Source organism: Reichenbachiella sp. (assembly GCF_039944555.1).
In the GTDB taxonomy this organism is placed as follows: domain Bacteria; phylum Bacteroidota; class Bacteroidia; order Cytophagales; family Cyclobacteriaceae; genus Reichenbachiella.
In genome coordinates, this window is sequence record NZ_JBDUYN010000013.1 from 1 (window position 1) to 57,671 (window position 57,671).

Annotated in this window: 45 protein-coding genes (1 of these 45 running past the window's edge); 16 read left to right on the plus strand and 29 right to left on the minus strand. The window is 40.0% G+C overall.

The window, feature by feature from the left end; genetic code table 11:
- Positions 1–332: 332 nt before the first annotated feature.
- From ABJD64_RS20395 to infC, 9 genes are all read right to left on the minus strand, one after another.
- Positions 333–953 carry a hypothetical protein gene (locus ABJD64_RS20395; protein ID WP_348182443.1) on the minus strand — a complete coding sequence of 207 codons (621 nt, stop codon included), beginning with the start codon at positions 951–953 and terminating at the stop codon, positions 333–335.
- 149 nt (positions 954–1,102) lie between these two features.
- Positions 1,103–3,097 (minus strand): YHYH protein, encoded by a 1,995-nt coding sequence (locus ABJD64_RS20400; protein ID WP_348182441.1) that lies wholly within the window; start codon positions 3,095–3,097, stop codon positions 1,103–1,105.
- Positions 3,098–3,135: 38 nt separating this feature from the next.
- Entirely contained in the window at positions 3,136–3,621 is a 486-nt protein-coding gene (locus tag ABJD64_RS20405; protein ID WP_348182439.1) for a T9SS type A sorting domain-containing protein, read from the minus strand.
- Between the two features lie 179 nt (positions 3,622–3,800).
- Positions 3,801–6,278 carry a tetratricopeptide repeat-containing sensor histidine kinase gene (locus ABJD64_RS20410; protein ID WP_348182437.1) on the minus strand — a complete coding sequence of 826 codons (2,478 nt, stop codon included), beginning with the start codon at positions 6,276–6,278 and terminating at the stop codon, positions 3,801–3,803.
- Between the two features lie 257 nt (positions 6,279–6,535).
- Positions 6,536–9,049, minus strand: a complete 2,514-nt coding sequence (locus ABJD64_RS20415) for a tetratricopeptide repeat-containing sensor histidine kinase (RefSeq protein WP_348182435.1) — start codon at positions 9,047–9,049, stop codon at positions 6,536–6,538.
- 145 nt (positions 9,050–9,194) lie between these two features.
- The gene (locus tag ABJD64_RS20420; RefSeq protein ID WP_348182433.1) at positions 9,195–10,124 is read right to left on the minus strand and encodes a response regulator; all 930 of its coding nucleotides are present in this window, start codon (positions 10,122–10,124) and stop codon (positions 9,195–9,197) included.
- Positions 10,125–10,715: 591 nt separating this feature from the next.
- The gene (gene rplT, locus ABJD64_RS20425; protein ID WP_348182432.1) at positions 10,716–11,060 is read right to left on the minus strand and encodes a 50S ribosomal protein L20; all 345 of its coding nucleotides are present in this window, start codon (positions 11,058–11,060) and stop codon (positions 10,716–10,718) included.
- 100 nt (positions 11,061–11,160) lie between these two features.
- Complete coding sequence (rpmI, locus tag ABJD64_RS20430) at positions 11,161–11,355, minus strand: 50S ribosomal protein L35 (protein WP_084373962.1); 195 nt, start codon at positions 11,353–11,355, stop codon at positions 11,161–11,163.
- 20 nt (positions 11,356–11,375) lie between these two features.
- Positions 11,376–11,936, minus strand: a complete 561-nt coding sequence (gene infC / locus ABJD64_RS20435; protein WP_348182449.1) for a translation initiation factor IF-3 — start codon at positions 11,934–11,936, stop codon at positions 11,376–11,378.
- A 314-nt stretch (positions 11,937–12,250) separates the two neighbouring features.
- Between infC and ABJD64_RS20440 the strand changes: the two genes are divergently transcribed.
- The 4 genes from ABJD64_RS20440 to nadE are packed head-to-tail and all read left to right on the plus strand — an operon-like array spanning position 12,251 to position 16,396.
- A complete protein-coding gene (locus ABJD64_RS20440) occupies positions 12,251–12,487 on the plus strand; it encodes an acyl carrier protein (RefSeq protein ID WP_348182430.1) in 237 nt (78 codons plus the stop codon).
- Between the two features lie 32 nt (positions 12,488–12,519).
- Complete coding sequence (gene fabF, locus ABJD64_RS20445; protein ID WP_348182428.1) at positions 12,520–13,773, plus strand: beta-ketoacyl-ACP synthase II; 1,254 nt, start codon at positions 12,520–12,522, stop codon at positions 13,771–13,773.
- A 25-nt stretch (positions 13,774–13,798) separates the two neighbouring features.
- Entirely contained in the window at positions 13,799–14,515 is a 717-nt protein-coding gene (gene rnc / locus ABJD64_RS20450) for a ribonuclease III (RefSeq protein ID WP_348182447.1), read from the plus strand.
- Positions 14,516–14,533: 18 nt separating this feature from the next.
- Positions 14,534–16,396 carry an NAD(+) synthase gene (gene nadE / locus ABJD64_RS20455; protein ID WP_348182426.1) on the plus strand — a complete coding sequence of 621 codons (1,863 nt, stop codon included), beginning with the start codon at positions 14,534–14,536 and terminating at the stop codon, positions 16,394–16,396.
- Between the two features lie 197 nt (positions 16,397–16,593).
- On the opposite strand, the gene ABJD64_RS20460 is transcribed toward nadE, so the two are convergent.
- A complete protein-coding gene (locus ABJD64_RS20460; protein ID WP_348182424.1) occupies positions 16,594–17,088 on the minus strand; it encodes a hypothetical protein in 495 nt (164 codons plus the stop codon).
- A 150-nt stretch (positions 17,089–17,238) separates the two neighbouring features.
- Between ABJD64_RS20460 and smc the strand changes: the two genes are divergently transcribed.
- On the plus strand, positions 17,239–20,787 hold the full coding sequence (gene smc, locus ABJD64_RS20465) for a chromosome segregation protein SMC (protein WP_348182422.1): 3,549 nt from the start codon (positions 17,239–17,241) through the stop codon (positions 20,785–20,787).
- A gap of 16 nt (positions 20,788–20,803) precedes the next feature.
- On the opposite strand, the gene ABJD64_RS20470 is transcribed toward smc, so the two are convergent.
- Together ABJD64_RS20470 and ABJD64_RS20475 are read right to left on the minus strand one after the other, a co-directional pair.
- Positions 20,804–21,202: a DoxX family protein gene (locus ABJD64_RS20470; protein WP_348182421.1), complete on the minus strand. Its 399-nt coding sequence runs from the start codon at positions 21,200–21,202 to the stop codon at positions 20,804–20,806.
- A 91-nt stretch (positions 21,203–21,293) separates the two neighbouring features.
- Entirely contained in the window at positions 21,294–22,124 is an 831-nt protein-coding gene (locus ABJD64_RS20475; RefSeq protein WP_348182419.1) for a LytTR family DNA-binding domain-containing protein, read from the minus strand.
- A gap of 465 nt (positions 22,125–22,589) precedes the next feature.
- Here ABJD64_RS20475 and ABJD64_RS20480 point away from each other — a divergent pair, with 465 nt between their 5' ends.
- From ABJD64_RS20480 to ABJD64_RS20510, 7 genes are all read left to right on the plus strand, one after another.
- Positions 22,590–23,324 carry a hypothetical protein gene (locus tag ABJD64_RS20480; RefSeq protein WP_348182417.1) on the plus strand — a complete coding sequence of 245 codons (735 nt, stop codon included), beginning with the start codon at positions 22,590–22,592 and terminating at the stop codon, positions 23,322–23,324.
- A complete protein-coding gene (locus tag ABJD64_RS20485) occupies positions 23,296–24,963 on the plus strand; it encodes a hypothetical protein (protein WP_348182415.1) in 1,668 nt (555 codons plus the stop codon). Before ABJD64_RS20480 ends, ABJD64_RS20485 begins: the two co-directional genes overlap by 29 nt.
- A gap of 47 nt (positions 24,964–25,010) precedes the next feature.
- Positions 25,011–26,543 (plus strand): gliding motility-associated C-terminal domain-containing protein, encoded by a 1,533-nt coding sequence (locus ABJD64_RS20490; protein ID WP_348182413.1) that lies wholly within the window; start codon positions 25,011–25,013, stop codon positions 26,541–26,543.
- Positions 26,540–27,505 carry a PorP/SprF family type IX secretion system membrane protein gene (locus ABJD64_RS20495; protein WP_348182412.1) on the plus strand — a complete coding sequence of 322 codons (966 nt, stop codon included), beginning with the start codon at positions 26,540–26,542 and terminating at the stop codon, positions 27,503–27,505. Before ABJD64_RS20490 ends, ABJD64_RS20495 begins: the two co-directional genes overlap by 4 nt.
- 184 nt (positions 27,506–27,689) lie before the next feature.
- Positions 27,690–28,004, plus strand: coding sequence for a hypothetical protein (locus tag ABJD64_RS20500; RefSeq protein ID WP_348182410.1), 315 nt, complete (start codon positions 27,690–27,692; stop codon positions 28,002–28,004).
- Positions 28,005–28,027: 23 nt separating this feature from the next.
- Positions 28,028–28,468, plus strand: coding sequence for a GNAT family N-acetyltransferase (locus ABJD64_RS20505; RefSeq protein ID WP_348182409.1), 441 nt, complete (start codon positions 28,028–28,030; stop codon positions 28,466–28,468).
- Positions 28,465–29,091, plus strand: a complete 627-nt coding sequence (locus ABJD64_RS20510) for a hypothetical protein (RefSeq protein ID WP_348182407.1) — start codon at positions 28,465–28,467, stop codon at positions 29,089–29,091. Before ABJD64_RS20505 ends, ABJD64_RS20510 begins: the two co-directional genes overlap by 4 nt.
- A 74-nt stretch (positions 29,092–29,165) precedes the next feature.
- On the opposite strand, the gene ABJD64_RS20515 is transcribed toward ABJD64_RS20510, so the two are convergent.
- From ABJD64_RS20515 to ABJD64_RS20550, 8 genes are all read right to left on the minus strand, one after another.
- A complete protein-coding gene (locus ABJD64_RS20515) occupies positions 29,166–33,386 on the minus strand; it encodes a CHAT domain-containing tetratricopeptide repeat protein (RefSeq protein WP_348182405.1) in 4,221 nt (1,406 codons plus the stop codon).
- A 208-nt stretch (positions 33,387–33,594) separates the two neighbouring features.
- Positions 33,595–36,114: a primosomal protein N' gene (priA, locus tag ABJD64_RS20520; protein ID WP_348182402.1), complete on the minus strand. Its 2,520-nt coding sequence runs from the start codon at positions 36,112–36,114 to the stop codon at positions 33,595–33,597.
- Positions 36,115–36,131: 17 nt separating this feature from the next.
- Positions 36,132–37,427, minus strand: coding sequence for a glutamate-1-semialdehyde 2,1-aminomutase (gene hemL, locus ABJD64_RS20525; RefSeq protein ID WP_348182399.1), 1,296 nt, complete (start codon positions 37,425–37,427; stop codon positions 36,132–36,134).
- Positions 37,411–39,231: a hypothetical protein gene (locus ABJD64_RS20530; protein WP_348182396.1), complete on the minus strand. Its 1,821-nt coding sequence runs from the start codon at positions 39,229–39,231 to the stop codon at positions 37,411–37,413. The genes hemL and ABJD64_RS20530 overlap by 17 nt, the downstream gene beginning before the upstream one ends.
- A gap of 82 nt (positions 39,232–39,313) precedes the next feature.
- Positions 39,314–40,735 (minus strand): pyruvate kinase, encoded by a 1,422-nt coding sequence (gene pyk / locus ABJD64_RS20535; RefSeq protein ID WP_348182392.1) that lies wholly within the window; start codon positions 40,733–40,735, stop codon positions 39,314–39,316.
- A 15-nt stretch (positions 40,736–40,750) separates the two neighbouring features.
- On the minus strand, positions 40,751–41,191 hold the full coding sequence (locus ABJD64_RS20540; protein WP_348182389.1) for an IPExxxVDY family protein: 441 nt from the start codon (positions 41,189–41,191) through the stop codon (positions 40,751–40,753).
- A 131-nt stretch (positions 41,192–41,322) separates the two neighbouring features.
- The gene (locus ABJD64_RS20545) at positions 41,323–42,036 is read right to left on the minus strand and encodes a LytTR family DNA-binding domain-containing protein (RefSeq protein ID WP_348182387.1); all 714 of its coding nucleotides are present in this window, start codon (positions 42,034–42,036) and stop codon (positions 41,323–41,325) included.
- Complete coding sequence (locus ABJD64_RS20550; protein WP_348182385.1) at positions 42,029–43,060, minus strand: histidine kinase; 1,032 nt, start codon at positions 43,058–43,060, stop codon at positions 42,029–42,031. The genes ABJD64_RS20545 and ABJD64_RS20550 overlap by 8 nt, the downstream gene beginning before the upstream one ends.
- Positions 43,061–43,285: 225 nt before the next feature.
- Here ABJD64_RS20550 and ABJD64_RS20555 point away from each other — a divergent pair, with 225 nt between their 5' ends.
- On the plus strand, positions 43,286–44,368 hold the full coding sequence (locus tag ABJD64_RS20555) for a DUF2911 domain-containing protein (RefSeq protein ID WP_348182383.1): 1,083 nt from the start codon (positions 43,286–43,288) through the stop codon (positions 44,366–44,368).
- A 63-nt stretch (positions 44,369–44,431) separates the two neighbouring features.
- On the opposite strand, the gene ABJD64_RS20560 is transcribed toward ABJD64_RS20555, so the two are convergent.
- Both ABJD64_RS20560 and ABJD64_RS20565 read right to left on the minus strand, forming a co-directional pair.
- Positions 44,432–45,196: a hypothetical protein gene (locus ABJD64_RS20560; RefSeq protein ID WP_348182381.1), complete on the minus strand. Its 765-nt coding sequence runs from the start codon at positions 45,194–45,196 to the stop codon at positions 44,432–44,434.
- Positions 45,197–45,200: 4 nt separating this feature from the next.
- Positions 45,201–45,701, minus strand: a complete 501-nt coding sequence (locus ABJD64_RS20565) for a paraquat-inducible protein A (protein WP_348182379.1) — start codon at positions 45,699–45,701, stop codon at positions 45,201–45,203.
- A gap of 214 nt (positions 45,702–45,915) precedes the next feature.
- On the opposite strand from ABJD64_RS20565, the gene ABJD64_RS20570 reads away from it, so the two are divergent.
- Positions 45,916–47,400: an NAD(P)/FAD-dependent oxidoreductase gene (locus ABJD64_RS20570; protein ID WP_348182378.1), complete on the plus strand. Its 1,485-nt coding sequence runs from the start codon at positions 45,916–45,918 to the stop codon at positions 47,398–47,400.
- Here the strand turns inward: ABJD64_RS20570 and ABJD64_RS20575 are convergent.
- The 5 genes from ABJD64_RS20575 to ABJD64_RS20595 all read right to left on the minus strand — a co-directional run bounded on the left by ABJD64_RS20575 (position 47,397) and on the right by ABJD64_RS20595 (position 52,195).
- The gene (locus ABJD64_RS20575) at positions 47,397–48,671 is read right to left on the minus strand and encodes a deoxyribodipyrimidine photo-lyase (protein WP_348182376.1); all 1,275 of its coding nucleotides are present in this window, start codon (positions 48,669–48,671) and stop codon (positions 47,397–47,399) included. The genes ABJD64_RS20570 and ABJD64_RS20575 overlap by 4 nt on opposite strands.
- Position 48,672: 1 nt before the next feature.
- Complete coding sequence (locus ABJD64_RS20580) at positions 48,673–50,088, minus strand: SDR family oxidoreductase (protein WP_348182374.1); 1,416 nt, start codon at positions 50,086–50,088, stop codon at positions 48,673–48,675.
- 10 nt (positions 50,089–50,098) lie between these two features.
- A complete protein-coding gene (locus ABJD64_RS20585; RefSeq protein ID WP_348182372.1) occupies positions 50,099–50,587 on the minus strand; it encodes an SRPBCC family protein in 489 nt (162 codons plus the stop codon).
- Positions 50,588–50,589: 2 nt separating this feature from the next.
- Positions 50,590–50,751 (minus strand): Lacal_2735 family protein, encoded by a 162-nt coding sequence (locus tag ABJD64_RS20590; protein WP_348182370.1) that lies wholly within the window; start codon positions 50,749–50,751, stop codon positions 50,590–50,592.
- 97 nt (positions 50,752–50,848) lie between these two features.
- Complete coding sequence (locus tag ABJD64_RS20595; RefSeq protein WP_348182368.1) at positions 50,849–52,195, minus strand: fasciclin domain-containing protein; 1,347 nt, start codon at positions 52,193–52,195, stop codon at positions 50,849–50,851.
- 166 nt (positions 52,196–52,361) lie between these two features.
- Here ABJD64_RS20595 and ABJD64_RS20600 point away from each other — a divergent pair, with 166 nt between their 5' ends.
- Together ABJD64_RS20600 and ABJD64_RS20605 are read left to right on the plus strand one after the other, a co-directional pair.
- Positions 52,362–53,243, plus strand: a complete 882-nt coding sequence (locus tag ABJD64_RS20600; protein ID WP_348182366.1) for a MerR family transcriptional regulator — start codon at positions 52,362–52,364, stop codon at positions 53,241–53,243.
- Positions 53,244–53,323: 80 nt separating this feature from the next.
- The gene (locus tag ABJD64_RS20605; protein WP_348182364.1) at positions 53,324–53,746 is read left to right on the plus strand and encodes an OsmC family protein; all 423 of its coding nucleotides are present in this window, start codon (positions 53,324–53,326) and stop codon (positions 53,744–53,746) included.
- Between the two features lie 96 nt (positions 53,747–53,842).
- On the opposite strand, the gene treF is transcribed toward ABJD64_RS20605, so the two are convergent.
- Both treF and ABJD64_RS20615 read right to left on the minus strand, forming a co-directional pair.
- Entirely contained in the window at positions 53,843–55,462 is a 1,620-nt protein-coding gene (treF, locus tag ABJD64_RS20610; protein ID WP_348182362.1) for an alpha,alpha-trehalase TreF, read from the minus strand.
- A gap of 171 nt (positions 55,463–55,633) precedes the next feature.
- On the minus strand, positions 55,634–57,671 hold the 3' portion of the coding sequence (locus ABJD64_RS20615) for a TonB-dependent receptor (RefSeq protein WP_348182360.1). It continues 923 nt past the right edge of the window; the window shows 2,038 of its 2,961 coding nt (coding positions 924–2,961); its start codon lies off the right edge, out of view — the gene reads right to left on this strand; it ends in the stop codon at positions 55,634–55,636.

Consider the following 57,671-nt stretch of genomic DNA (forward strand, 5'->3'; position numbering starts at 1 on the left):
GATAGAGTTGACCATAACAGGTTGCCCACCGGGATAAAACCAGCAGCAAAACAAGGCTGAGCGATTTGATGTTGAATGTGATCATGATTTAGGGGCAATTGGATCGGCTTGTCTCAATGACGATATTTTCCATCAGGGATCCAGCCAGACATCCTTTTCTGGAGAAGCTACTTACAGGCAGTAGCCAAGAAGATATTTCCTTTGTTTGTGAAATCATTTTCGTAACTGAAGCGCAATACAATGTTATGAGATTAACTAAGGCATAAATCAAATCTTTGTGGACATGTAGTGGACATAAAAAATCACAATTAGAAGCTCGAGGGGCTGATTTCTTATCGCAAGCGATTAAGCCGCTTCCAGGCTACAGCATATACTAAAGACCCGCTGATAATCAGAAAAATCAGAAAATATACATATGGCTCGGGGTTTGAAAGTAGGTGAGCTTCCATTTCGGCGATTTCATATGTATCTGCTTCTTTTGATGTCAGGAAGATAGAATATGTTCCAGCCAGGGAATGGACCATGTGCTGATTCTCATGATCCTCATTTCTCTCAAACATGCAGGTGTTTTTTATTTGAGCTAAAGGCTTACCATGCTTTTTATAATACAGCGAGTATTGTGCACCGTGGTCATGACCTGATCTCGGCATGGGTTCATAGTCCAGTAATTCCAGTTCATTTCCAGCTACATCATACAGTTGAAGGTTTTGAGAAAAATAGGAGAACAGTGCGTTCTCAAATTCCTCTTTATCAGATTTTTCCTTCAATTCCGGACTTGCATCAAATAAGGCATTGCGAATAGTCCAGGGAAAGTCCGCCTTCACCATGATGGAGAAGTCGGACTCTACAACCTCGAAACTTGCCTTGTTGGTCTCGTGACCAAAGGTCTTAAATGCCTTTATAATCAGGCAAAGGAGCAATAGGGTGATATACTTAATTGATCTTAAATTCATCTGTCGGAGCTTTTTGTTAATACCCAAAAGTAGAACCAGGAGCAGAAGAACTGTGCCGATAATTGGGACATTCAGTAGACACCCTATGCACTTTCATCCGAACTGTGTATGGTATCTTCAAGAATTATCCGCAGGAAGTACGATGCCATCTAATTGATCATAAACTCACTTGCAGGTGTACCCTTAAAACATCTAGGTATGACAGGAAAGGTTTCGGTCAATACATAATAATAAGTACCTGCGGGATATTCCGGTGTCACTCCGGTACGGCCATTGCATTCATCCAGATCACCAAGTCCGGCTATGTATTCGTAGTCATTGGAATAGGTGCCGTTATATTCTCCACAAGGTTCTGTAATTCCATCTCCGGGACGTTCACCGGATTTTAGTTGAAAACTTGATGCTAAGGAAACAGCCCCAGACTGGTCATCATTGGGATTGACATAACCATACTTGTAATAAATGGGAAACCCATCAGCGGCGTAACCGACAAGCGTCATTGCCGGATCAACCAGCCCCAGGGATTCAATAAAAAGTGTTGGAAAACCGTGGTAATGGTACTTGCCTTGTGGCTGAACATGTGCGTTGTTGCAGTCAAAGCCTAAATCCAGATTTGTGGCTTTCATGTTCCATTCCCAATTGAGATTGGGATCAGTAAAAGAACCAGAATGAGGCCATGGCTCAGCCGGTTCGGGGTCCAATTCAATTCCTGAAAACAGAATTCCGAAAGAGTATTGCGGTCCGGTAGTCAAAGACAAAAGCGGTGTGGTCGTAGAGGCCAAAACTCCGTCAGTAACCAGATTAAATGTTTCGTTCAGAACCGATATAGCATTATTATTAAGGGCTCCGTCAAAATTTCCAAACAACCCAAAGGCATGATTGGGAATAGAATTAGTACTTATCGTACGCGTGCCCATCGCTTCAACTATGCTGAAGCTATGAGTCTCCAAATTCAGCTCTGGGGCATTCGAATCTTTATCGCAATCCCCTCTATTGGTATCAATCGTAAGCTGTGAAGAACAGGGCGAAATGTCTTCTGTAAATGAAATATCCGCTGTGGCTTCTCCAAGCGTAACGGCAGACCAGCCCTCAGAGGTATAAACATACATTTCTTCTGTCACTTCGTTGAAAAACATTTGTCCAAGCATGGGATCTACCGGCACTTCTTCGCTGGAACTCCCTGAGCTCACCCTGTATATGGAAAGATCTACGGTTTCAGTTCCTCCTGATATAGATAAGACGTCATTCTTAAGTGTCAACTCCTGGTTATCCGTATTATCGAGATAGGAAGACAAATCTACTCGCTGGGGCTCATCATTGTCATTCTCTATGGATATAGATAGCGTATTAGAAGACAGGGAGAATTCGTCAATGGTTTGCACATCGGTATTGTCTAAATAAGTGGATAGGTCTACCGTGCTAGCTTCTTTGTTATCATTTTCCAGGGAAAGGGATAGTATGTTGGAGGACAAGGCAAATGCATCGATGGTTTGGTCATCTGAAGCTTCCGCAAGTGTGGACAGGTCTACGGTAGTACTTCCGCCTGAGATAGAAAGTTCGGTACCAGTCAATGTCAGTTCCTGTGCATCGGTATTGTCCAGGTAAGTAGAAAGGTCGACAGTTGTTGCGGATTCATTACCAGTAATGCTCAACTGGTTGTTGTCGATAGCCAAATCCTGAATTTCATTGAGTGGGTCAGCATCCTCATCGTCAGTATTGGCTACTTCTGCGGCATAAAGTGCATAAGGGACACTCAACAATTGCGTCGTACTTGACAGGGTGTAATCACTTCCTCCTGTTGGATCAATTTCTACTTTAATAAATTTTTCGCTCGCTGCCCAATCCAGAGACTCAAAGTCTCCACTTACCATAGCGCCTTCACCAATGATTGCGGTAAATAACCCGTAGTCATTTGTTGTTGCAGCATGGGTCTCCACATATTCACCTGTACCAGCTACACCACCTCCTAAAATGGAAAACTGAATACCTATAGTTTGGTTCGCAAGACCGTTCCCATTTGTATCTCTTGCAATACCCTGATAACTAATTCCGCTCGGTGCTTGTCCCTGAGACAAATTTGCACAGAGCGTGAATATGGTTAATAATATGAGGCTTTTCAACTCAGTGAATTTTGAAATATTCATTTTATTATTCTTTATCTTTTAAAATATCTGTTCGGCCGTTAATCCAATTTTATGAACCGTAGATCTTTGATTACTTCCGAATCTTTGGAGATGAGTCTCAACACGTACTGGCCCTGAGGCAATTGCGAGACGTTTATCCTTTCTTGAAATTTCTTGCGTATGATTTCCTTACCATCCATTTGAAGAAAGGCTATTTCATTAAAATCCTGGGATTCTGATTTTATTGAGATTTCTGAGGTAGACGGGTTCGGATAAATACTGAGTTGATATTTTACCGGATCCAGTCCTGTAGTCACCGCGATGATGATGACCGGTTGAAGCACCCCCTCAGCAAATACTATATCATCGGTAGCATAAGAATTTGCTATGACATCTCCGATCGAATAAGATAAGATCACTTGATCTGTGGAAACCTCAGTAACGCCTGTCGCATTGATCGACGATTGGCCAAAACAATTCACCTGAAGAAACAAAAAAAATATGGCAGCAAATCCCGAAATCAGTTTGGTTGTTTTTATCCTCATGGTCTGGTTTAGATTTAATTTATCGATCAGCGGTTGCCTTTCTGCAGCACAAGATTTGCTCTTTTTTCAATGCCATGTTGAGTGTCTTGGTTGACAAATGGTAGACAAGCCGCCGTCAGGCGCATAAAAAACACCAGAATGATGATGGGAAATTCTAAAACTTTCGGGTTTAGCTATGTTCAGCCAATCTGATCTAACAACTCTTTGTAGGTCTCTTCGTTGCCTTGATTAATGGCGGTTTCGATGTCCCGCTTCCATTTGGACTGGATGTGTTCATCTTCCAGTACTTGCAATAATGCATTTATTTCGCCTACCTGGTAGACTTCCAACGTGCGAAGTTGAGTGGCCAATTTGGACAGAAGGGCTCTCTCGTTGTCAAGGATCAAAGCTCCTTCCTCACCTCCATAATGGGTCTTCTGTACTTCTTCTGTTAATACTTTTCCTGAGGTTTCCAGAGGCAATATGACAAGAAAGGTGGTTCCTTTTCCAGCTTCAGAAGTTACTTTTATTTCCCCATTATGCGCTTCTACGGCCAACTTACAAAACGTAAGGCCCAAACCTGTAGAGGCAATTGGGCCATAAGCCTTGGAACTGTCTTTCCAGAATTTATCAAAAATATAAGGCAGCTTGTTTGGTTCAATCCCTTCCCCTTCATCTGTCACGCTGATTTGGCAAAAGGAATTAGCATTCTCCATGGTTGGTTCTACGCTAACTGTGATCAATCTCCCTGGTTTGGAATATTTGATGGCATTGTTCAATAAGTTAACCAGCACACGAACCATCATCTCGGAATCTGCCTTGACAGTCAACTCATTGGGCACACGGATATCGAGTCGCAGACTTTTCATCTGAAGCAGTAACGCTATCTGTAGCCGAGCTTCTTCTACCAGGTCTTTGATCTTACAGGATTTGAGGTCGAGAGATACTTCGGCTTCTTCAAATCTTTGGACATCCAGCATGTTGGTGACCAGGTTGAGTAGCACCTGCCCAGACTGACTGATACCGTTCATTTTCTTATCAAAGGGCTCACTGGCTGAAAAACCCAGGATCGTGTTCAGTGAATTTTTCATATCATGGGCGATCATGTGGGTCAGACCTTCTTTGAACTGTGATAATTCTTCCAATTTTTGATTTTGACTGCTGATCACCTCGTTGGCACGTTTCTTTCTTCGGTAGGAAATATAAAAACTAATAAAGAGTAGCAGAAACAAAATCACACCACCTAACGCTGTGTACTGTAATACTCTTTGTCTTTTGATCTCATTTTGAAGAATCAACTCTTCTTTTTCCTGGTCTGCCAGTAATTGTTCCTTTTCTTTGATGAACTCATAGTCGGCCTCCAGTCGGGCAATGTCGGCTGTGTTTTTTTCGTTGAATAAGGAATCTTGATTTTCCTTGAACAGTTCATGGTAGTATAGCGCTTTTTTGAAGTTGCCCCATTGCTTGTGTATCTTATAAAGTCCCTGAGCTGCTTCCTGCCGAGTCGACTTAACACCTGTTTGATAGGTATATTCAAGCGCTTTGGAAAAATATTCAAAACTTTGTTGAAGGTTATCTTTTTTCTGTTCGATTTGTCCAAGAAAGACCAAAATTATAGAGCTCCCTTCAATATCTCCACATTTCTTTGAATAAGTCAATGACTGTTTAAAATAATACCTGGCAGAATCATAATTATCCAAACCCTGAAAAGTAGCTGCTAAACCCTGTAAAGGCAAATGCATCGGACATTCCTGATCTATCTCCTTATAAAGGGCTATTGAGCGTTGCAGGTATTCCAAAGATTCGTCGTATCTCTTCAGATCTCCATAAACCTTACCAAGGTTACTCAAGCTATTTGCAATGATACTTTGATCTTCGGATAAGCTATCCAATCGATAACTCTCAAGAAAATAATCCAACGCTTTTTCATAATTTTCGCGGTTAACATAAGCTATAGCTAAGTTATTGAGTGCTGCACTATACCAATTTTTATTTTCGGGTCCAGTTGTAACCTTTAGTATTTTTAGATAATATTCAATGGCTCTTGAAGATTGACCCTGGTCATCATAAATTATGGCCAAAAAATTGTAGGCATGGTAATTGTTTTCATGCTGCTTTTCGCTGCGTAAAGCATATTCCAGGGCTAAATCATTGTTTCCTAGTCTGTTGTAGTAGAAAGCTGCAGATCTTAATGAAATACACTTCTCTTCCTTGTCGATAACGGGATCGTTTAATTGGTCTGCCCTTTTATAATAGTAGATGGCGGAATCTAAATGCTCTGTTTCATAATATTGATAATGATAGCCAAGGTCATTGAAGCTTTTAATGACTCCAAGTTTGAAACCGATACGCTCAGCCAACAGGTAGGACTTTCTAAGATATAGTCTTGAAGAATCTTTATTAAAGTCTCTATATCTAAATAAAATGGATTTATATCTATAGCCTCTGCACAGCCCTCTAAAGTGATTGATCTTACTTGCCAGATCAATAGCACTATCCGTCATCTGTGTAGCTTCTTTATATGCATAGGCATGCCGCAAGGATCGTCCAAGGTTCAGTAGCGTATTAACTCTGAAGGAATCCTGACCCGTATGCAACAGCACTTGCCTGAGACTATCAATCTTTTCTGTTTGCGCAATCAATGACTGGCTGGACAATAGAAATAGCCCAAAAATCATAGGTATAAACCATCGACAGGCCCTGGCGAGCTTTGCCGAAATGGTTAATACAAAATGATTCGAATATTGACGGTCTAAATAACTGAATAACATGCTTTCTCTCCAACCTTATATGCTGCATTGAATCTATCGAATATCAATGTAGTTGATTCAATTTACAAATGATACATCTGAAAGTAATGGTTTACAATGAAAATATAGATCAATTGTCAATTCAAGGTTTCTTTAAACCGTACTATGATTAATTATTTCTCATTTTAGCTAATGAACTCAAGCAACTCCCTGTAAACCGCTTCGTCACCCTGGTTAATGGCGGTTTCAATGTCTCGCTTCCATTTGGATTTGACTTGAGCTTCTTCAAGTTCTTGTAACAGGGCATTGATCTCACCGACCTGGTAGACTTCCAGCGTGCGAAGTTGAGTGGCCAATTTGGACAGAAGGGCTCTCTCGTTGTCAAGGATCAAAGCTCCTTCATTACCTCCATAATGGGTCTTCTGTACTTCTTCTGTTAATACTTCTCCTGAAGTTTCCCGAGGCAATATGACAAGAAAGGTAGTTCCTTTTCCAGCTTCAGAAGTTACTTTTATTTCTCCATTATGCGCTTCTACGGCCAACTTACAAAACGTAAGACCCAAACCTGTAGAGGCAATTGGGCCATAAGCCTTGGAACTGTCTTTCCAGAATTTATCAAAAATATAAGGCAGTTTATCTGCTTCAACCCCCTCGCCTTCATCGGTCACGCTGATCTGACAAAAGGAATCAGCATTTTCAGTAGTTGAGGCTATGCTAAGGGTGATAAGGCTGCCAGGTTTGGAATATTTGATGGCATTGTTCAATAGATTCACCAACACACGTACTATCATCTCAGCATCCGCCTGGATCGTGAGTTGATCAGGCACCCTAATTTCCAGTCTCAGGCTTTTCATCTGAAGTAGCAAGGCCACCTGCAATCGAGCCTCTTCTACTAAATCTTTCACTTGGCATGGCTTCAGGTCGAGAAACACTTCTGCTTCTTCAAACCGCTGGACATCCAGCATATTGGTTACCAGATTGAGCAATACCTGACCTGACTGACTGATGCCTTTCATCTTTTTATCGAAGGGTTCACTAGCTGAAAAACCCAGGATAGTGTTGAGCGAGTTCTTCATGTCATGGGCGATCATGTGGGTCAAGCCATCTTTGAACTGTGACAATTCTTCCATTTTTTGATTTTGACTACTGATCACCTCGTTAGCGCGTTTCTTTCTGCGATACGAAATGTAGAAACTTACAAAAAGCAGCAAAAACAAAATCACACCACCCAGCGCTGTATACTGCAATATTCTTTGCCGTTTGATCTCATTTTGAAGGATGAATTCTTCTTTTTCCTGGTCAGCCAGTAGCTGCTGTTTTTCCTGACTGAATTCATGTTCAGCTTCTAAGCGAGCAATTTCGGAAGTATTTTCTTCATTGAATAAGGAGTCATAGGTAGCTTTGAACATTTCATGATAATGCAATGCCTTTCTGAAGTCACCCAGTTGCTTGTTTACTTTATACAGCCCTTCTTCGGCATTCTGACGAGTGTCTCTTTTTCCTGTCTCTCTGGCCAAGTGAAGAGCTTGGGTAAAGTATCTTAGGCCAGACCTGAGATTTCCTCTTTGCTGTTCGACCTTACCCAGGCTCACCAGACAGGCTGCTCCTAAACGTGGGTCATTACATTTTTCACTCCGCTGCAGTCCTTTTTGTGCATAGTATTGTGCTGAATCCAGTTCATTACTTTGTAATTTAACATTAGTAATGTTGTACAAGGCCTCCCAACCATAGCAATGGTCATCATAATTCTTCATAATCTTCAATACCTGATGATAGTAACCTTCCGCTTTTTTTAACTGCTTCTGTTCTATATATAAAAGACCTACTTCCATAAGGGTCTTTGCCGCATCTAAGTCGTGACTCGCCTCTTCATAAATTTTAATGGCTTTTTGTAAGTAATCCAGCCCCTGATCGTATTCTCCCAATTCCCTTTGAACATTTGCAATTTGAACATAAATACTGGCCGTAAACACGATCCCTAGTTTTTCCGTCACATCCACAGCTTGATAGAAATAATTCAGTGCTTTGTAAAATTCTCCTCTGTTGCGGTATATAAGTCCGAGATTGAAAAGGTTAGTACCCATGGCACGTGAATTCCCGAGCTTTTCTTGAAACTTCAATGACTTAAGATAGTATGGTTCTGCATCCGCATAATTCGCCTGATGGTAGTATAGGTTGCCAATGTTGGTCAATATTTGTGCCTGTTTGTCGACATTTTGCATTTTCTCATAATACTTCAAACTCATGGTTAGTAATTCGGCAGCCTTGTCATACTCACCTTTACTCCAGTGTATGAGTCCCAAATTATTATGAATATTGGCCAATATCTCCTCACTCTTTATGACCATGGCAATTTGAAGAGCCTTTTGATTGTAGTTCCAGGCGGAGTCCATGTTACCTTTCATGAGCCAACCAATTCCTATTCTGTTTAGTGCATCAGCCTTTCCCTTGTCAAAATCAATTTTTTCGGCCAGAGCAAAGCCCTGCTTTCCAAGAAGAATAGTACTATCTGGATAAATGTCAAACATGGCATAGGCCATATTATTTAGTATCATGACTTTAGTCGTATCTTCTCTTACTTTCAACAGTTCGTTTTTGAGACTGTCTATCTTCACCCTTTGCGCCACCAATGGCGCCAGTAATCCAAAACAAAGACTAAAAAGAAGTAGGATGCATGATCTGCTTATACCGTATGGCATATTTCTCTCTTTAATTCTCAATGCTATTTTAGGAGTCATAAATAATGAAACAGGTCAGATCACTCAATTTACAAATGAAAGCTCAAAAAAATTACAGCACACTACAAAAAACAGGGCTATAAATAGAACACCTCTCAGCTTAAATCTAGAAGGCGAACAAAAACTTCCTCAAATCATCCTTTGGACCTAATTCCATCTTCTTTTTCAATCGGTTAATGGCTTTGCGCAGTGAGTCGTCTGATGTGCCTGTCATTTGACTGATCTCAAAATTGCCCATGCCTAGCTTGATATAGGCGCATAGCTTTCTATCGTTGAGGCTTAATTCAGGGAAGTTTTCGTCCAGCTTATCGAAAAAACCAGCATGAGTTTCCTCAAAGTGAATTTTGAACGTATTCCAGCTTTTTTCAAGATCCAACTGGGCTTTTAATTGTTTTTCTATAGACTTGATATCAGTAGCATAAACATAGTTGGTGATCCTGTCCAATCTTTCTACTTGATCGAGCAACTCCTTCAAAAGTGTAGTTTTCTGGTAATCCAGCACGGCAATACTGGATAATTCCCGTTGTTTGTGCTCAAGAGCCTCTTGTGCGTAATCCTTTTCTTTGATCAGCATTTCTTTGATGATCTCGTGCTGTCGCTTAATGCGCAAAGTAGATGTGACTCTGGCCGTGAACTCGATGGGATTGAAAGGTTTCCTTAAAAAATCAACGGCTCCCTCATCCAAGGCCTCCTTTAGGTTCTCTGCACTGGTCATTACGCCTGTAGCCACGATAATTGGAATTTCTTCGGTCTCTGGCGAAGACTTTAAGCACCTGATCGCCTCTATTCCTGTCATTTCTGGCATCTGCCAATCCATAATGATCAGGTCAGGCCTCTTTTTACCCGCCAAATCACACGCTACTTTTCCATTTGGAGCATAGTACACCTGATCTGTCTGGCCTTTGAGGTAAGACATAATGACCTCAACGTTAGAATAGTCATCGTCCGCTACAAGAAGACTGATATTTTTTAAGTTGGTTTGATTCATGGCTGGCTTACTAATACGCTGACCAAAGTAATAAGCTTTCAACTTCAATTTAAAATTTTATTTCAACTTATATGAATTACAGCTGTATTTCACCTTGATTCAAAATGAGCCAGACATAAAAAAACCGAGGCTTTCACATCGGTCTATAAGTTTGTGATTTATACTCTGTAGGTTACCAGGCGTACTTGCCATGGGCAGGGAATGACATAGTACAGAGGGTATGTTCAGCCTTTGTTGGTCTTGTGACCAACAAATCACGAACGTTTCGGGTCATATGAATTCCCTACCCTGCCGTCATTCCACGAATTGCCTGGAGAAATTTAATGACTCGAAGAGGTTATCGGGCAATTGTAGGGGAATCCCAGGGGTCAGTTGATAATTGAACAATCAGAAGGTTCCCAAGTCTCCCATGCTCCGCAAGGTAGCAAGGGAATGACGGAGGTATTGTGAGGTTGTAAGATTAGCCTGCTGAAGGCAAAGAATAATGAAGCTGCTAAACCATGTGATCGAAAGGTTCCCTAACTTCTCGTACCAAGAATCGGGAAATTGCGTACAAAAAGGTAGTTTAGTAAATGTGGAGCAATAAAAAACCCCGTCGGAATCCAACGGGGTTTCAATAATATCTATAAGTATTTCAGCTTATTTCAGCTGATCTACTACTGCTTTGAAAGCTTCAGGATGATTCATTGCTAAATCAGCCAATACTTTTCTGTTCAATTCGACTTCAGAGGCAGTCAATTTGCCCATAAACTGAGAATAAGACAAACCGTGCTCTCTGGCTCCGGCGTTGATTCTCTGAATCCACAATTTTCTAAATTCTCTCTTCTTAACTTTTCTGTCTCTGTAGGCATAGTTAAGACCTTTTTCAACGGCATTCTTTGCTACCGTCCATACATTTTTTCTTCTTCCGAAATAACCCTTGGCTAATTTCAGAACTTTTTTTCTACGAGCTCTACTCGCTACTGTGTTTACCGATCTTGGCATAATTTTTAACTTTTTTTGATTATTGGCGATCTCACTTCCGTGTGATACTTATGACCAATACTCTGGTGAAAATTTGAACCTAATCTCGCCCTTGGCGTGATTAAATGTTGAGCATTTCTTTAACATTCGCTACGTCTGACTTATGGACTAGTCCCATTTTGGTCAAGTTTCGCTTTTGCTTGGTTTCTTTCTTTGTCAGAATGTGGCTTTTGAAAGCATGCTTTCTTTTGATTTTACCAGACCCTGTCAGCTTAAACCTTTTCTTAGCTCCTGCTTTAGTTTTAACTTTTGGCATTTGTATATATTGATAAAAAATTAATTCTTCTTTAAAGCTTTCGGCGAAAGCATCAAAAACATTCGTTTTCCCTCCAATTTAGGAAGCTGCTCCACCTTAGCGTGCTCTTCGAGAGACTGAGCAAATTTTAATAACAAAATCTCCCCTCTATCTTTAAAAACGATAGTCCTACCCACGAAATGCACATAGGCCTTCACCTTTGCCCCTTCTTTCAAAAACTTGATCGCATGATTTAATTTAAAATTAAAATCGTGATCATCAGTGTTTGGACCAAATCTAATCTCCTTCAACACGCTTTTATGCGCCTTGGATTTGATCTCTTTTTGTTTCTTTTTCTGCTCGTACTTAAACTTTGAGTAATCGGTAATTTTACAAACCGGAGGATCTGCATTAGGCGATATCTCCACTAAATCCAATCCCTGATCTTTTGCCATATTAATGGCCTGTGCAGTTGGATATACATCCACCTTTACATTTTCACCAACTACCCTAACTTCTCTGGCAGTGATCCGATCATTTACTTTGTAGGGTTCTTCAACACGACCTCTAAAGCCACGTCTTTGGAATCTTTGTTTAGCGATTTTTACTTAAGTTTTAGATTTACAAAAAATTTCGAGCTGCAAATATCGACATTATTTATAGAAATACAACATCTGCATACTGTAATAGCGCATTTAATTCGCCAACCTTGTAGGTATTGAATTCAATATATCAATATAATCCCTTTATGCAAAGCACACCTATTATATATAGCAATTAATTCAACCATAGGAATAGCCCAAATCCGTCGAATTTCACATCCTTTTTACACCTATCTGAGATTGCTTAAAATAGTTTGGCATTAATACTTTAAATATCTTTCTTTGCACAGATTTTTAAACCAAACAATAATAAAATGTCTGATATAGCACAAAAAGTTAAATCAATTATTATCGACAAATTAGGAGTGGAAGAGTCTGAAGTAAGCAATGAAGCAAGCTTCACTAATGACCTTGGTGCTGACTCTTTAGACACTGTCGAATTGATTATGGAATTTGAAAAAGAGTTTAACATCTCTATTCCAGACGATCAAGCTGAAAATATCGGTACTGTAGGACAGGCTATCGACTACCTAGAAGCGAACGCAAAATAATTTAAACATACCTAAACAGGGAACTAGCATTTATGCAATTAAAGCGAGTTGTAGTTACCGGCATTGGAGCTCTCACGCCTATAGGAAATAATGCCGAGGAGTATTGGCAAGGACTTTCTAAAGGCGTGAGCGGCGCTGCTACCATTACCCGTTTCGACGCGGAAAAATTCAAAACCCAGTTTGCTTGTGAAGTAAAGAATTACGATCCCAACGATCACTTTGATCGCAAGGAAGCTCGTAAGATGGATTTGTTCACACAGTTTGCCCATGTTGTAGCAGACGAAGCAGTTAAAGACTCAGGTCTTGATGTTGAGAAAATCAACAGCGAAAGGGCCGGTGTGATTTGGGGTGCCGGTATTGGTGGATTGAAAACTTTTCAAGATGAAGTAATGAACTTCGCTGGAGGAGATGGAACACCGCGCTACAATCCTTTCTTCATTCCGAAGATGATTGCAGATATTGCACCCGGTATGATTTCTATTAAATATGGATTCCGAGGACCAAACTTTACTACAGTAAGCGCTTGTGCCTCAGGAACCAACGCTATTATCGATTCATACAACTACATCCGACTAGGGATGGCTGATGTATTTATCACTGGCGGATCAGAAGCAGCAGTATGCGAATCTGGCGTCGGCGGATTCAATGCATTAAAAGCATTGTCCGAAAGAAATGACTCCCCTGAGACTGCATCCAGACCGTTTGACAAAGATAGAAATGGCTTTGTTCTGGGAGAAGGCGCTGCTAGTCTCATTCTGGAAGATTATGACCATGCGGTGGCGCGTGGTGCTAAAATATATGCTGAATTAATCGGTGGTGGCATGTCTGCCGACGCCTATCACATGACAGCCCCTCATCCCGACGGAATTGGTGCTACCAATGTGATGATCAATGCCCTTAAAGATGCCAACCTAAAACCAGAGGATGTAGATTATATAAACGTCCATGGGACTTCTACTCCATTAGGTGACATCAGTGAATCTATGGCGATTCAAAATGTATTTAAGGAGCACGCCTACAACTTAAACATCTCATCTACTAAATCTATGACTGGTCATCTCTTAGGAGCAGCCGGAGCCATAGAGGCAGCAGCCTGTGTGATGGCTATTCAAAATAGTGAGGCGCCCCCTACTATCAATCATTTTACTGACGATGAGCAGTTTGACTCTAAGTTGAATTTCACATTTAACAAATCCCAAAAAAGAGATATTAAAATTGCTTTGAGCAATACCTTCGGGTTTGGTGGACACAATACTTCCATCATTTTCCGTAAATTTGAGGGTTAACATTGTGAAACTAATATAAAAATCGCTGCAGTTATTTAGAAATTCTAGAGATCGGAAGTTTGCCGTTCTGCTCAAACAAATTATTGGGTTTAATCCATCCAATCTTAAGCTCTATGCCCTTGCCATGAGGCATAGCTCTGCCGCACAAGAGAGTCGCAAGGGTTATTTAGAGTCTAATGAGCGCCTGGAATACCTTGGTGATGCCGTTTTAGGCATGGCCGTAGCCGAATACCTTTTTAACAAGTATCCATTCAAAGATGAGGGCTTTCTCACGGAAGTGAGATCAAGAATGGTAAATCGCGAACATCTCAATCAACTGGCAAAGAAAATAGGCCTTGCAGATGTAATTAAATACAATGGTCAGCTCAAAGCTAATGGTCAGTCTTTCAAATCCATATATGGAGATGCCTTAGAAGCTCTGGTAGGAGCAGTATACCTTGACAAGGGTTTCAACGGTACTAAATCTTTCATTTTCAAAAAGCTAATCATTCCGCACATCGATTTAGACGAAATCATTAGCACTAATACCAACTTTAAAAGCAAGATCATAGAATGGTCTCAAAAGGAAAACAAAGACTTGCGTTTTGAAGTAGAAGAACAAGACAACGAGAAGCATTTTAAGAAGTTTGAGGCAAAAGTTTTTGTGGGCAAAAAAGAAATAAGTGTAGGGCATGGTCTTAGCAAGAAAAAAGCTGAACAGAATGCTGCTGAAAAATCCTGTCAAATCCTTAATATTGATTAGAATTTTCTAAATCATATAATGAGTCAAATCAGAATCGGAGGTGCCTGCCTCAATCAAACCCCAATCGGTTGGGCCAACAATATCGCTAACATCAAGGCTGCGATTCTGGAAGCTCAAGAAAAGAACGTTGAAATCCTATGCTTACCCGAACTCTGTATAACTGCTTATGGGTGTCAGGACCTGTTTTTGAGTGAGTGGCTGGTAGAAGAGGCTCTGACTCAGCTCATGACAATTGTGCCATTATGCAATGACATTGCTGTTGCGGTAGGCCTTCCTATTCGGCATAACCAAAAGATTTATAATACCACCTGCCTGATTCAGAATAGTCAAATTCTTGGCTTCTATGCCAAACAGATCTTAGCGAACGAAGGAATTCATTATGAGCATAGGTGGTTCTCTCCATGGCCAAGCGCTGTAGTAGAAAAATTCTCCTACGCCAATAAGAATTATCAAATCGGTGATTTAACCTTTCATATTGATGGGGTTCACACGGGTTTTGAAATTTGTGAAGACGCCTGGAATAAGGAGCGACCAGCTTGTCGCTTGTACGAAAAAGGTGTGGATCTGATTCTAAATCCCAGTGCCAGCCATTTTTCATTTGGCAAGCATAAAATCAGGGAACAACTGATTGTTACCAGCAGCAAGAGCTTCGAATGTCACTATCTCTATGTAAACCAACTAGGCAATGAATCTGGTCGGGTGATCTATGATGGTGATATCATACTCGCTAGTCATGGTCAGTTATTAGCTGCTAACGACCGATTGTCATTCCAGCCCTATCAGTTGATGTATTTCGACATTGATACCGAGCAGAAAGAGTATAAAAGTACTTCTCAGACAGATTCAATTGACAATAATCGTGATTTTGCTAAAGCAGCTTCGCTAGGTCTATTCGACTATCTCAGGAAAAGTAGAGCGAATGGATATACAATCTCCCTGAGCGGTGGGGCAGATTCCTCATCTATAGCCGTGTTAGTAGCCGAGTTGGTTCGCAGAGGTGTATTAGAATTGGGACTTGAAAAATTCCTAGATTCGATTCATTTAAAGGCAGATTGGAGCAACGAACTATCTGTGAACGAGGTTATAAAACAGATTACAAATCGCATTTTAATCACAGCCTATCAGGGCACTAAAAATTCTTCAGAGGGTACATCTAGCTCGGCCCAACATTTAGCAGAGTCCGTAGGTGCACAATTCAAACATTGGAAAATAGATGATGTGGTAGATTCCAACCATGATATCATAGAAAAAGCCATAGGAAGGAAACTAACCTGGGAGCAGGATGATATTGCTATGCAAAATATTCAAGCCCGTTCGAGATCTCCCTTGATCTGGATGATAGCGAATATTACCGGTACAATTCTGCTTACCACTTCCAATCGAAGTGAAGGAGACGTGGGATATACTACCATGGATGGGGACACAAGCGGTAGCCTGGCTCCCATTGCCGGGGTGGATAAACCCTTTTTGCTTCAATGGTTGAAGTATGCTGAAACCACATTGGGTTATAAGGGTTTACAACAGGTCAATAACCTAACCCCTACGGCCGAACTACGTCCAAAAGGGTACACACAAACGGATGAAGACGACCTGATGCCCTATTCTATTTTAGTGCAAATTGAAAGACTGGGTATCTACCAAAGAAAATCTCCCTTGGAAGTATATCAGGCTTTGATGAAAGAGCTTTCGATAGACACGGATTTGCTAAAAACATACATTCGTAAATTTTACAGACTGTGGTCAATCAATCAGTGGAAAAGGGAGCGTCTTGCACCTTCATTTCATTTAGATGACTTTAATGTGGATCCTAAGACCTGGTGCAGATTTCCTATCCTATCAGGAGGGTTTGAGGAAGAGTTGAAGCAATTAGATCAGCTATAACTCATTTGCTGTAAGCTTTTCCAGCAAAAGTGTATTCCCAAAATAGCCACAAATACTATCATTAGATCTGCGAAATAAGTCAGAATAAATTCCCCGCCTGCTCCTTGGAAAATCATTTGAAAAATTTGAATGATCAACTGAATAGCCAATTCACTACAAATTGCAATGCACAACCAGAGTAACAATCTTTTCATTACTTAGTATTTTCTATCCAACACTTCTTTGAGGACCATAGCTCTTCGAACTCCGTCATAGTCGGAGAGCACCTCTGCTATTCCGTCCGCCATTTCGGTATTTTCTTCTTCAACAACAAAGTGTTCATCTCTTTGAAATTCTAGCTTTTTCCTCTCAACTGGCTTATGGGGTACGATGTCGATGAGTTCGTCCGGTTCTACGGCCTCAACATTCTTTTTCTGGTAATCCACTAAATCCGTAGCTAATACTGGCTCTGATTTGGCATGCTCCAATGGCTCGCTTTTTTCTTTAGCAGTAAACTCGGGTGCGGCTTCTCCTGTCAATTCTTTTAAAATATCTTCAAAAGTGGGTGCCGCCTTCTTCGGAGGCCGAGGTGTATCCAATACTTCATAGTCACCCTCCTCATCGAGTACCTCCTGCTTTTTTTTCTTGCCAAAAACCTTAGACAAAAGATATATAGCTCCGATAACCAGGTAATAAATTAAGGAATCATCCATGGTTCAAATGTAGGCAAAAATTGAGACATCATTATTCATTAATGTTCTCTTTCAAAATGTGGTTTAATTGTTAATAAGTTTGATATTTCTCTCAGTTGACCTTTCGGAAATAATTCTAAATTTGTTGGTTCTGAAAAAAGTGTTTACTACATGCAACTGACCAAGTTAGAGATTAAAGGATTCAAAAGTTTTGGCGACAAGATCGTCATCAATTTTGATGAGGGTATTACTGGAATTGTGGGACCAAACGGCTGTGGAAAATCTAATGTGGTAGATTCTATCCGATGGGTTCTCGGTGAGCAAAAAGTAAAATCCTTGCGCTCTGAAAAGATGGACAACATCATTTTCAACGGCACTAAAAATCGTAAGCCGACTCAATTGGCTGAAGTATCTCTTTCTTTTAAAAACACAAAAAACCTTCTTCCCACTGAATATTCCAATGTAACTATTACACGTCGCTATTATCGCTCTGGCGAAAGCGAATACCAACTCAATGGAGTAACTTGTAGATTGAAGGACATCACCAGTCTATTTCTTGATACAGGCATTGCTTCTAACAGCTACGCCATCATTGAATTAGGAATGGTAGACAATATTTTGAATGACAAGGACAATTCAAGAAGGGGCCTGTTCGAAGAGGCAGCGGGAATTTCTAAGTTCAAAATCAGGAAAAAAGAAACTCTCCGAAAGCTGAACGACACAGACGCTGATTTGGATCGTGTGGAAGATTTACTTTTTGAAATTGACAAAAACCTGAAATCATTAGAGCGACAAGCAAAGCAAGCACAAAAATACTATCAGATAAAAGAAGACTATAAAACTTTCAGCGTTGAGTTGGCAAAATCCACACTACAACAACAGAAAGAAAAGTTAGAAACTTTAAAGAAGGCCTCCGAGGGTAACAATGACAAAAAAATCAGTCTCAACAAGCAACTAGCAGAAAAAGAAGCTCAGGCGGAAAAAGCTAAGGTCGATCTGGTCAATAAGGAAAAGACGCTCGCAACCAGACAAAAATCTCTCAACGAACATGTCAATAAAATTCGTCAATACGAGAGTGAGAAAAAGATTAAAAATGAACGCCTTAGGTTTTTGAATGACCGAAGCGACAACTTGAAAGAAATCATTGAGCAGGACAGAAAAAGTAGCGAACGAGCCTCATTTTCCATTTCAAGTCTGAGCAATGAAAAACTAACCTCTGAGAAAATATTGAGCGAAGTATTTCATAAGCTGGAATCTCTAAAACAAGATTTCGAACAAGAAAAAGCTAAGAATGAGGCACTTAAAAATGAAGGTGAAGAACTCAACCAAAGTTTCACAACAAAAAAGGAAGAAGTTTACCAGCTCATAAAATCGCTAGAGATCAAGTCTATCCAAATTAGTGCTTTGAAACAAGAGCTTGAAAAAGCGGCTACTGATACTTCCACAAAAACTGAAAATCTTCAGAATTTTGAAAAAAGAATTGCAGAAATAGACACTGAAAAAAAAGAAAAGCAAGAACAGTTCGACTACCTAAAATCTAAGGATGAGGAACTCAAAAACAGAATAACCCACTCAGAGAAAACCATCGAGGTCATTAGGGAAGAATTGACCCAAGTCAACAGAAAACTAGATGCTTCGCAAAATGAGTACAATCTAACTAAGTCTTTAGTCGACAACCTCGAAGGATTTCCAGAGGCAATCAAGTTTCTTAAAAAAGAAACGAGTTGGAGTAAAAATGCACCCTTGCTCTCTGATATATTGACCTGTCCTGAGGAGTATCGTGTAACGGTGGAGAACTATCTCGAGCCTTACATGAACTACTATATAGTCGACACAGAAGCGGAAGCATTTAAGGCCATTAACATTTTGAGCGACGCTTCAAAGGGCAAAGCTCACTTCTTTATCCTGGATCGTTTCGAAAAATTCAAGTCTACTCAGACCGAAATTTTGCAAAATGCTGTCCCCGCTACCGAGGTGGTTGAATATGATCAGAAATATAAAAAACTGATAGGTTATATTCTGGACAATGTATACATCAGCAACTTCAATGATTCTGAAGGCGTGGATCATAAAGGCACGGTTCTTATTACCAAGAATGGAAAAGTAATTGATAGGCCTTTCAGTATCTCTGGTGGATCTGTAGGTCTGTTTGAAGGTAAGCGAATTGGCCGAGCTAAAAACCTGGAAAAACTTTCCACCTCTATTAAAAAGTTAACTTCAAAGCTGAACGAAGTCAAGTCAAACCTGGAAGAAAAAGTATCTGATCTTACTAGGCTGAAAGAAAGCAATTACGAGGAGCAACTCGAACAAGTGCAAGTAGAATTGACACATATCAAGGAGGAATACGTGTCTTTTACCACAAAACAAGAACAGTTTTCCAACCTTCTCAACGAAAATACGACCAAAAGTGAGGACATTCTTGAAAATATTAATTTACTCAACGAGGAAATAGCAGAACTGACACCAAAAAAAGAGACAGAACAAAAACTTCTGGATGAGCTAGAACTCAAAAATACTAGTTTCAAAGAAGAACTGGTCGCATACAATGAATTGCTCAATGAGAAGTCAACGGCCTTCAATCAAGAAAATATCCTTTATCACCAGCAGCAAAACAAGGTCGCCAGTATCGCGCAGGAAATTTCTTATAAAGAAGCGAATCTAGAATCAGCCAAGGAACGAATAGAAAAAAATCATTCTGAACTGAAACAGACTGATGAGGAAATTCGACAGCTGATTGAAAAGTCTGATTCAAATGATGATCAGCTCATCGAAATGTATGAAGAAAAGGAGTCAATTGAACAAGCTGTAACTGAAGCCGAAAAGGGCTATTATGCAGAAAGAGAACTCATTGAAAACGTAGAAAAGGAAGCCAGAGAGATTCAACGAGAGCGTGAACAAACCGACATGAATACCATGGAAGTACAGAACGAACTCAATGAAACGCGTCTTGAGCTCAGCGGTGTCAAGGAACGTCTATCTGTAGAGTTCAATATTGACATTGATCAGCTTCTCATCGATAGCAAGGAAGAAGACGATAAAAGCGTAGCTCTTAAGGACATAAGCGAGGAAGAGTTGCGAGCCAGAGTTGAGAAGCTAAAAAGCCGAATGGATACCATAGGACCCATTAACCCTATGGCCATGGAGGCGTACGAAGAAATTAAGGAACGTAACGATTTTATTGTTACTCAGAAGGAAGATTTACTAAAGGCTAAGGATTCGCTAATGGAAACCATTAGTGAAATAGATGCTGTTGCCAAAGACACATTTGTAGAAGCATTTGAGAATATCAAAACCAACTTCATCCGAGTCTTCCGATCACTCTTTACCGAAGAAGATCAGTGTGATTTAAGATTATCCAATCCTGATGACCCGTTAGAATCTTCCATAGAGATCATGGCAAAACCAAAAGGCAAAAGACCTTTAAGCATAAATCAACTATCCGGTGGAGAAAAGACACTTACAGCAACAGCGCTGCTTTTTGCGATCTACTTAATCAAACCTGCACCATTCTGTATTTTCGATGAAGTTGATGCTCCTTTGGATGATGCCAACATTGATAAATTCAATAATATCATTCGAGAATTTTCTAACGAATCACAATTCATCATCGTCACCCACAATAAGCGCACAATGGTTTCAACTGATGTCATTTATGGTGTCACTATGGTAGAACAGGGTGTTTCACGGGTTGTTCCTGTGAATTTGAAGGAGCTGGCTTAGTCATTTTGAAATTCATCTACGCAGGTTTCAAGTTTTCAGCCTGATATGTAGCTAAATACAAAAACACCATCGCATTGAAGGCAATCGACAATGCATCATTCAAACTTGTGCCAAAAGTGATTCTAGTGACAAAAGCACCTGTCATTACCGCAAATAATACCAGCGCACCAGAATGTCTGGTGCGAGGAATAAGTACGAGTAGCCCTCCTCCTACTTCCAGTATGCCAATAAATATCCTGAACCAAACAGGATAACCCCATCTTATAAAGGCATTAGTCCACATCCCATCGGGATCGAACTTGCGATAACCATTGAGCATAAGTCGATATGCCAAGTAAGCGCCTATGAGCCATAGAAGTATATGCTTAATTTTTGTAAGCTGCATACGAATAGTCTGAACCGTCTTGTTGAACATCTTTTTTTGTTTTTTTGATCCTGTCAAACTTAGTCGAAGGGGAAGTTGACAAACAAAAAAATGTGGCGAGTTACCGGATAACTGGGGTCAACTACCCGTGCGCGAGCTGTGCAAGCTTTTCTTTGTAACCTTTACTCATTTTCAATACATGATCTCCTCCCAGGGATATAAGATACCCTCCATTGGGATCAGGCTTCCAAGATGAGATATAAGATAAATTGATGATATACTTTCTATGTATCCGGTGAAAGTGAGTAGGGTCTAAACCTTCTTCGAGCGATGCCAAAGTTTGTCTTACCAAATGTTTCTCGTTGTCTCTTGTTATCACGTTCACATAATTATCATTGGCCTCCAAAAAAAGAATTTTGTCCACTTCAACAAAAAAGGAATTGTTCCGAGTTTTGGATCTGATAATTTTCAAATATTGGTTATTCTCTCCACCTGTGATACCCAACATGAAAAGTGCAACCGAAATCAACGTATAAGTAAGCAGTACCTGAAATCCTGAATGATAAATGGTGAATCGGAAACCATTCCAATAGTTGTACTGCTTGGTACTTATCGCCCATTCCAACCAGGACACCCCTCCTATGTAAATCGCAGTGAAAAGAAATGCGCCACCCAGGAGAATTATCACCCTTTTTACAGTCATCTCAGCAGTTGAAGACCAGCTCCATGGAAACAATATGGCAACAATTGAAAATGCCAAATATTCAAAGAAAATAGGATACAATAGTGACAGCGAAGGCTGGTTGTAGTTGCTGGTAATCAGGTAAACCTTAAATGCTTGAGATATGCTGATCGCAAAACCGATAATAAAAATTACACTAAAAGCCCGCCATCTTTTGTCAGGAACAAGCTGAGAGAATATTTTATATCTATTAGAAATCTTACTTATAGTTTTAAAGTCAATCCAATGCAACAATGGATTGCTATGCAGACAGAAAGATAATGGAACTCTATTTAAATAGCCTGGAGCTGAAAACAATATGTCCGGTAAAATGAAGAAAGAGATTTGGGCTTTACCTAAAATTATACCCAGTCCTTTTCAGCAAATGATGTAATCAGAACCACAAACAACTCATTGGTAAGATTTCTTTCATGATGGGCTTTTTCACCATGCTTTATTAATCTATTAAAACCATTCATAATCGTTTAATAGACCTTTTACACCAATTTTCTCAATAATCATATTGTTCGGTTGGCATTCACAGTAATTGTCAACTAATTGTCAACAGCAAGTCCTACATAAGGATTCAACTTTTACGAATTTTATTTTCTTCAAGAAAAGGGTGAATAACTAGAAGCATGCGCATTTGTACGTTGGAGTAATTAATTCGCTTATCATATAAAAACTCTTGAAGCAGGTGTAAAACATCCATGTTACATGTCGAAAAGAAAAATTGCAAGCCATATACTTGAAAGGAGCCCGATAATCCCAATGATTTTTCAACTTAAGTATATAACAGCCGGTCTGCTCCTATTTCTATTATTTTTAAATTCATTTTCTGAGCTCAGAGCTCAGAAATCCTTATTCTATTTACAACAGCCATACCTCGAGGCTGGCATCGGAATGAGTCCATTCACCAATACAAAAATTGCAAGAGCCAGTAGAAATAGAATGCCAATATTGGGCTACCTCGAGCTAGGTAAGATAAAAAAAAGGTTAGCGCTTAATCTCTCGTATAGTTTTAATGAATCTCATGCAATTAATAATTACAGCTATTGTCCCAAATACATAACAGCACTGCTAAAGCCCTATTTTCTTTCGATAAGTCACAAAAAATCCTTCTTAGAGGTATTTGGTCTATTGGGGTCAAACTGGGCAAATACTTCACTGATTGATGTAGACAATTCACAAGTCATTACCTACGAAAACAAAAAAGAAACAGATCAAGTCTTCGGACCATGTTTTGGTATTGGAATTCAATATGTTCAGAACCATCTGGTATATAGGATACAGTGGTTGAATATCATATCCAAAACGAGATTTTTTGCAGGTGGCTTTGAAAAAACAGATTTCATGACAGGCTCTAATCAAATTCAGGTAGCAATTGGATATCGTCTTAAGAAACAAATAGAAAAAAAAAGAAATGAAAAACTTTGCTCAACCTATCAATAGAATAGTAATATCTATATTCTCTCTCTTGCTAATCTCTTGCTCAAAGCAAGAAGTAGATCCAATTAACATATTTGAAGAAGAGACATTGGATTCCTCCATGGCAGCCTCCTATGAACTAGAAGGAATAGGAACAGTCTATGCCAACGCAAACCGGGTTGAAGAAACAGAAAATGAGGTTCAAATCAAGGGTTCAGTTTTTACCTACAATGATATGGGCGAATTAGTACCAATCTCTAGTGGTGATTTTGTACTTTCCGAAAAAGAGGGAGACACCTTTACCTCATTTGATGGTTATGGTTTAGGAAGTATTCCCAAAATCGGAGTATTGGAAGAACTACAATTGGCTATAGATCCAGGGTCCTATTATTCCTATGCTACCGGAGCCGATATCAAAACACTAAATGAGAGTGCTCCACTACAAGATAATAGATATTATTTTGACATTAATGTTGAAGACAATTTTGCGGCCAAAAAACTGCTCTCCATTGGGGGCTCCACCTTTACATTCGAACGTCTTTACCTTGATGCCAATGATCCATCCATATTCTTTCAAGGGGATGCAAAGTTTTCGGAAAATATAGAAATCAAAGATTTAGGTATTGGGTTATCAGCCAATGGCCTGCTAGAATTCAAACCATATGAATATAGCCCAGAATTGACATCGCAAATCGTCCGTCCGATGGATACCATGCATGGCAATATTTATCTCACAGGACTTATTCCAATAAAGAAATACTCCATAGAAATCTACGGCGAGGCAATTATAGGTTTTGTTCTTAATGATAATGGGTTTAAAGAATTTTTCGAGGACGGGTTTGAAAATGCCTCCTACAGCATGGGAGTCAACGGTAAAGTTTTCATTAATAATGACTTGATGAATTTCCTGCCCTCTGAACCTATTGAAATTGGTAAGGCAACTCTCATATTAAACCTTGAAGAAGGCAATAATTATATGCAAGTGGCTGGTGAGACCAGAAGTTCAGAAGTTATTACACAAATAATTAGTGAAAACGGGGGTGAAACACTATCCGATATTCTGGCATTTCAGGAAACGATCATGGAGAGTTACTTCTATATCGGAGACGACCTGGAAAACACTAAGCTCTACTTCCATACCATAACTTATATTGAAATTCCTCAGGTTGGTACACAAGAATTGTCTGAAGCTACGCTAGCTATATCTGCCCAGGATATTTATGCGGCTGGAAAAATGTCTATGCCGGGAGTAGGTTTTGTTATGCTTGAGGGCATCTTTGGCTATGACGGACAATTTACACTTACCGGAGCAGCAGAAGCATCGGTCGATTTAAAGGTAGCAGAACTAAAACTGGCGCTAGAATTTACGGTTTCGAACCAAGGTGTGAAGATAAAAGCCAGCGGTTCAGGTTGTTTTGATCCCATGACAAATGATGAATTCACTTCCGAAAGTCTAGATATGGCCTTCGGATCTAGATATATGGACATAAAAGTAAGTGAGATAAATGATGAAAAGGCATCTGGTTCAGGATATATGGATTTAAGAGTAAATGACTCTTGTGTTACTGTGAGCATAGAAATAGAGCTTGATTGGAAAAAGGGAAGCATGAAAGTGTGTGCAGAAATCCCAGGGTTTGGAACACGTTGTTCAACAATCCAATAATCCTGTGATCCAGATTCAAGCTAAGCTTAGGCATTAAACTGTCTCGTATGAAGTTTACATATGCACAATTGTTTTTATTACTTATCATGAACTGCAGAGCCTTGGGTCAAGAAGTGTATCAGTTTCCTCTAATTGATGGTCTTAGGGCTGTTGAGGACGAAACCATAAGCCTTAAAGTAGAGCCTAATGATTCGGGAGGCACAGGGGCCTTTGGTTTATTGAATGTAGCACCAAGTACATGCAATTCAACAAGCACTACTTCTGCTTATTTTTTTGAAGATATGGCCGGTCTATCATTCAGTAATAACGGTTTCATTGATTGTGCCTATTCTATTCAGTTTACATTTAGAATAAACGAACTAAACATTCGAAACGCAAGCATACTTAACTACGATTGGGTTCAGCTACTTGAATTTAGAAATGATCGCCAAGACAGAGGGCTCTATTTGATCATTGACAGAGCAACCCAAGGGCAAGCTACATTGAATTTTTGGCAACTTGCGGATGATGGTGGTACATCTGTGCGAGTTGGAACACCACTTTTTTTTAACACCACTGACCTATATCAATTGACTCTCGTAAGAAATTGCTCCGGTACAACAAGAGTATTTATAAATGGTACACCTTTTGGAGCTCCTTACTTGGATTCTAACAGTGTGTATGCACCGACCTCCCCAACTGATGTGTTGTATTTTTTTCGTGATATGCCAGACGAAGTTTACAATGAAGAAGCTTCCCCTGGATGGGTAAAAAATATGGTCATTGCTAGTTACGAGTGGTCGGATGAAGAAATCTCAAACCGATGGGATGCTTTTTGTAAGCAACTAAATGATCTGCAGTACAATATTCTGAATACATGTCAAAACGAAGAAACTCAATTTGACATCATGAATAGTACTTCCTCATTTGACAGTCTAATTTGGAATTTCGGTGACCCTGCGAGTGGCAACAATAACACTTCGACCGAAATTGATGCCAGTCATATTTTTTCTAATGCAGGAAATTATGATATTACCGTTACTCGCTATTTTCGAGATGTACCAACGTCGACAGTATTCAATATTACAATTAACCCTTTTCCAATAATTGATCTTGGCCCAGATTTAGAGATCAATTCAGGAGAAACAGCAACTCTAGATGCCACTTCAGCATTCGTCTTCTATGAATGGCAGGACGGCTCAAAATTTTCTACGTATGATACTCATAAAGAGGGCCAATACTGGGTACAGGTTACAGATGGGAATGGTTGCACCAGCAATGATTCAGTGAGCCTCAAATTTTCTGAGCCCTTGGATTTAGATGACCGATCAGAAGTATTCGATTTATTCGTACCCAATACCATTACACCAAACGGGGATGGTATCAACGATTATTGGGTCATAGAAAATATCCAGCTTTACGAAGCAAATAGAATTCGAATATATGATAGACAAGGTAATTTTGTTCATCAGCTGATCGACTACAGCAATAACTGGCAAGGAACAACATCCAATGAAATGTTGTCCAATGGTGTTTATTTCTACTTCATAACTGACCATGGAAAACTCATTCATCAGGGCTCATTAACCATCCTCAGATGAAAGCTCAATCCATCATATTAGGACTGCTTCTACAGTTGACAACGAATTTTGGATGGTCACAAACAAGCTTGATCGAACATTACTACATCAACAACTTCTTGATCAACCCCGCCATAACCGGGATAGAAAAATACATCGACATACAAGCCGGATATAGAAGGCAATGGACTCACCTCGATGGTGCTCCTGCCAATGCATACCTGACTATACACAGCCCTTTTGGTAGCAAAAATGGTAAGAAAATGGGGTTCACTCATGAATCCGAGGAAAGAGGTTCATACTACTCTCTTTCTAATTTCAGATACAAAAGTCATCATGGAGCTGGCTTAACCTTCCGATCAGAAAGCATTGGACCTTTCGAAAGTATAGAACTCAAGGCATCCTATGCCTATCATTTACCACTATCTTCACGTTGGATGTTGACTACTGGAATTTCTGTAGGTACAATAGGACATCAACTAAATCAAAATAAGGTAATTACCTCTCTGTCAGATGATCAGTTAGTCACAGGTTTCTCCAATGGATATTCCCCTCTTCTGAATCTAGGTATCTTGTTGTATAGTAAATCATTTTATTTGGGAGGTTCGTATATTAAAAACCCTGGCAAAATTTACAACCGTCGAAACTATTATCTCATTTCTGGAATGCGATTCAGAGATGCCTTTCAAGTCTGGACATTTAACCCATTTGTGATATTTCGAAATTCTGCTGGATTCATCAATTTTGATTTTGGTATTAAAGCTCAATGGCAATCTTGGCTTTGGTTTGGAGCGAATTATAGAACCAACAAGGCTTTTTCCTATTTCACAGGATTTAACCTAAACCCTCAAATGGGATTTTCAATCCTTCATAACATTCGCTTTAAAGACCATACAGATTCCAATCAATCTACCTATGAAATGGCAGTACAGATTCGGCTAAATAATATACATCAGGTTCTTTGTCCTCAGGAAATGTGGTAACAAGAACTATAAAGTGTTTTATAGAAACTATCCAATAGTCATCCAAGGTCATCAAAAATTCTGAACTACCAACTTTGCTTCAGCCTTATTTGAATTAAAAAAAATGGACCAGTAAATATTTACTAAATGGATCCATACAATGGTCCATTTAGTAAATATCTTTATTCATACAAAGTTTATGAGAATGAGCCGAACCTCAAGAATCCATATCGCAGTAAATGTAACTTCACTTGAGAGATCAAGAGAATTTTACACTTCCTTTTTCGGAATCACTCCTACCAAGGCCTTAGAAAATCAAATAGACTGGGCCCTCAACAATCCACCAATCCATTTTTCAATTTATTCCAGTTTGAACTATCCATATGGTGTAGAACATATTGGATTTGATTTTACGGATAAGGAACTCGAACAATTCAAAGGTAGGATGAACCCAGATGGCATAAATGTCCATGATCCCGACCATCTCAAAATAGAAGTCTATTCTTCAAAAATTCCTTGATTAAGAAATGAAAGTAAGCAAATATGATAACCTACAAAATTGAAAATGATTTAAGCGCAGCTGAATTCAAAGAAGTATTGATCAACTCAACTCTGGGAGAGCGAAGGCCGATTAATGATCAGGAAGGTTTAAAGAAAATGGTAAAACATGCAAATCTGATCGCTACGGCCAGATACCATGGGAAATTAGTTGGTGTATCGCGTGCAATGACGGACTTTTCTTTCTGCACATACCTTTCCGATCTGGCCGTAGATTTAGACTTCCAGAAAAGAGGCATTGGAAAAGAACTCATTCGGCTCACAAAACTGGCGGCTCCTGAGGCCAAATTGATCTTATTGGCAGCTCCTAATGCGATTTCCTACTATCAGAAAATAGGAATGTCTCAATTTGAACATTGCTATTTACTTGATGATATAGATCATCTCGAACCCGTTCAAAATGATAACTTAGTTCAACAACAATGAAACAGAAAACGAAGTACGTGATTTTATACTATGCTGTCATATTCGGATATTTTTTGCTTGTTGCCGGATGCAAGTATACCGTTTCGAATAAGTCACCTGGAGACAGTCAAATAAATCAAACAGCTACATGGTCAGAATTCGGAGAGTTAAATCCCAGCGCTCCTAAAGAGACGATTCAATTGGGACAATTGATTGGGGAATGGGACTGCATCTCGCTGGACCTGAAATCGATAGATGCCGATAGCTCCGTTTGGTATTCAAACAGAGCGACCTGGAAATGGGAATATATTCTAGGAGGTCATGCCTTGCTGAATAACTGGTGGCAGGAGGACACCTCTCCCAACCCCACAACCAGAGAGTATTTTGTGGCAGGAATTTTCATTTTCAATCCAAATACCAAACATTGGGAAGCCTCTGTGATGAACTCAAGAGCTAAGAGAATCTCCCCTAAATTTCAATTGATCTACAAAGCGGATCAGATACAAATGCACGATGGTTCTGGGAAATGGTTAGTTACTTTTTTTGATATCCATAAGGACTCATTTGAGTGGAAGTATGAAATTTTGACGGAAGTTGAAGAATGGAAACCCATCAGCAAGATTTCAGCCAAAAGAAAGAGTTAAAAGCAGGGGGCAAAAAGATACCCGGACATCAGAAATTTAAGTCGTGATGTCCGGTAAATAGCTTTTGCTTTGATTTAGTCTAATCCAATCATAATAAATGGTCCCCAGAAGATAGGGTCTTTGTACTCATCTCGGATTTCTTGTTTGGCTTGTATGAAAGAGGCTCTTTTATCACCTGTTTGTAGCCATTTGGAATAAAATTTAACCATAAGCTTCTGCGTAGCTTCATCAGATACCTTAAACAAACTCATGATAATTGTACGCGCTCCGGCTACTAAAAACGCTCTTTGCAGTCCATAAACTCCTTCTCCTGCTTGGATCTCGCCTAAACCTGTTTCGCAAGCCGAAAGTACCACCAAATCGGTTTTGTCCAGGTTCAAATTCATAGCCTCATAGGCGGTAAGAATGCCGTCATCCAGGTTAAAATTCGAAGTGGTTTCGTTCAGAATATCCCCCGCTCCACTCATCAACAGTCCCGTTTTTAACAATGGGTTCTGGGCGGCTAGGTTTTCATTCATAGCGATATCCTCCGCGCTCAAATCCGCATCAGGCTGAAAAAAACCATGCGTTGCAATGTGGAAAATTTTCGGATTATCCATGGCCTTAATTGCCGCTTCAGTCGCAAGTTTTTCTTTATGATCGGTGGTCACCCATCCATCTTGTCTTAACAAATCTTTAAGCTCTGTCACTTCTTTCTCTGTACCCGGCAATTGCCCAATGACATCTGGGTTACCACCTCTCATGGTTGCCCTTCCAGTCCAATTACCTGGCTTAGAGGATACGTAATAGGTGGGATTACCGAACATTTCAGCGGTATTAGCTTCTTGGACAACATTGGTAGTAATTTGATCGTAGTACAAATCTTTGGTATTACTGACGAGAATGATATTCGACCTATCAAGTACATAGCTCCCGTCTTCTAGCTTGATGGCTTCCAGATTGAGCTGATTGTACACCCCATCAGCTGACACGTAGATGCGTCCGGGATTGCCTACAACATCCTGAATAGGTCGCCAGAAATTATCATATGACTGTTCGTCATCAATTCGGAACTTGATACTATTTCTATACCGTTTCAGGTATTTGGATTCCATGTCCTTCCCGTTCTTTAAAAGAATCAGGCCAGGAGTACTTTTCTTTTCATTCTTCACATACATTACCGCATACATGATCGAATCTTTAGAAAACCCGTGATCAAATACTCTGAACCTTACCATCTCCAGCGCCACCTCATTGGGATTAAGCGACTGCTGAACATCTTCCCATGTCACTACTTTAGATTCAAAACCAGAACTGAAATCCTCAGATTGCTGGCTCAATTGCTTCTCTAGATCTTCAACTTCCACTTGTAGCACATTTCCGTCTATGCCAGCCTGAGCAAGCTGATCGGAACTCATTGATAGTACCTGTGTAAGGGTTTCTTTCTTTGCTTCCCATTCTCGGTAAGTGGCAATTAATGTTTCATCTCCTGAGGACAATATACGCTGTCTAATTTTTATCGATGAACTTAATAAAAGTGCCTTAGTCAAAAGGGCGTTGTTGTAGAGTGTCCCAACCAAATCAGAATTTTTCCTATTGTAGTTGATCACTATGGTATTGTAAAATTCGTAGTCTTGTTTGATTGTATTCCAAAACTTGGCTTTCTCCCTTTCGGAAAGAGATGGGAAATAATCCTTGATAAAAACGGCATAGTTGGCCAACACCTCTTCGATGGACTCTTGTGATTTCCTAATATCTCCTTGCATGAAATAAGTCTTGCTGAGCTTTGAAAGTACTTTCACGTACTCAGGGTGGGTCTTACTAAAGAAATCTTCGTACAGTCTTCTGGCTTTTACATAATAGGTCTCTGCCTCTCCATATTGACGTTGGCTATAAAAAATATCACCGCGCAGGATATTGATAGTAGCAGCATTTACATTGTTTCTTCGTCCTATTCTCTTATCCCAAATGTTAGCAGCATCTTCCAGGTAGACAAATGCCTCATCGAATCTGCGTTCTGCCACATACACAATAGCCAGGTTTTTCAGCACTTCGGCATAGTGAGGATTAGACCCTCCTAATTTTTTACCAATAACCCGCTCTGCACGCAAAAACAGGTCTTCGACCTCTTGAGTCGGTGCATTGTTGTAAAACCTCACCAGTGCCAGGTCTGAAACCGCCCTGGCTACATCGATATGATCTCTACCGAATTGTTTCTCACGAATTTCAATCACTCGTTCGAGTTGGGTTTCTGCAGCGTCGTAGTCACCAATAGTGGTGTTTATTCGTGCAATTGTCACCATACTCGGGGTAATCTTAGAAGATTCTTCTCCAAAAATATCGTAGGTAATGGTATAAGCTCGGTTGGCAATTTGTTCGGCCAGTGTATAATCGCCAAGAATCATTTTTAATCGAGCCCTCAAAATCAGAGGGTCACTCAGGTGGCGACTTGTTGGACCAAACCTTCTTTCCTTTTTCCTCAGATCTTCTTCTATTAGTTTTTCCGCATCACGATACCTTCCAATATCCACGTATACCTCGGCCAACTCATCTTCTATCTCTATTCCTGATGTTTCAACTGTTCTTACGCCTTCTTTTTGAAGTTTTTCAGATTTAGTGATGTTGTCTTCAGCTTCATCGTATTCCCCTTTAATCGCATAAAGCGTGGCCTGGGTAATCAATGACTGGGCGTAATAGCCTCGGGCCAGCTCTTTATCAGCGTCTTTCAAAATCCTAATGGCTTCATTAATGTTATCCTCTGCTTCGGAATACTTACCAATTTTGAACTGTAGGTTGGCAATCTTGTCGAGTTCAATAGCATACTCGACATCTTCGTTATCATATTTTCTCCTGGAAGCTTCAAGCGCAACATCCAATATTTTTGAGGCCTTTTCATATTGATCGTTTTCCTCGTAGAATACAGCTTGATGATCCAATATGTCAACATAATCCAGATGACCTTCGTGAATCTCTTTTTTTACAATATTGTCCCAGCTCGTATTATAAATTTCTAGTGCTTCATCAAACTTCTCAGTATAATCCACATAATAATTGGCCAGTTTTACTTTAGTCAAGTTATAAGCTGGTGACTCCTCACCATATAGATTCTTCTTAATATTCAGAATTTCTGTAAGGTATTGATAGGAGTTGTCATGACGACCGTTGATCACTGCCACGCTATTGGCAAATTCAAGCATTTCGATGCGCTTGGGATGGTTTTTTGGAATAACAGACTCAGCTCCTAATATTTTTGCCACTTCATCTTCCAGGCCAACGTCCTTCCCTCCTAAAAGCACGTCATAATCAATGGTTTCGAGCATGACGCTATTCAAACTGTTCTTGTCGTAATATTGCTTGATGACTTTTTTGAATTCTGTAATATGATTGTTGAGCTTGGCTCTGTTTTCATTTTTAATATAGCTCTTGATCAACCTTTCGCGAATTCTAATCGTCACATAATGAGAAGGTAAATACTTTCGAACCGTGTTTACATAAGCCTTTTCATATAAATCAACAACTCCTTCAATCTCCAAACCATTTTCTTCCAGAAGCAATGTATTTAAAAACTGATTCTCACTGTAGAGTATATCTGCCTTTCCTAAGTTTTTTTGAATCCATCGATCTGCATATACGAATGCCGAATCAGCTCTTAGGTAGTTACCCATTTTGCGATAAGCATCACCCTTAAACATCATCATCCGAGCGAATTCTCTTTTTCTTTCTCTCGCTACATTCTTTTTCGCACCATCATCCAATATTGCTCTAAGCTCATAAAATTCCATTTTGCCATCAATGAGTTCGATAGCATCGCTATAATAGCCCCTTCCCACTTTAATCTGAGCATCCAAAACATCTAAAGAAGCGGCGAGGTTTTCATCCATTCCTGCTTCTTCTAATATGGGCTTGGCTTTTTGTAAATACTCATCAGCCTTTACGAAGTCTCCATAGAGGTTCATGACTTCTGTCGATTCTTTGAGTAATAAAGCATGGACTTCAGAATCAGCTCCGTTGACCACCTCACTCATTTCAAGTCCCTCATCCACAGATTGATGAATACCACCTAAAATACCCAGCGCAACATCATACTTTGCCTCTTTGATCCTTGCGATGGGAAGAAATTCGTTTACGCCTCCTATTTTCTTAGTAGTTTGCTTTTTGATTTTTTCAATTTCCTTTCTAGCATCAGGATAGTTTCCTAATTCATACAGATCAGCTGCTTTTTCTAATTTCTTATCGTATTTGGTTTGTCCAAAGGATTCTTGGCCAATAAGGAAAAACAGCAGTATGAGTAAAGAGAAGTTGTTTGCTCGTTTCATGTTCGATTAGTTTATTCTTGTCAGATCAACGTAAATACGTAAATACCACGATCATCATATAATCCAGTTCTTTCTATAAAATTAAATAATTTTTGATCAACCGATTGGACTAAAAAATATGAAATGTCCACTAATAGTGTCTTATTCGATCAAATGCCCGCTAAACTAGTCCAATTGCCGTTTGAGTGCCATGGCTGAACTATTTTGATTAGACTGGGTCGACATCAAAATACAAACGAAGCGTCTTATAGTCTTTAAGCTGTTTGACTTCCAGGCCCAGTCTGTAAACCAACTCTTTAACTTTTGAGATATTAATCTTTTTCTTTTCGACCTTTATGTAAATTTCCTCGATGTACAGATTTCTTATTCTTGAAATAACTGGCTGCTGAGGGCCTAGTACCCTCTGCCGTCCAAGTTCACCAATTAGGCGAGAGGCGTACTGCTTAGAGGCTTGCTGTAAGATGTTTTTCTCTTTGTGCTTAAGAATCACTTTGATCAATCTGTAAAATGGAGGGTATTGAAAATTCTGCCTTTCGAGAATTTCCGATTGAAAGAAGGATTTATAATCTCCTGTTTTTATTTTGTATAATAAAGGTTCGTCGGGCTCTCCTGTTTGCAAAATCACTTTGCCCTGATCGTCCTTTCTTCCGGCTCTTCCACTTACCTGAGTGATTAATTGAAAGGCTCGTTCATGAGATCTGAAATCAGGAAAGTGAACAATGCGGTCATAATCGAAAACTCCAACGAGGGATACATTGTCAAAATCCAGACCTTTACTTAGCATCTGAGTTCCAACCAAAATATCTGTCTCACCCCTTTCAAAACGATCAATGATGTGCTGGTAACTATATTTACTACGTGTAGTATCCTGATCCATTCGCTGAACATGGGCCTCAGGAAACAGAATTTTCAAATCTTCTTCTAGCTTTTCGGTTCCAAAACCGACGGTGCGTATGGCTGTAGAGCCGCAGGCCTCGCAAATGGCTGGCACAGACTCTTTGTGACCACAATAATGGCAGATCAGAACATTATTGCCCATATGATACGTCAGGCTTACGTCACAACTTTGACATCTGGGCACATGATTGCAATCATGGCATATTAAATATGGTGAATAACCTCTTCTGTTTTGAAAAAGAATCACCTGTTCTTTTTTTTCGAGCGCATTTTTGATCCCGTCGAGCAATTCGGGTGTAAAGTCTCCCTTCATTCGTTTGCTCTTCCTCGAGGTCAGGATGTTTGCCAGTTCGAATTCTGGTAGCTTGCCTTCTCCAAAGCGCTGGGGCAATTCTACCAGTTGGTATTTTTCATCTAACGCATTCTGGTAGCTCTCAACAGAAGGTGTAGCTGTCCCCATTAGAACATTCGCCTGATGCAAATTGGCAAGCCATATGGCTGCGTCTCGGGCATGATATCGAGGGGCTGGTTCATATTGCTTGAACGAGGACTCATGCTCCTCATCCACGATGATTAGACTGAGATTGTCAAAAGGCAAAAAAACAGAAGAGCGAACCCCGGCAACAAGATTGATTTTACCATTATTCACACCATTCCAAATTTCCACGCGCTCATTGTCCGAATATTTGGAATGGTAAACGCCCAATTCGCTACCAAATACTTTGTGTAAGCGTGAGACTATCTGGGTAGTTAATGCAATTTCAGGTAGCAGATACAAGATTTGTCCTTCATTATCAAGGACTTGTCGAATTAAGTCGATATAAATTTCTGTCTTACCGCTGCCCGTTACTCCATGCAAAAGCACCGGTTTTTTTTGCTCAAACGCAGAAAGTATACCTTCCATCGATTCCACTTGCTCTGGCGACAGCCTGGGATCTTCCTGCAAATCGACATCAACATCGTCAAGCCGGGAAATGATCTTTTCGTTTTCCTTAAAAATTTGATTTTTGACTAAAGTCTTCAATGAGGAAACTGACAAATCACTAGCTGTTAGTTCTGATTTAAGTATCACATTGTCCCTCTTTTCACCTTCGTCTATTCTCGTGAGACTCAAATATTTGAGTAAAATAGCCTGTTGTTTTGGCTTCTTTTCTAATTGTTCGAAAAGCAACTGCATGGCCTGGTCATCCTCCAGAAACTGATCGGCAAGCTGTATGGTCTTAACGGTTTTAGGCTTGAATTTATCTTTTATTTGCTCAAAAAGTAGGATACTTTCTTTTTGTAAGAGAGATTTCAGGACAGGATGAATCATTTTAATTCCCAAAAGGTCTGAAACCTGGTCGAAACTCAATTTGTCGCTACTCTTTAGTGCATCTAATATAACAAGCTCCTTTTCAGAATATTCTTCCTTGTTATCTAATGCCTCAGGATTAAGCTGGATCAATGACTCACTTGTTAGCTTCAGGCCACTTGGCATAGCAGCATTGAGAACCTCTCCGACTGTGCACATATAGTATTGCGCCAACCAGGTGAAGAACTCCAGCTGGTAGCTATTGATTACCGGAGCATGATCAAGACTATCCAAGATGTACTTTGCCTCATAAACTTTTGGCACATTTTGATGCACCCGCTTTACGATACCGGTAAGGATCTTTTTTTTTCCAAATTGGACTACCACACGACGACCTAACCCAACGTGTGCTTCAAGATTTTGGGGAATTCGGTAGGTGTAGGTACCAGGCAGTGGAATCGGAAGAATTACATCGGCGAAATAGGTAATTCTTTCTTCGAAATTTTCATCCAGATCACTATTTAATTCAAGTTGAGACAATTAAATGTTGCTTGAAATCATCGTTTGTGAATCTCCTTCAAGGAGTCATAATTAGCCTGAATAATCAAATCAGCTTCAATCTCGTCTATAGCCGATGACACAAATAGTGTCTCAAACTGAGAGGGAGCCAGATAAATTCCTTTTTCAAGCATAGCATTGAAATATTTACCAAACATGTTCAAATCAGCTTTCTTAGCACCTTCAAAATCGATTACCTTCTCGTCAGTAAAAAACAAACTAAACATAGAACCTACAGAATTCACTGTATATTTCAAACCTAGCTTCAACACATTCAGCTTGATCCCCTGAACGATATACTCTGTCATGGTCTCCAACCTTGTATAAATCTCCGTATTTTCATTCAGATACCTTAACATGGCCAGGCCTGCCGCCATTGCCACAGGGTTGCCTGAAAGCGTTCCTGCCTGATAGACAGGGCCGCTTGGAGATACCATATTCATCAGGTCTGCACGACCGCCATATGCACCAACTGGCATGCCTCCTCCTATAATTTTTCCTAATGTTGTTAGGTCCGGTTTAACTCCGTAATACTGCTGTGCTCCTGCCTTTGATATTCTAAAGCCAGTCATCACCTCATCAAAAATCAAGACAATATCATTCTCATCACAAACAGACCTTAATCCTTCCAGGTATCCTTTGACTGGAGGCACACAGCCCATGTTTCCGCCGATAGGCTCCAAAATAATCGCTGCAATTTGATCAGGGTGTTCCATTATCACTTCCTGCACTTTTTCCAAATCATTGAAGGGCACCGTGATTGTATCTTGCGCAGTACCTTTGGTTACTCCAGGACTGTCAGGTTCACCCATAGTCGCAGCACCACTGCCTGCCGCAATTAAAAAGGAATCTCCATGACCATGATAGCAGCCTTCAAACTTTATGATTTTATCTCGCTTGGTAAACCCTCTTGCCAACCGGATTGCAGACATAGTGGCCTCAGTACCTGAATTTACCATTCTTACTTTTTCTATGTTTGGCATCATTTGACAAATCAAATCTGCCATTTCTATCTCAGCGGTAGTGGGTGTGCCGAATGATAAGGATTTTTTCACTGCATCAATAACAGCTCTTTCAATTTGAATCTTTCCATGCCCTAATATCATAGGTCCCCATGAATTAATCAGGTCAATGTATTTGTTTCCATCTACATCGTGCATATAGGCCCCTTTTGCGGACTTCATGAAAATAGGTTCCCCTCCGACGGCCTTAAACGCTCGAACAGGAGAGTTAACCCCACCAGGAATGTGGCCTTTTGCTAACTTAAAACTTCTTAGGCTATTGGTTTTGTCCATTCTTCTTGGGGTTAATTACTGTTTGTCTTGAATTAGATAAAATTGTAATTGGTACGTATTGATTACTGTTTCTAAAATTAAACTTTGTACCCTGTAGTAATTGCCCTTTTACAAATCCTACGTCTGGATTTCCTTTCTGAAAGTAATGTCCATATTTCTTAAGCATGGTTCCGACGTAATACATCATTTCATAACCAATTATTGAATTAAAAGACGGCACTGACTTGTAGTTTTTCAAGTAAAAATTTCTGAAATCAATATATCCTTCAGAATCATAGTCTACATATTCGGGGTCTATGAAATAGATACCAAGTCTTTCCATTTCCTCCAGTGTCAATGTAGGGAAGGCTTTCCAATTGCCTCTACCAATTAACTTCGTACTATCTGCTCGAATGGACATAGCACTGATGAAGTTTGAAGCAAACAAAGCTTTAGATGAAGCTACATAGATATGACCAATACTATCTGGACCTATCGTGAAAAATTCTTCATAATATTCTATACTGTCTTTAGTAATACTCGATTTTCTTTCCTTTATAAATCGCTCTTCATCGATCGCGTAAATAGAATCAACCTGATCTTCGGTATATCCTACTTCATATTTTTCAGTAAGTAGATCATAAGCTTGCCTTACTGTGGTATCAACCACCGCTGCATTTACAAGAACTTCAAAGCCGGCTTCTTGGATACGCTGACTATATGTATAGGCACTTAACGAGTCCCTTTCGTTGTTCTCGTAAAAGATCATGGCATATTTGTTTTTCACGCTATCGATTGCCAATTCGGCTGCTCTAAGCGCCTGTGTCTTTGTATCGGCTTTAAACAGAAATGAAAATGGATTGTTTTGAATAGCATCCGCATTGGATATCAACGGGTTTATCATGTTGATCTGATTTTCAAAACTGAAGTCATTAGTGGCAGTTAATGGGCCTGGAAATAATGGTCCAATAATCAAATCCATAGATTTCATTTCTGGCTGCTCCAAAATACCTTCTGTTATTTCGGTACTCCTTTTGGTATCATAAGGGAATAATTTAAGAAAAAGACCTTCGCTATTCAGCGTATCTGCGGCTCTTACAATTCCGGCATATAATTCCATAACGAACTTATTGCGCTCTACGCGCAGGGTATAGCTCAAGTCTTCGAACATAAAAGGCAGCAATACGGCTACATTATAAGTAGGCTTCATTTTGCTTTGACCAATTTCTGGCAATCCGTACTTGGCCAGATTTAGATCAAACCGATTAACTAGCTCATTCAACAATTGAAAGTTGCGTTGCGACATTGGCTGTTCATTAATCCTATCTGCGGCAATCCGAGCTATGATTTCATCATTAGGGTATTGATCATAAAGATGCTCCAACAACGGCAAGCTATCCAGGCGAGACAGACTCTCCTTCATCAAGGCCTGGGACTGATCCAAGCCGGATTTTTTTGCAAAAAATACGCCTTGGGAATAATCCCCTTCACTGAAGTAAACTTCTGCAAGCCAATAATGCACTTCTCTAATCTGCGGCCAATTTAGGTTTCTGGCATCCATCTGAAGCCACATGGCCTTGGCATTAGAGACATCGTTATTCCGATAGGCAGACAGACCATAATAGTAGGCTGCATACTCTTTGAATATATGATTTTGATTTTCTCCAGCCAAGCGCCTGAAATAATCCATGGCAAACCTATAATTACCTTCGGAAAAATATTGTTTACCTTTTAGATAGACTGACTGTTCATCCTGCGCACTTGCCTGGAATAAAATCAGAGAAAAAAGAGAACAGAGAAGTGCAAATTTTAGTAATCGTACCAAGCCGTTTGATTTGAAAATGGAAATCAATAAATGAGGCTTAAAACTATAAAATTTGGGTATCTGAATCTATGAATGTGGTAAATTATTTTACCACATCCAGTTTCATCATGTTTGTTCGTTCCCGCCAATGCAGTGGCATGGAAGCGGTGTTGATATATACGTCACCGGTTTCGACCAAACCTTTGCTCTTTAGTACTTCCAGTACATCGTCAAATGTCTCATCAATCGGTTTATGTTCATCATAATAAAACCCTTTGATTCCCCAGACAAGATTCATTGTTTTGAGTAGGTGTCTGTCACTGGTAAATATATAAATATCTGCCTCCGGTCTGTTTTTGGCGATACTAAATCCGGTATAGCCGGACTTGGTCATTCCGATAATCGCCTTGGCGCCCACTGACTTACTCAATTGACACGCAGATTTTACTAGCATGTCGTTTTTTGCTGTTGCGCTCATGTTGTCTTCCCAAAATTTATTAAAGACTACATGTGCTCGCTCTTCAATTGACAAAATGCACCTGGCCATGGCTTGTACAGACTCAACTGGAAAACTTCCAGATGCTGATTCCGCAGATAGCATCACAGTATCCGCCCCATCTAAAATTGAGTTTGCCACGTCGTTTGCCTCCGCTCTTGTAGGTCGTGGGTTATCAATCATACTTTCAAGCATTTGAGTAGCTATGATGACAGGTTTGCCTAGCTTGTTGCATTTTGCAACGATCCGCTTTTGAATCATAGGCACATCTTCCATCAAGACTTCCACCCCAAGATCTCCGCGAGCTACCATAATAGCATCTGTAGCTTCTATGATTTCGTCGATGTCAGCTACTGCCTCTGGTTTCTCTATTTTTGCAATGATCTTAGTTTGTTTGTCTTTGCTATTGATTATATCTCTTAGTTCATGGATATCTTTGGCATTTCTTACAAAAGAAAGTGCCACCCATTGTACATCATGTTCAAGACCAAATTCCAAATCTTCTCTATCCTTTTCGGTTAGAGATGGAGCTGAAATAGCTGTATTCGGTAAATTGATACCTTTCCTTGATTTGAGCATTCCGCCATGCACCACTTCGGTGATCACTTCTTTACCATCAGATGAAATCACTTTGAGCTCCAATTTGCCATCATCTACAAGGATCAAATCGCCCGGCACAACATCTGTGGCCAGAGGTTTGTAAGTGGTACTAACTTTTTCGCTTGTCCCCTCAATATCTTCGGTGCTAATGATGAGTTGTTGGCCTGCAACAATTTTTGCCTCTCCATCCTTCATTTGTCCAATTCTGATTTTTGGACCTTGGAGATCCTGAAGTGTACAAATGTTAATTCCAAGTTCATCATTGATCTCATTGATCATTTCAATCCGCTGTAAATGATCATCATGTGTACCATGCGAAAAATTGAGCCGAAAGACATCTGCGCCAGCCTCAATCAGTTGTATGATAGTTTCTTTTTTCTCACTTGCCGGACCCAGTGTGGCAATGATTTTTGCCCGTTTCAATTGCATCAATATGTATTTTGTTTAGAATAAAAAACTCTCTTTTTCTTTGATTTTATCTACATCTAATTTGACTATCGAATCAATCTTTTCAGATTTTCTCAATGCCACGAAGAGCATCTCCAAATCTGAGGTTTCTTCAAACTCTTCTATTTTCAGTAAAAAATCAAATGTTCCCAGAGACGGAACAAATAGTTTTTGGGTCAATGTACTCTGAGCCACAACCTTGTTGTTCAGAAGTGTAAAACGCCGAAAATCATTTTCAAAAACAAAGTTTGAAATTGTTAGTTTCTCAACATTTTTAAAATCTACTTCAAGATCTGACTCTTTCTTCAATCCAATACTTAAGGCCTTATTAATAGCCCACGAAACCGTGTAATCTTTGGACTGAGAAATAATACCAATCAAATGAAAATTATAGCTATAATCTGCTTTTAATTTTAGCTTCTTCACTGATCGGCTCATACTACTCCAAAATTGAGAACATTTTCAATGAATTCAAACTTTCATTGCAACTATTAATAATAATCTGCCATTTTATTGAGACCAGACGCCTCAATCGGCATAATCAATACAAATTACTTAACATAGTATAATTAAAGCATCAGTGCATTCAATACGCGATGAACCGCCTGTTTATAATGTCGGCCAATGGGTATGATAACACCATCAATCTCAATTTCTGATGCAGAGTATGTTTGAATGGAGTGAATATTGATAATAAACGATTTATGCACTCTCAGAAACAGCCGATTTGGTAATTGTTCTTCGAGATAACTCATTTTGAGATAGGTAAGGATACTACCTTCTTTGGTAATGATCTTTACATAGTCTTTGATGCTCTCGATAAAAAGAATGTCGTCAAGAAAAACCTTTTTCATTCTTTTATCTTCACGTACAAAGATATACGCTCTATCTGAAGTACTAATTTCTGTTGGTGCCTGTTTGTGTACAGGTGGATTTGGAATCTTCGAAACTGCCTTCAAAAAACGCTCAAATGAAATAGGTTTGAGTAAATAATCCAAGGCCGACATTTCGAAGCCGTCCAACGCAAAATCTCTATAAGCAGTAGTGAATATCACCATGGGAGGATTCGGCAATGATTTAAGAAAATCAATGCCGGTAATTTGTGGCATCTTAATATCCAAAAACATGAGATCGATATTATGAGTATTGAGCAGATTGAATGCTTCTACGGCATTTTCTGCTTTACCCACCAAACGCAAATGATCGAGTTTGGTAATATATTTTTCGAGCACGTTGGAGGCCAATGGCTCATCATCTACTATAAGGCAATTAACCCTATTCATTTAAGTCAATTTTAAGTTTCACTTGGTATGTACCGCTCTCCGGCCTCACTTCCAATTCATATTTGTCCTGATATTCTCCCTCTAATCTCCTTTTTACGTTTTTCAATCCAATACCTGAGTTTTGTGTGGAAGTAATTTCTTTTTCTGGTACGCTATTTATCAAATTGAGATAGAGCAAACCGTGATCAATTCGTAGATTGAAATGCACAAAGCATTCCGACATGGTATCACCTGCACCATGCTTGAAACAATTGTCCACAAAAGGCAAAAGGATCAAAGGCGCAATATATATATCGGTTAAGTTGTCGCTTACTTCAAATCGAAGGTCCAATCTTTCGCTATATCGTAGTTTTTCCAGACTTATATAATTTTCAATCAGTTCTATCTCCTTTTTCAGGTATACTCTATTAGTGTTGCACTCATAAAGCATGTAACTCAATAATTCTGAAAGCTCTAGCAATGATCTCGAAGTCTTCGGTGAATGATCCAATGACAGGGAATAAATATTATTGATGGTGTTGAACAAAAAATGGGGATGAACTTGGGCTTTAAGGTATTGTAATTCTGCCTGCAATTTTTCTTGTTGCAACTGAGTTCGAAGATGATAATCCCGTATCCAATGCGACATGAGGTAGATTGCCGTGGCCAGCCCTACGACTGGATAAATAAAAACTAGATTGCGAAAAGCTGTACCCAAGTCCCAAAAAACAGCACGGTCAAAGTAAAGCATGCTTATAGGATAGGTGATGTAAATATCTGTTATTCGTCTGGCAAGAGCTGCAAACAATATGAGCAAAAGCAACCAGGTGGTGAAAGTCAAATATCTCTTATTAAGAAGAAGTTGCGGGATCAAATAAAAAATGAGGACATAAACCAGGAACATCTTCAGTGGAAGTCGAATCAGCTCCACAACTAATACTGTCAGCAGGTCTTCTCGGAAATACTCCACAATGAAGATTTTGACCATTAGATATCCTAGCCAAAATACAACATGCCAGACCCACTCCTTCTTAAATTCTTGCATAGATGAAGACAACAAATATGTATATAATACATCAGTCAAGTTATCGATTTCTATAATATCATCTCTAACGCATATTTAGCCAGACCAACTTCCAATTGATTCTGACCAAATGCATAGACTCATTTAAAACTGCGGTTTAGCTTACGCATTAGGTGTCTTATCAGGTGTCGCTGGTCTATGATGATGATGCTCTCTACATTCGGAAAAACATCAAATACTCAATTTATGAAAAATAGCCTATTGATAATTATGGCATTGACTTTACCATCGTTTGGCATTTGCCAATATCATTCTTTAGAAATGCCTAAAACAAGTCCAAAGGTGAAAGAGTCACAGTATTTGGGAGTCACGGAGATTCAAGTAAACTATTCCAGTCCGGCCGTTAAGGGACGTGATATTTGGGGGCCAGTAGTTCCCATGAATGGTGATCCTATACCCTGGAGAGTAGGCGCCAATATGAATACCACGATTGCCTTTTCTACTGATGTAAAAATTGAGGATCAGCCTCTTAAAGCGGGTAGTTACGGCCTTCATGCCATACCCAGGACCAATGAATGGACTTTGCTTTTTGCCAAAAATGACAATCAGTGGGGTAGCTATTACTTGGATACACTCAATGAAATCGCTCTTAAGGTGAAAGTTAAACCTGTCCAAAATACACATTCAGAACAATTAGATTTTGAATTTAAAAATAGAACGGATAGCTCTGTACAGATTGCCATAGAGTGGGAAAAACTGAGCATTCCTTTTACTGTAAGCATTGACCTAACTCAGACTACCGTCGAAAGCTTTCGATATCAGCTCTTGGGGGCATCTACCTACGCTTGGGAAGCCTGGGATGCCGCTGCCCGGTGGTGTTTAAATCACAATACGAATTTGGATGAAGCTTTAGCCTGGTCAGATCGATCCATCTCAGGCGGGTATGGAGGGTATGCCTCCATTACCAATTTTACCAACCTGAGTACAAAATCATCAATACTCTGGGCATTGGGAAAGAAGCAAGAATCAGATGATATAATGAAACAGGCTATTCCGTTGATGGATAATGTCCAGAATGACTATTGGGTTGGTAAGTCTCTATCAGATCAGGGTAGAGTTGAATTGTCATTGGCGTTTTTTGATCAAATGATAGAAAAATTTCCTGAGGTATGGTATGTCTATCTTGGTGCTACACGCGCAGAGTATTTAAATGGCAACAATAAAAAAGCCCTGAATCATCTGGATAAAGCAAAAACCATGGCTCCCTCTAACTACGCAGACTATCTAAAAGGTCTGGAAATTAAAATTAAAAACGGAGAGGAGATCTAAAAAATAAGATGAGGTTGATAGGGGTTTGATGCAGTCCTGGCTTGGCGTGCTTATTCATTATTATCAGTAAGATATCAATGCTTCGCTATCAGAAAACAGGGGTTCAAATATATCCTTTCCGGTAAGTAGGAGAAGATCACTTTTACCTACCGGATTATGCAGTGGAATTGATTTAACGGGATTGAAATGGTGAGTTGAAATCCAGACACCAGTCTCTAGCTGTTGCCAATTATCCCAGCTAAACTTCATCCCGCCGATAGGAATAATTGAGACCCACAGCTTCCAGCTTTTTGGTCTTCCATTGTCATCCAATGTCCACAAATATGAGTCGCCTGGTGTTGAACCTCCGGAGGTGTATGTAACCAATAAGGTCTCTTGCCCATGCCGTTTGACCAATTTGCGTTCGGTGCCAGGATCAAAAATTTTACTCACTGGATTGAGCCAAAAGGAATCATTGCACCAGTACTTCCATGCCCACAAACAAATTTCCTGCTTCTTTTCCTCAGACAGTTCGTTTGCGTCATTGCCAAGAATATAACCTAGCCTACTATCAATATCTAAAAGCACCTCATGGCCCTCATAATTCACTCTTGTAAGATGTCTTTTCCTATCCCATATGAATGTACGGTCTTCATAGCCCCAGCTTACTACTCCAGTAGTTCGCCACGCTTGATTATCGATCGCAATCAACATCCTATTTGCTAATGAATCTGCCTCAGGTCCGACTACACCATCTGGCAGCTTCTCATCCATGTATTCAAATAATAAGAATGCTGTTAAAAAGATGGCAAGAAGAGTAACCCAAAGAATCTTTAGCTTTTTGAGCATAAAACTAGGTAGTTTCTGGTTTTTCCAAGGTGGTCATCTGAATACCGAGCAGTGAAAGAATACAGTAAAATGCGAAGTAATTAAACCCTTCAAGTAGATTAGCTTCAATTGAACTGTTGGACTGAGTAGAGAGAAAAGCCATAAATACCCCAACCACAAATACATCAGCCATTGACCATTTACCAATAATAAAAACAAAGCGATAGAGCTTGGCCTTATGGGCAAATTTTTTAAAGAGTAATACAGCCAAAATAATCACTCCTTTAGTAAAAGGTACAACCACACTAAATAGGAAAATCAGAATGGCTACAAACTTGTTGTTAGTATTGTATAACGTGTCAACTGTCTGCAGGATACTTTGTGTCTGCTCATAAAAGGTGGTTTTTCCGATAATTGGCAACTCGGCAGAGATTACCACCTGAAGAATTGGTTTGGTTAGACCGGGGTATAATAAGCACAAGGACAGAATGGTGAGTATTAATGCTGCAATATTTCTCTTAAGCATTGGGAGTTTATTTTGTAATTTTTGACATTATGGTTAGGAGGTGTTGAGTTCAGGATATACAAGTATAATCATATTATGACAATTGCCGAGATGATTTAAAATAGAACCATGTTTATCGGATATAAGTGTCAAATTATTACTAATATTAAATTAATATTCTTAAATTTTAGTAAAGACTCAATCAGCTACTCCTTATAAAAAATAGATATTTAACATGGATAAATACGATGTATGTGTAATAGGTGGTGGTCCTGCAGGGTATGCAGCAGCAATGAGAGCCGTGGATTTCAAAAAGAAAGTATTACTCATAGAGAAGAACAAAATAGGCGGAGCTGGTATTCAGAATGGGGCGCTTTCAAGTAAAACATGGTGGGAATTGTCACGAGAGGCATTTGCGCTTCGGTCGCATTGCAAATCAACTAATGTTCCCACTCCTGAGCACAATTTTCAAATACTCAAAGAAGAAGTCAACAAAGCGGTAAATAAGCGGCGTGAACTACTTGAACATCATATGCATAATATTAACCTTAATGCAGGTGCTGAGTTGTTTCATTTTAGGCAGGGTGTGGCAAAGGTAGTGGGTGAAACAGTCGTAGTGGTTCGTACTGAAGACGGGGAATTTGAAGTAGAAGCCGATCATATTATCCTGGCAACAGGGAGTCGACCGAGAAAATTGGATAATATTCCTATCGATGAAAACATCATTTTGACTAGTGATGGGATTGAAAATTTAAAGGAATTCCCAAAGAGTATGGTGATAGTAGGCGCCGGTGTAATCGGATGTGAATTTGCCACGATTTTCTCCAACTTTGGTCAGACCAAGGTACATATGATTGACAAGGGTGATAGAATTCTTCCATTTGAAGATGAAGATATTGTCAAAATCATTGAACAAAATCTGGAAAGCAAGGATGTGCTTATTCACAGAAATTCCAAGCTCAAAGAGATGAAGGTAGAAAACGGCATGGTCGTATATACCCTTGAATATGACAATGGATCGAAGGAAATATTCCATGTAGAGAAAGCACTGGTGTCAGTAGGGCGTATTCCAAATTACGAAAACTTACTTTCGGCATCAGTAAAAATAAATATGGATAGTCGAGGTATCATTGATGATCTTACTCAGACTTCTGTGCCGAATATCTATGCTGTAGGTGATATCACGGCTGATATTGCACTTGTAAATGTAGGAGAATTGGAAGGCCGCTATTCTATTGAAAAGATATTTGGCGAACCAGAAAAGGACTTGATATATGAGAATATATCTACCATCATGTTTTTGGCTCCAGAAGTAGCTGGAGTAGGTTTGAATGAATTAAGGGCCCGAGAACAAAATATTCCGCACAAAGTTGTAAGCCTCGACTACAGCTGTATCACCAGGGCTATAGCCATGCGTAATACAGAAGGTTTTATAAAAGTTATTGTATCCAATGATGAAGAAATGCGCGTGCTCGGTATGCGAGTCGTTGGAGAACATGCTTCAAGTTCTATCGAGGCCGTGGCATTGTTGATTTCCATGAACAAGGGGATTGAGGAGCTGGCAGAATTGATCCACCCCCACCCTTCCATCATCGAAGGAATTCAGGAATGTGTGCGAATGCTACTCAACAAATCGATGTTGAAGCCTGGTGTACTTCGGGATGCCATGAGATGCACCAGTTATGCCAATGGAGAGCTAAAAAATGTAGAGTTTGCTTAGTTCGACCCAATCCCAGTCTTGTAAACTTCAAGCGCTCTGATTCGCGCAAATTTATGATCTACTATGGGTGGCATGAATTCTGTCACCCATTTTTTTACATACTGCAATTCCGGGTCAAATTTTCTCAGCTGTTCAGTTGGGTTAAAAATCCTAAAGTACGGAGCAGCATCACATCCAGTTCCAGCAGCCCATTGCCAATTGCCATTGTTAGATGATAATTCGTAGTCTAATAGCTTTTTAGCAAAGTAGGCCTCTCCCCATCGCCAATCTATCAGCAAATGTTTGCATAAAAAGCTGGCTACCACCATTCGCACACGATTATGCATAAAACCTGTTTGGTTTAGTTGACGCATTCCCGCATCTACTAATGGATATCCTGTTTCTCCCTTTTTCCACTTCTCAAATTCTTCTTCATCATTTCGCCAAAGAATAGCATCATACTTTGACTTGAAGCTATGACTGACCACATCAGGAAAATGATACAAGATGTGCATAAAAAACTCCCTCCAAATCAATTCGCTCAAAAAGGTATCATCCGCGGATCCTAACTGCTGAATAACCTGTCTGATGCTTACGGTGCCGAAACGCAGGTGAACGCTGAGGTGGCTCGTGCCATCTTGAGCCGGATAGTCTCTATCGATTTTATAGCTATCAAGTCGAGTCAGATTGTACGGACTCGCTTGAATACCGCTTTGAGCAAACCCTATTTCGGAAAGCAAAGGCATTTTTGCAGCAAATTGATAGAATTTTGATCGATTGATAGACGAATGCACAGATACTTCAGATTCACGATACTTTGATAGCCATTTGTTCTTAAAAGGAGTAAATATGGTATAGGGACTGCCATTACCAGGCTTGAGTATTTCACCAGGTCCGAAAACAACCTGATCCTTAAAAGTGTGCCATTCGATATGGCGTGATTTCGCTAATTCTTGAATGGATTCATCACGCTTCAGAGCATAAGGCTCATAATCCTCATTGGAATAAATTCCTTTAATTGAATACTCTTGTACGATATCTTTCCATATCTCCAAAGGCTCCCCTACCCGCACCAACAATGAACTACCCAGTTTCCGAAGTTCAATGTAAATTTCAGACAAACTTTTATATATAAAGGAAACTCGGGCGTCATCCGAGGGCAACTCGCTCAAAATAGCTGTATCGAAAATGAATACAGGCAATACACTGCTCCCCGAATTGAGTGCATGATACAAGCCAGTATTATCATCTAACCTAAGATCTCTCCTAAACCAAAAAGCTACTAACTTCATATTATTTTGATAATGCTTTGATTAACCCCTTAAAAACAATTCCATGCAATGGATAAACCAAATACCAATATACTCTTCCAAGGATGCCACGTGGACGAAAGGTGGCCGTTTGATATAACACGCCGTTTTGAATCCTAAACTCAAGCCAGGCTTCACCAGGCAATTTCATTTCTGCGAATAGTAGAAGCCGATACCCGTTCTTATCCGCAAGTAAAACACGCCAAAAGTCAACGACATCCCCAGTAGCTAATTTACTCGGATGAGTTCTTCCCCTGCGTAAACCCACTCCACCAAAAATCTTATCAATAAAACCCCGCACTTTCCAGAGCCAGCTGACATAATACCAGCCATTCTCCCCACCAATTCTCCAAATCTTACTTAAACTCACCTGTTGATCTCGAACTCGGAGAGACCGCTCATCTTTGAGACAACCAAAGGTCGGTACTTTCATAAAGTCTGATAAGTTATGAGTAAAGGATCCACTGCCCAAAGCATCTTTCCAACTTGAGATTATTTCATGATCCTCGATTTTCATAAAAGTCTTTTGCAAAGCCTCATGGTAGGACTTTGGTTGAATTTGCAGCAGATTCATTAAACGATTATCCCTGCATACCACTTCGACCTTCATGCTGCTTACCAGAGCCGTGGCGAGCTTATATGAGGTGGAAGTCACAAAATACAGCCAATAGGAAGAAAGTCGTGGTGTCATAACCGGAACAGTATATATACTCCGCTTAAGCTTTCTAATTCTGGCGTATTCCAGCAGCATTTGCTTGTAGCTAAGTACATCAGGGCCTCCAATATCAAAATTTTGATCATAGAGCTCAGTATTGAGGATTGTAGAACTCAAAACATCTACCACATCCTTTATTGCAATAGGTTGACATTTGGTGTTCAACCATTTTGGAGTAATCATCACGGGTAGCTTTTCTACCAAATCTCTTATGATTTCAAAAGATGCACTGCCTGATCCGATAATAATTCCAGCGCGTAGTGTGGTCAGGTGGTAAGCACCTTTGGACAGTTCCTCTTCTACTGCTTTTCTTGAAGAAAGGTGTTTAGATAGTGAGTTCTCATTAATAATACCACTGAGATAAACCACATGCTTTATGTCCGAACGAAAGAGCAAGTGTCTAAAATTTCTTGCAATATTTAACTCCAACTCTTCATAATCTATAGATGAACTCATGGAATGCATCAGATAGTAAGCCCCGTCTAATCCATCCGGCAATTTTTTATCAGCAGGGATATTTGAAAAGTCTATTTCAAGTACTTCAATTTTATGGGCTATGGAAATAGGTGGATTAAATCGGTTTGCATCTCTAACACAGCATACGATCTCATGACCCGCTCTTACTAGTTCCAGTAGTAACCGCTTTCCAATGTATCCTGTAGCTCCAGTAAGAAGTATCTTCATTCTTTTTCGATCAAACCAAAGTCATATAACCAAGACCTCTTTCAGCAAAATATTCCTCAATGGCCTTCTTTCTGTAATTGAATATTTTATTCAATGCTTTCCTAATGTACACCCGATTCGCAATAGCTCCCAAGATACCAAATGGTGGCTGATAGGTAATGATATCTTTCATTACTACTACCTGATCAAGCGGCTCCAGGATATGCTGATGATGCCAAAAAGTGTAGGGGCCAATCCGTTGCTCATCCACAAAAAATTCCTTATCACGAACATGTGTGATCTCCGTAACCCAATTGGTATTAAACCCAGGGAAAGGGCTTACTTTGTAAGAAACAATCATTCCCTCATACATCTTCTGTTCAGCATTGGAAGACGTAATATCAAAACCCATGTGGTCAGGTGTAATCAACTTGAGGTTTGCAGGCGACGATATAAAATCCCATAGGTCATCTGGGGTTGCATTAATTATTTGTGCTTTATGAAACTGATAAAAAGCCATAATTATAGATTTGATATTTGATCCATTATACCCTGAGCCTCAGAATATTTCTCATCACTTAGAGATCTATTTGTGGTAGACAGTTGATGTGCCTCTGACATCAGCTTTTTGTATTCAGACTCAAGTTTCTCAGTCTTGCTCTTTTTTTTGAATATCGAAAACATGTTATAAAACCTTTTCTATTTAAAAAAATAGAAACCGGGGAGAAGAACCATCCCCGATTTCACTCTTACTAACAACCTACTCTGTGAATATTTATTTTTAAGGCACTAGTACCGCATCGATCACGTGTATGACACCATTGGTCGTATTTGTATTTACACCTGTGATATTAACGGTTGAATTAATTGTCAAATCCGTCAAATTGAAGGTCAGACTGCTACCTTCTACCGTGGCCACTCCATTATTGGCATCCAGTGCTCCCGCCAAATCCTTGTCGTAGACCCTACCAGATACTACGTGATATTTGAGTACATCAATCAAAGTAACTAAAGGAATATCTGCTAGTGTAGACCATTCCGAATTACTCTCCAACAAAGCTGTAAACGCTGCATCCGTAGGAGCAAAAACAGTGAATGGCCCCGTGCCGCTTAGAACTGTTATTAGATTCTGATCAGCAGTACCCTCATCTGCTGTGCGTGTGAGAGCGGCCACCAAGGAAGTGAATTCACCATTTTCAGACAATGAAACCGCCTTACCCACTATCGTTTCATCTGCCGGAAGCAATACCTTGTCAATCACATGAACCACTCCTGAGCCAGATTCGATATCTACATTGGTTATTTCTACATCACCATTGATGAAGTTGCCTGAAGTCACAAGAGAAAAGTAAATGCTCCCTCCATTCAACGTTGCAGCACTTGCTGGAATACCTGAACTCATTACTTTTGAAGTAATGACATGATAGGTCAATACGTCAAGCAAGGCTTCTGCACCTGTATCAGCTACTACAACTCCAGACGCCGTAAAAGCATCATTTGTCGGGGCAAAAATGGTTAGATTAGGCGTATTGAGTAGCGTATTTACAGCATCAGCCTTTACAGCCGCTTCAATCAGCGTACTAAAATTCTTATTGAAATAGGCTGGTTCTAACACGGTGTTGACAAACTGAGCAATAGATGCTGGCACAAGCACGGCATCAATCGTATGAATAATCCCATTGGATGCCACTGCATCAAACGGATCCACAACATTTGCTCCATTTACTGTAATACCATTGGCACTTACATCCAACGCAATATCCGATCCTTCAACGGTGGTGGCATTTCCGGTAGTTACAGCAGAAGAGGCAACCTCTCCTGAAACTACATGGTAGAGTAATATTTTAGTGAGTACGTCATCCGGAACATCTGCGATACTGGTTTGACCCACTGCACTAAGTAAGTCAGCAAATGCCGCATCTGTAGGAGCAAAAACCGTAAAAGGCCCATCACCTTGCAATGTACTCACCAAGTCTACCTGAGTAAGTGCAGCTGCCAGTGAGGTAAATCCATTGGCTTGAGCCAATGCTATAATGTCTTGCGTAGATTCATTGGAATCATCATCGTCATCGCAACTGGTTAAAAACAGTGGCGACATAAACAAAATTAAGAATGCTAAATTTTTCATGTCTAACTTTTTTGTGATTTACTTAGACAAGTATACGGCAATAGGATTTATTTTGTTCAACTTTTTTAAGAAATTATTAGACAATATTGATATTAAATTTAGAGAAGTGCCATTTTATAGGTTTTATCCATCTTTTTTGTCCATATTTATTTTATAAAAATTAGACATGATTACTTATTCAGTAGCGCAAGTAGAGGCTTTAACAGGAATTTCAGCTCATTCTTTACGGATTTGGGAACGCAGGTTTGACTTTGTTGAACCTTTTAGGACTGATACTAATATTCGCTACTACTCAGATGACCAGCTTAAAAAGCTGATCAATGTTGGGATACTTCTTCGTAATGATCATAAGATTTCGAAAGTAGTGGCCATGAAAGACGCCGAAATCCATGATTTGGTGAGTAAAATTGTCCTACAGCCTAATTCAAGCAGTGAGGAAGACATCAAAGCACTTGCTGTATGTATGATAGAAATGAACGAACTGAAGTTTATCGAAATCTACAATGCATACATCCAAAGACATGGCTTACTCAAGACCTTCGTGTCATTGATTTATCCATTTTTGAATCATGTTGGTGTGCTATGGGGAACGAATAAGGCCATGCCGGCTCAAGAGCATTTTATTTCAAATTTGATTAGACAAAAGCTGATCGCAGCAACTGATGCTCTACCGCTAGGAGACAAAGACGCTCCGGATCTTTTACTTTTCCTGCTTGATGGTGAAGATCATGAAATCGGACTTTTACTGGCTAACTATATTGCCAGAGAAATGGGATGGCGTACTTATTACTTGGGCCAGGATGTTCCTTCAGATAATCTAATCTCCGTTACCGCACAATTAAAACCTTTGGCTATGTTCACTATGATGATTTCACCGCGTAATGCAAAGTTTGAAATTATGCTCGGTGAGCTTCTCGAGACCATAGGTATTCCTCTACTGTATTCTGGCAACCCTACCTTGCTTGATCCTACGGCTTTCGAAAAAAAGGCCACCTATCTCAATTCTCCGGAAGCATTCATCGATCATCTCAAAAATCTTCATCCTTAAATTGAAATAGCGGAATGGAGTTTCTTCCTTCTGAACTAATGAAGCTGTTTAATGTTTTAACTTTATAAAAAAACAATCCAATGAGCACATTTGCAGTAGCCATCACCAAAAACGAACTCACCACACAACTAAATACCAAAGGGCATATGGGGCTTGTGGACGAGCCAGTTGAAATAGGAGGATTAGACAAAGGTCCCACCCCTTACGATCTCTTATGTGGATCACTGGCCAGTTGTACTTCTATTACACTCCGTCTCTATGCCAATCGAAAGGAATTAGATGTTTCACGAATTCGTGTGCAGGTGAACTTCGCTCGAGAATACAAAGAAGATTGTGCTGCATGTAATGATGGGCCCAAAAAAGTAGATGTGTTTGAAAGGATTATTAGCTTAGAAGGTGGTCTGACCGATGAACAAAAGCAGCGTATGCTTGAAATCGCAAATATGTGTCCTGTACACAAAACACTAGAGGCTCAGGCTGAGATAGAGACCAAATTGGCGTAAAAAAAGTGACTCCCCCCAGAGCCACTTTCAAACATAGCTCCCAATACTGAGCCAATTACCATCAGTTTAGTTCAACCATTTCTCAACTAGCGTCTTTTATTCTGTGACTTCTTTCCGTATGTCGAGTTCGGATTTCATTTTCAGATAGACTCCATTCGTCCAGCCAAAACCATCTTGCAGGGGATACTCTCCTCCTCCTCCTTCCAGGGTGGTATCCACCACGTTGTATTTCTCCATCATTTTGGCAGTGCGACCATAAACCTTCTCGTTTAGAATAATCCATCGAGTCCCAATTTCGTAAGCCAGCGTATCGTGACCATAATTCTTTAAGCCCCAAAAACTCATCCATTGCAAGGGCGGCCACCCATTGGGTGCATCCCATTGCTCCCCGGTTTGATTCAATGTTGAAATAAGACCACCAGCCTTTAGAAAATTATTTTCGATAAACTCAGAAACTCTTGAGGCTTGTTGAACGCTTGCCATTTCGAAACTCAAAGGAAAAACCCCTGCAAGTGAAGGCGTTCCCGTGGATGCTTCTAATCTAAAATTGTAATCGTTGAAATAACCCTCGGTTTCATTCCAGCAATAGCGATTGAGGGCCTCTTTCCTAATCTGAGCTTTGCCTTTGTATTCAGCAGCCAATGCCTGATTACCAGTCAATTCGCCTCCCTTGGCTATGGACTGCTCTAAATAATAGAGTAGGGCATTGAGGTCTACGGGAATGATATTGGTCGTTTCAATGGTGCCCAAGTTTCTTCCATCTGCAAACCACCTTGAACTATAGTCCCAACCAGATTCTGCACCTGCTCTCAGATGTTTAAAAACAGCAGGTTTTTCTTCACCTGCTTCCGTTGCTAATCTAACATCCTCCGCCAAGCTTTCTTCCCGAGGCCCGTCAAAATTGTCCCAATAGCGGTTGAGTACAAATTTGGAATCCAATAGCACCACCCTACTGATGGCCGGATTATTTACTGTCAGGTTATCGGTGCCTTTCATCCAAAAGGCATGTTCCTTTTGTAGGTAGGGCAAGTATTCTTCCCAGATCGATTCGCCCTTGACAGATGCTAACAAATTGACCATCAAAGCAAAAAAAGGAGGCTGAGACCTGCCTAGAAAATAGGTTCGGCTGCCATTTGGGATAAACCCAAACCGGTCTATCATTTCTGCAAAATTTTTGACCATGGCCTCGATCAGTTCATGCTCTTCTGAAACCTGCAACCCCAACATAGTAAAGTAGGAATCCCAGTAGTATATCTCTCGAAACCTACCTCCCGGAACTATATAAGGATGACTTAAGCCAATTCTTGAACCATAATCAGCACTGTCGGCTGGTCGCTGTAACACTTCCCAAAGCCGGTTGATGTGAGCAGTGAGATCCAATACAGTCATTTGTTCGACCTTAGGCAACGGGCGCGGCTGATCGAAATAAATGTTTATAAATCCCCTAAGATCAAAGTCGTCAGCCTCCTTGGACCGTGCATAGGAAGTCATGATGGAGTCTGCATCAACTTTCGGAACGCAGTCCACAAACGTTTTACCGTCCTCGAAGATATGAGCCATTTGCACGTCGTACAGCAGCTGTCCAAATACGGCAGCCGGCGGTTTTAGAACCGAAATTTCAATCTGCCTTCGTGTATTGGATAGGTCTTTGTTTACCGGTTGACAGGCGAGTCCGAAAATTAAAAGAATGGAGAAAATATACTTTCCTTGTGACATCTGTTTATTGTAATTATTCGAGTTTCAAGGTGTTCTGATAAGGATTTGCATCTAAAAATTGAAAATAAGCGGCAGGCCAGTTCAACCTGCCGCCTTGTATCCAAACCATTGATTTGGAACAACCCAAAACTACTCGTTAGAATTCTCTACTTTAAAAGTGCGTTTTGCCAATTAGAAATTAATGGCCACTGACAGCCTCACTGCTCTACCCAGCACGGATCTACCCATAAAAGTCTGACCATCTACCGGAGCCACACCATCTGCCCGACCATCTGCCTCTGTCAGACCTATGGTATTAAACAAATTCGTCACGTCCAGGCCGAATCGAAAATCATTGACATTGTAAGCTGTTCCGACGGCAAATGTCCCAAAAGCCGGCAGCTCAAAGGTGTTTGCAATGTCCTGATACTTTCGTCCAAAATGAGTATAATTAATATACAAATTCAAGTTGTCTGTAAAAGCATAGTTGGGACGAAGCGTGAAGTAATAATTGGAGATTCTTCTGGCCAGATTTCCGTTCAGACCAGACTCGGACCCTTCGTAGCCTTTGTATTCAGGGTTTTGTATGGTGCCGTTGAAATTCAGTCCAAAATTGCCCCATTTCATAATGGCCTCAAGTTCAAGTCCAATATTTTGGACATTAGCAAATTTCTTTTCAGAAACTCCTCCAGCGCGGATATCCTGATACGCTATATTATCCAGCTTCATATAGAACAGGTTGGCAAATAATGCAATATTCGGTGAGGAATACTTGAAGCCCAGTTCGGTCTGATTAACAAAGGTTGGTTCTAAATCAGCCAATCCTGAAGTACCGGCACCACTTTCTACGGCAGGCCCGTAAAAAGATTCTTCGATAGGTGTTCTGAAACCATGGCTATATCGCAAATAAGAAGCCATGACGTCAGACATTTGGTAATTAAGTGCGGCGGTATAGGACAATTCACTAAGGTCATAGGTCCAGTAAGTGTAATCACCCATCAGAATGTTCACTCCGTTATCTGCATTGTTATTGGGTAGGATGCCAATGTTATTACCCCAGGTACCATGATCGCCCACACCAGAAAATTCATGGTTGTCGTAGCGGAAACCAACATTTGCCGTCAGGTTATCCGTTAGGCTATACTCGGCATCCGCATAAAATGCATTGATCGTGTTTTTAATCTGAGATTCTCGCTGCAGCCAGGTAATACCTGAAATTCCGTTGAAAGTGTAAGCATTACCAGTATTAGAATCTACCAAATTTACTAATCTGGGATTATCTGATGCGCTAACCAGGTAGCTGGTCCAGTTCCAGTTTTGGTCTGATTTCCAGTTGGAATAGTAATAACCTAGCGTCAGGTTCAATTCATTCAAATCAAAATTGAACGACAGGTTGTTCGCCACATTTCTCATCTGCTTTTTTATATTCCAGTAGTCAGCACGCTTCAGTTCGGTTCCGGCAGCCAGTGGGCTGCCATCATCGTCGTAGGTAAATGCCGCATCAGCGGTAGGCACGCCGAAATTGGTCGCTGTTTCGTCTTGCGTAGATACATCACCCATCCAATGCGCAGCAAAAATGGCATTGTAGTCAAGATCTATATTTGTGCTTTTAAAAGCATTCTTTACAGAAATATTATCAGCCAAATCAAACTCAAAGACGCCGCCTACAACATTAGAAGTAGGATGCACACCATCTTCCAGGTCTGCTTCAAAAAAACCTCCACCTGACTGAGGCACTTTCAGTTTACTAAAATTTCGAGAGGTGAAGGTGCCATAGTTGGCATCGAAACCAGCATACTCTTTCGGTTTGCCTCCATCCATTACAAATGGAGTAGATTGATAGAAAATATTCCTGTCATTCAGGTTTTTATAGAACACCCTGGCATAACCTTTTTTGAATCTGTAAGTAAAGTTTGCTTTCACCTGACCACCTTTGTTGGCATCAAAGCCTGGGCTTCTGATCCCCTGATCTACTCGATAAAAGCCGCCGACATTATAAAACAACTTGTCTTCGACAATTGCTCCGCCTACATTGAAATCAGTTCTGAAAAGACCATAATCCCCAACTGTCAATTTAGTCACTCCTGCCAATTCGTTTTGACCGGTTTTAGAGGTGAAATTGATGATACCACCTGGTGCTCCACTGGCAAAAATCGATGCTGAACCTCCTTTGACCGCTTCCACTCTATTGAGTGTCAGATCTACTCGCTGAAAGTTATCAATGTTGGCA

Excerpts from the sequence above, each read along its gene's own strand:
- ABJD64_RS20395 (WP_348182443.1), bottom strand. The coding sequence starts at position 953 with ATGAATTTAAGATCAATTAAGTATATCACCCTATTGCTCCTTTGCCTG.
- ABJD64_RS20400 (WP_348182441.1), bottom strand. The coding sequence starts at position 3,097 with ATGAATATTTCAAAATTCACTGAGTTGAAAAGCCTCATATTATTAACC.
- ABJD64_RS20405 (WP_348182439.1), bottom strand. The coding sequence starts at position 3,621 with ATGAGGATAAAAACAACCAAACTGATTTCGGGATTTGCTGCCATATTT.
- ABJD64_RS20410 (WP_348182437.1), bottom strand. The coding sequence starts at position 6,278 with ATGATTTTTGGGCTATTTCTATTGTCCAGCCAGTCATTGATTGCGCAA.
- ABJD64_RS20415 (WP_348182435.1), bottom strand. The coding sequence starts at position 9,049 with ATGCCATACGGTATAAGCAGATCATGCATCCTACTTCTTTTTAGTCTT.
- rplT (WP_348182432.1), bottom strand. The coding sequence starts at position 11,060 with ATGCCAAGATCGGTAAACACAGTAGCGAGTAGAGCTCGTAGAAAAAAA.
- rpmI (WP_084373962.1), bottom strand. The coding sequence starts at position 11,355 with ATGCCAAAAGTTAAAACTAAAGCAGGAGCTAAGAAAAGGTTTAAGCTG.
- ABJD64_RS20440 (WP_348182430.1), top strand. The coding sequence starts at position 12,251 with ATGTCTGATATAGCACAAAAAGTTAAATCAATTATTATCGACAAATTA.
- fabF (WP_348182428.1), top strand. The coding sequence starts at position 12,520 with ATGCAATTAAAGCGAGTTGTAGTTACCGGCATTGGAGCTCTCACGCCT.
- nadE (WP_348182426.1), top strand. The coding sequence starts at position 14,534 with ATGAGTCAAATCAGAATCGGAGGTGCCTGCCTCAATCAAACCCCAATC.
- ABJD64_RS20460 (WP_348182424.1), bottom strand. The coding sequence starts at position 17,088 with ATGGATGATTCCTTAATTTATTACCTGGTTATCGGAGCTATATATCTT.
- smc (WP_348182422.1), top strand. The coding sequence starts at position 17,239 with ATGCAACTGACCAAGTTAGAGATTAAAGGATTCAAAAGTTTTGGCGAC.
- ABJD64_RS20470 (WP_348182421.1), bottom strand. The coding sequence starts at position 21,202 with ATGTTCAACAAGACGGTTCAGACTATTCGTATGCAGCTTACAAAAATT.
- ABJD64_RS20480 (WP_348182417.1), top strand. The coding sequence starts at position 22,590 with ATGTCGAAAAGAAAAATTGCAAGCCATATACTTGAAAGGAGCCCGATA.
- ABJD64_RS20485 (WP_348182415.1), top strand. The coding sequence starts at position 23,296 with ATGAAAAACTTTGCTCAACCTATCAATAGAATAGTAATATCTATATTC.
- ABJD64_RS20490 (WP_348182413.1), top strand. The coding sequence starts at position 25,011 with ATGAAGTTTACATATGCACAATTGTTTTTATTACTTATCATGAACTGC.
- ABJD64_RS20495 (WP_348182412.1), top strand. The coding sequence starts at position 26,540 with ATGAAAGCTCAATCCATCATATTAGGACTGCTTCTACAGTTGACAACG.
- ABJD64_RS20500 (WP_348182410.1), top strand. The coding sequence starts at position 27,690 with ATGAGCCGAACCTCAAGAATCCATATCGCAGTAAATGTAACTTCACTT.
- ABJD64_RS20505 (WP_348182409.1), top strand. The coding sequence starts at position 28,028 with ATGATAACCTACAAAATTGAAAATGATTTAAGCGCAGCTGAATTCAAA.
- ABJD64_RS20510 (WP_348182407.1), top strand. The coding sequence starts at position 28,465 with ATGAAACAGAAAACGAAGTACGTGATTTTATACTATGCTGTCATATTC.
- ABJD64_RS20515 (WP_348182405.1), bottom strand. The coding sequence starts at position 33,386 with ATGAAACGAGCAAACAACTTCTCTTTACTCATACTGCTGTTTTTCCTT.
- hemL (WP_348182399.1), bottom strand. The coding sequence starts at position 37,427 with ATGGACAAAACCAATAGCCTAAGAAGTTTTAAGTTAGCAAAAGGCCAC.
- pyk (WP_348182392.1), bottom strand. The coding sequence starts at position 40,735 with ATGCAATTGAAACGGGCAAAAATCATTGCCACACTGGGTCCGGCAAGT.
- ABJD64_RS20540 (WP_348182389.1), bottom strand. The coding sequence starts at position 41,191 with ATGAGCCGATCAGTGAAGAAGCTAAAATTAAAAGCAGATTATAGCTAT.
- ABJD64_RS20545 (WP_348182387.1), bottom strand. The coding sequence starts at position 42,036 with ATGAATAGGGTTAATTGCCTTATAGTAGATGATGAGCCATTGGCCTCC.
- ABJD64_RS20550 (WP_348182385.1), bottom strand. The coding sequence starts at position 43,060 with ATGCAAGAATTTAAGAAGGAGTGGGTCTGGCATGTTGTATTTTGGCTA.
- ABJD64_RS20555 (WP_348182383.1), top strand. The coding sequence starts at position 43,286 with ATGAAAAATAGCCTATTGATAATTATGGCATTGACTTTACCATCGTTT.
- ABJD64_RS20560 (WP_348182381.1), bottom strand. The coding sequence starts at position 45,196 with ATGCTCAAAAAGCTAAAGATTCTTTGGGTTACTCTTCTTGCCATCTTT.
- ABJD64_RS20565 (WP_348182379.1), bottom strand. The coding sequence starts at position 45,701 with ATGCTTAAGAGAAATATTGCAGCATTAATACTCACCATTCTGTCCTTG.
- ABJD64_RS20570 (WP_348182378.1), top strand. The coding sequence starts at position 45,916 with ATGGATAAATACGATGTATGTGTAATAGGTGGTGGTCCTGCAGGGTAT.
- ABJD64_RS20575 (WP_348182376.1), bottom strand. The coding sequence starts at position 48,671 with ATGAAGTTAGTAGCTTTTTGGTTTAGGAGAGATCTTAGGTTAGATGAT.
- ABJD64_RS20580 (WP_348182374.1), bottom strand. The coding sequence starts at position 50,088 with ATGAAGATACTTCTTACTGGAGCTACAGGATACATTGGAAAGCGGTTA.
- ABJD64_RS20585 (WP_348182372.1), bottom strand. The coding sequence starts at position 50,587 with ATGGCTTTTTATCAGTTTCATAAAGCACAAATAATTAATGCAACCCCA.
- ABJD64_RS20590 (WP_348182370.1), bottom strand. The coding sequence starts at position 50,751 with ATGTTTTCGATATTCAAAAAAAAGAGCAAGACTGAGAAACTTGAGTCT.
- ABJD64_RS20595 (WP_348182368.1), bottom strand. The coding sequence starts at position 52,195 with ATGAAAAATTTAGCATTCTTAATTTTGTTTATGTCGCCACTGTTTTTA.
- ABJD64_RS20600 (WP_348182366.1), top strand. The coding sequence starts at position 52,362 with ATGATTACTTATTCAGTAGCGCAAGTAGAGGCTTTAACAGGAATTTCA.
- ABJD64_RS20605 (WP_348182364.1), top strand. The coding sequence starts at position 53,324 with ATGAGCACATTTGCAGTAGCCATCACCAAAAACGAACTCACCACACAA.
- treF (WP_348182362.1), bottom strand. The coding sequence starts at position 55,462 with ATGTCACAAGGAAAGTATATTTTCTCCATTCTTTTAATTTTCGGACTC.